Source organism: Variovorax sp. UMC13 (assembly GCF_014170375.1).
GTDB lineage: Bacteria > Pseudomonadota > Gammaproteobacteria > Burkholderiales > Burkholderiaceae_C > Variovorax.
Genome location: NZ_LZZW01000003.1, coordinates 1 through 55617, shown reverse-complemented (window position 1 = coordinate 55617; position 55617 = coordinate 1). Strand labels below are relative to the sequence as shown.

The following is a 55617-nucleotide window of genomic DNA, read 5'->3' as shown; positions in this document are numbered from 1 at the left end:
CTCGATGAGCTGGATCCCGCTGTCACTGCTGTGGTTCGGCATCAACGAGACGCAGAAGTACAGCATCGTCTTCATGGGCTCCTTCGTGCCGGCGCTGCTCTACGTGATGGAAGCCACGCGCAGCATCGACCCGCTGCTGATCCGCGCCGCGCGCAACCTGGGCGCGCAGCGCTGGCAGGTGATGCGCGAGGTGCTGCTGCCGGGCTGCCTGCCGCAGATCATCTCGGGCATGAAGATCATCCTGGGCCTGTCGTGGACCTGCGTGATCTCGGCCGAACTGGTCGCCGCCAAGGAAGGCCTGGGCTTCATGATCATGAACGGCAAGGAGTTCTTCCAGACCGACACGGTGGTGCTGGGCATGGTGCTCATCAGCTTCACCGTCCTGGCCACCGACCTGGTGGTGCGCGCCCTCGAGCGCTGGCTTCTGGCTTGGCAAAGATGACAACGAGCATGATTTCAATTCGCGGCGTTTCCAAGAGCTTCGGCGACAACCACGTGCTGTCCAACCTCGACCTCGAGGTGAAGAAGGGCGAGTTCCTGGTGCTGCTGGGCGCCTCGGGCTGCGGCAAGTCGACGCTGCTCAACCTCATGGCCGGCTTCGAGAAGCCGACGCAGGGCAGCGTGTCGGTCAACGGCAAGCTGATCGACGACGTGACCTCGGCCTGCGGCATGGTGTTCCAGCAGTACGCGCTGTTCCCCTGGCAGACGGTGCAGCAGAACGTCGAATTCGGCCTGAAGATGAAGAAGATGCCCAAGGGCGAACGGGCCGAGATCGCGCGCCGCTTCATCGAGATGGTCGGCCTCAAGGGCAGCGAGGACAAGTACCCGCAGGCGCTGTCGGGCGGAATGAAGCAGCGCGTGTCGATCGCGCGCGTGCTGGCCAACGACCCCGATGTGATGCTGTTCGACGAGCCCTTCGCCGCGCTCGACGCGATGACGCGCCAGGTGCTGCAGGACCAGCTGCTGTCGATCTACGAGCAGAGCGGCAAGACCATTGTCTTCATCACCCACTCGATCGACGAGGCATTGATGCTGTCGACCCGCATGGTCATCATGGGCTCGCGGCCCGGTCGCGTGGTGCAGGACCTGCGCAACGAACTGCCGCATCCGCGCACCGCGGAGATCCAGCTGTCGGAGGACTTCATCTCGCTCAAGCGCTCGATCTGGGAGACGGTGCAGGAAGAAGTGGGCCGCACGCTGGCGGTCACGCGCGGCTGAGCGGCGTTCCGCCAGGGAACGAGGCGCCGGACCGCAAGGTCCAGGCGCCTTTTTTTTCTGCGGACCCCGATGGCCTCGGCGCTCGAACGCGGAAGGCGCGCCGGCCGCGCGGGCGCAGGCGAAGCTGCAGCCCGCGGCGGCCGAAGCCGCTCAGCCCGCCTCGGCGGTGCGATGCGCCGGCGCCTCCTGCTCGATGACCTTGCTGGCGATCAGCGACGCGATCACGCCCTCCGCGATGCCCAGGCTCCTGAGCACCTCGGCCGTGTGCTGCCCCACGCTCGGCGAGGGCGTGCGGATGGAGGCCGGCGTCTTGCTCAGTTCGACCGCCGGCGCCACCGCCTTGACCCGTCCGATGGCCGGGTGCTCGTAGCTCGTGATCATCTTCATGTGCTGCACCTGGGGATCCTGCTCGACCTCCAGGTGCGTCTTGATCTCGCCGCACCAGATGCCGGCCTTGAGCAAGGCCTCCAACAGGTCCGCGCGCTGCCAGCGACGCGTGTGCTCGGACAGCAGCCGGTGCACCACATCGCGCTCCTCGAACAGCCGCTTCGGGTCGTCGAAGGCCGCCAGCTCGGGCGCCTCGAGCACCTTCAGCAGCGTCGCGAACGGGCTCATGGCGATGGTGAGATAGCCGCTGGCGGTCTCGTAGATGCCGAAGGGCGCGTCCATGCCCGGATGGCCGATGCCTGAGCGGGGGCGCTCGAAGTTCTCGTTGAAGTTCAGCACGCTCATCAGCTCCTGCGCCTGGTGCGCGAGCAATCCGGCCAGCAGGTTGACTTTCACCTCCTGACCCATGCCCGTGCGGCCGCGCCAATGCAGCGCCGTCAGGATCCCGTAGACCATGTTCATGGCGCCGACCTGGTCGGCGAAGCCCGCGCCCACCGGCACCGGCGGGCCGTCGCCGCGCCCGGTCGCGGCCGCCAGGCCCGTGAGGCCCTGGATCAGCAGGTCCTGCCCCGGCCGATCGACGTAGGGCCCCGACTCGCCGTAGCCGGAGCCCGAGCAGTAGATCAGGCCCGGATGGAGGGCGCTCAGCGCCTCGTACCCGTAACCCAGGCGATCGAGCACCCCGGGCCGGAAGTTCTGCACCACCACATCGACCTGGGGAATGATCTCGTGGATCAGCGCTCGGGCTTCGGGCGACTTGAGGTCGATCGCGATCGACTTCTTGTTCCGGTTCCAGGCGACGAAGTTCGGGCTCTCCGAGCCGCCGAGCCAGCGGTTGTTGAAGGTCAGCTGCCTGAACATCTCGCCGGCGCCGGGCCGCTCGACCTTGATCACGTGGGCGCCCATGTCGGCCAGCAGCATGGTGGCGAAAGGGCCCTGCAGCAGGTGACTGAAATCGAGGATGGTGATGTCGTCGAGTGCTTGGCTCATGGTGTCTCCGTTGGATTTCATTGTTCTTCAGGCGCTCTTGCGCGCGAATTCGTCGATGCGCGCCAGCGCATAAGGGGTTTCGTGCAAGGCGTTCAGCGCCTGGCGCTCCCGTGCCAGTCCGGCGTCGAAGGGCAGGTCGCGCGCGTCGCGTGCGAGCCGCTTGAGCGCGACGAGGGCCGGCAGCGACGCCTCGGCGAAGCGCTCGCACCACTGGCGCGCGGCCGCCAGCGCGTCGCCCTCGGCGAGCACGTTCACCACGCCCCATTCATGCCACAGCGGCGCGGGCCGGGCCGCACCGGTCATGAGCAGTTCCACCGCGCGGTTGTAGGGCAGCTTCCTCAGCAGGCGCTGCGTGCCGCCGCCGCCGGGGACCAGCCCCAGCCGGCTCTCGGGCAGGCCGAGCTTGGCGTCGCGCTGGGCGACGACCAGGTCGGCCGCCAGCGCGATCTCGAAGCCGCCGCCCAGGGCATAGCCGTTGACGGCCGCGACGACGACCTTGTCGGCTTGTTCGATCAGTTCGTAGACGCGTGCGCCACGTTCCTGGAAGTCCGCGAAGCTTTGCGGATTCAACTGCGCGTATTCCTTGATGTCCGCGCCGGCCATGAAGGAGGTCCCATGCCCGCCCAGGATCACGACCTTGACCTGCGGATTCGCGCTCGCTTCGGCCAGCGCGTCGCACAGCGCGTCGATCATCCGCGAGTTCATGGCATTGAGCTGCGCGGGTCGGTTGAAGAGGATCGTGGCGACATGGTCGCTCACACTGGATGTCACAAGAGGCTGCGTCATGCATTGCTCGCTTGAAGAAGGGGGGTGCGTCCTTGCTCGCGCGAGGACCAGGCATCGCCGTAGAGCGTGTCCAGGGCCCTGCGCAGCTCGCCCAGGGAACATTGGCCGCGCAGGCAGCGGTTGATCTCCACGCCGGCCGCTTCGATGAAGGGCACGAAGCCGGCGAAGCGCGGCCTGACGAACGCGCCGTCGAGCGAGGGCAAGGTGCGCGCGAAGAAGTCGTGGGCCTGGGCGTTGGCGTGGTCGCTTCGCCAGGCCCCGGCGCTGCCCGGCTGCCCGCCCGCTTCCAGGTACAGGCCACCCTGCACCTCGGCGCCGTGCAGCCAGGCCACGAAGCGGGCCGCCTCGCCGGCTTGGTCGCTGTGGCGCGAGATCGCCATGCCGGCGCCGCCGAGCAAGGCCCCGCGCGAGGGCACCTTGCCGGGGCCGGCCAGGGGCGCGAACTGAAGCCAGGGCGTGCGACCGGCGCGCGCGTAGTTCGAGTAGCCGAAGGCCGCGGGGCAGTACACCATCCGGTCGGACGCGACCATCTGCTCGTACATGCGGATCGGGTTGTCGTCCAGGCAGCTGGCCTGGGCGTTCTCCGCCAGCCAGTGCAGATGGCCCATGACCTGCGCCAGGCCGGGGCCGGGGAGGAATTCGCCATCCGCCATCGACCCGGCATGGCCCAGGTTGGCCGCCAGCGTGAGGAGCGTGCAGGCGGCATCGGTCGGCGTGCCGGCCCAGGCCAGGGTCTGGCCGTTGGCCCTCGCCCGGGCGGCCAGGCGCACGACGTCCTGCCAGTCGCGCGGCGCGGGCGCATCCAGCGCCGCCATCAGCTCGGGGCGGTAGCTGGCGACATGCGCGGCCGCATCGGTCGGCAGCGCGTACAGGGCCTTGTCCCAGGCGTATGAAGGCCCCGAGGGTCCCACGCCCTGCGCCACCAGCGCGTCGAGCACGTCGGCGGCGATCCATTCGCGCAGGTCGAGGAAGCAGCGCGTGCGCGCCGCCTGGCCCATGAAGGGATGATCGATCACCAGCAGGTCGAAGGAGCGCGCCAGTTCCTCGATCGGGAAGGCACCGAAATCGTGGAGCGAGCGCTTGTGCCACTCGATCGACACATGCGGGTGGTCCTGCGCGTAGCGCGCGGCGCATGCGACCAGGGGGTCGTAACCCCGCGGATGGTCCCAGGTGAGCCCGCGCAGCCGGTGCGTCACCGTCATGGCGCGGCCCCGGCGCCCGCCTGCGTGAAGCCGAGCAGGCCGGCGAGCCGGTGGGCGGTCTGCTGCGCCATCGCCCGTGCCGACGCCAGATCCACGCGCAGCCCGACCTGGCTGAGGAACGGAACCGTCAGCGCGGCCACGGCCGCCCCCCGGTGGTCGCGGATCGCGAAGCTCAGGTTGGTCACGCCTTGCACGATCGGGCTCAGCAGTTCCTCGCTGGCCTGGGTCGAAGCGGACAGCAGCCGCTCCTGCAACTGCCGCGGGGCGATGCCGGGCGCGGCAGCGATCCACTGCGGCCATTGCTCGGCCTGCTGGTAGGCCACCAGCACGACGCCCGAACTGGTCTCCAGCGCCGGGAACCGCGCGCCGACGCGCACGCTGTAGTTCATGGGCAGGGGGCTGGCCACGCTGGCGACGATCAGCACCGCGTCGCGGTCGAGCACGGCCAGGTGGCACGATTGCTCCATCTGTTCGGCAAGGGCCTGCATCAGGGGGGTGGCCAGCCCGATGAGCCGCTCGGTGGGCGGATGGCGATGGGTCAGCTCGAACAGCTTGCCGGTGAGGAAATAGCGTTCGGAGGACGCGTCCTGGGAGATGACGCCGCGCGACGAGAGCGCGAGCGCCACGCGATAGATCTCGCTGATCGTGCGGTTGAGCTGGGTCGCGATCTCCGCCAGCGGCAGGCCGTTGACCTGCGCCGCCAGCAGCTCGATCACGTCCAGTGCCTTGTCGACGGCAGGCGCCGAGTACTGCGGTTGTTTGTCGGTCTTGCCTTCGGTGGTCTTGGTCATTCGTTGGATCGTGTGAAGAGTTGCACGGTGGTCGTCCTCGGGATGCGGCCTCAGTCCGCGCGGATGTCGTTCGCCTTCACGACCTCGCCCCAGGTCGTGTAGTAGTCGTGGGTCATCGCCTTCAGGCGCTCCGGCGGCCCTCCGCCCGGCTCGTCGCCGCGGTCGATCAGCATCTTCGTGGTGGCCGGGTCGGCCATGGTCTTGTTGAGGGCGGCATTCGCCTTTTTGACGATCTCCGGCGACAGGCCCGGCGGACCGTAGAGCCCGATGAAGGAGGTCACCACGAAGTTCCTGACGCCGATCTCGGCCGCGGTCGGAATGTCGGGGAAGGCCGGCACGCGTTGCTGGCTCGTCACCATGAGCGCGCGCAGCTGCCCCGTCTTGAGGAAGGGCGCGATCACCGACACCGCGTCGAACATGAGGGTGACACGGCCCGCCAGCAAGTCCTGCATCGCGGGCGCGCTGCCCTTGTAGGCGATGTGGTTCATCTTCGGCTTGCCCATGCGGTCGCGCAGCAGCTCCATCGCCGCCTGCGTCAGGCTGCCCGGCCCGGACGACGCATAGTCGACGCCGCCCTTCGCCTGCTCCTGCGCCTTGACCCAGGCCACCAGCTCGTTGAAGTCCTTCGCGGGCACGCTGGGATGCACGGCCAGCACCAGGCCCGACTGCAGCAGCAGGCCGATGGGCAGCAGCAGCCGTGGATCGACCATCGGCGTGTTGCGGTAGGTGTGCGGGTTGAGCGTCATGTTCCCGCCGTTGCCCACCAGCAGGCGGTAGCCGTCGGTCGGCCCCTTCAGCACGTACTCCACGCTGATGTTGCCGCCGGCACCCGGCCGGTTGTCGATGACGAAGGGCTGCCCCAACGCCGCCTGCAGGCCCGCGGTCTGCACCCGCATGGCGAAGTCGGTCTGGCCTCCGGGCGGCGCGCCCACCACCACGGTCACGGCCTTGTCCGGCCAGCTTCCCGGTCCCTGGGCGGACGCATTCGGGGGCATCAGGGCCGCGCCGAGCAGGCCGGCCCCGGTGGCCAGCACGTCACGCCGCGAGCGAAGAGCAGCAGTCGATGTCATCTTGTCTCCATTTCTATTTATGAAACTTCATTCTCATCCATGAAAGTTTCTGGAAATGGCAGGGATTTCCCTGACGTCCAGCGCGAAGCGCCGGTCGTGCCCTTCGACCGCGAGGAATGGGGAGGGGGACGCCGTGGTGGGCGTGGGGTTAATGGCGCACGCAGGGCATCGTTGATCTGTGCGCGTCGTGGCGGTCGTTCAGCTCATCCCGCCGCCACCACCACATGCGCCTGGATCCCGCCGCTCACCGGCCCCTCGCCATGCCGGCTGGCGATGGCCTGGGCCGCACGGTCGGTGGCGAGCGCCAGCAGGCTGGCGTCGCGCGCCTCGATCTCGTTGCGCAGCGGCGTTCCCTGGCAATAGGCGGTGGCGACCTCGCGCGCCGACGGCGCATGGCTCGTCTTCGCGCGCGTCTCGATCCCGATGTCGGTGAAGCCGGCGCGGCCCAGCTCCGCGCGGATCAGCGCGGTGTCGTGGTAACCGTGCGGCGTGCGGGCAAGGAATCTCGGCGGATCGTGCGGAAAGACTTCGGCGAGGGCCCGGGTGACCTCGTCGGCAAAAGCGTTCTCCTCGATCCGGTCCCAGACATCGAAGACGAAGCGCCCGTCCGGGCTGAGCACGCGGCGCGCCTCGGCGTAGCCGGCGACCCGGTCGGGGAAGAACATCGCGCCGAACTGGCACACCACCACGTCGAAGGACGCGTCGTCGAAGGGCAAGGCCAGCGCATCCGCCTGCCGCCATTCGATGCGGCCATCCGGCGGCTGCCGGGTGGCCGCATGGTCGAGCATGGCCTGGCTGAGGTCGGTCACCACGTAGCGCGCGCCGGTGCCGAGCCGGGGTGCCAGCGCCCGCGTGACGACGCCGCTGCCAGCAGCCGTTTCCAGCACCGCCCCGGGCAGGCCGGCCGCGGCCAGTACCGCCATGTCGGCCGCATAGGCCTCGAAGATCAGCGGCACCATCAGCGTGTCGTAGAGCTGCGGGATCGAACCCGCGAACACCTTGTCGCTTTCGGCCATGGCGTCTCCTTGGGCCGGCGATGGCCGGCCATTGCAGCGCTGCGGTGCGCGCTCAGCCCATGGTGGCCCTGCGCCAGACCCGCGTCAACGCCACGGCGCTTCCTTTTGCAAGAGGTTGAATCAAAGCGCTGCGGTCATCTCCGGCAATGCCATGAACAGGTCCGCCACCAGGCCGTAGTCGGCCACCGAGAAGATCGGTGCCTCTTCGTCCTTGTTGATCGCCACGATCACCTTGGAGTCCTTCATGCCCGCCAGATGCTGGATCGCGCCCGAGATGCCGGCCGCGATGTACAGCTGCGGCGCCACGATCTTGCCGGTCTGGCCCACTTGCCAGTCGTTCGGGGCGTAGCCCGCGTCGACGGCCGCACGCGATGCACCCAGGCCCGCGTTGAGCTTGTCCGCCAGCGGGTGCCATCACCTCTTGGAACTTCTCGGCGCTGCCCAGCGCGCGGCCACCCGAGACGATGATCTTGGCGGCCGTCAGTTCGGGGCGCTCGCTCTTCGTGACCTCGCGGCCCACGAAGGCGCTCTTGCCGCTGTCGGCCACGCCTTCGGCGGTTTCGACCGAAGCCGAACCACCCGTTGCGGCTGCCGCATCGAAGCCGGTGGTGCGCACCGTGATGACCTTGGTCGCATCGCCGCTCTGCACGGTGGCGATCGCGTTGCCGGCGTAGATCGGACGCTCGAAGGTGTCGGCGCTCACCACGGCCGTGATGTCGCTGATCTGTGCCACGTCCAGCTTGGCGGCCACGCGCGGTGCGACGTTCTTGCCGTTGGCGGTCGAGGGGAACAGGATGTGGCTGTAGTTGCCGGCGATCGCCAGCACCTGCGCGGCCACGTTTTCAGCCAAGTTCTCGGCCAGGCTCGGGCTGTCGGCCACGATGACCTTGGTGACGCCGGCGATCTGCGCGGCGGCCTTGCCGGCTTCGGCGGCATTGGCGCCAGCGACCAGCACATGGACTTCACCGCCGCAGGCGATGGCTGCGGTCACGGTGTTGAGGGTGGCGGGCTTGACCGTGGCGTGGTCGTGTTCAGCAATGACAAGTGCGCTCATGTTCAGATCACCTTCGCTTCGTTCTTCAGTTTGTCCACCAGGGTTGCAACGTCGGGCACCTTGATGCCGGCACCGCGCTTGGGCGGCTCACTGACCTTGAGGGTCTTCAGGCGCGGCTTGACGTCCACGCCCAGGTCCTCGGGCTTGAAGGTGTCGAGCTGCTTCTTCTTCGCCTTCATGATGTTGGGCAAGGTCACGTAGCGCGGCTCGCTCAGGCGCAGGTCGGTCGTGATCACGGCCGGCAGCGTCAGCGTCAGCGTCTCCATGCCGCCGTCGACTTCGCGCGAGACGGTGGCCTTGTCACCGGCCACTTCGACCTTCGAGGCGAAGGTGGCTTGGGGCAGGTCGGCCAGCGCGGCCAGCATCTGGCCGGTCTGGTTGGCGTCGTCGTCGATGGCCTGCTTGCCCAGGATGATCAGCTGGGGCTGTTCCTTGTCGACCAGCGCCTTGAGCAGCTTGGCGACAGCCAGGGGCTGCAGCTCTTCGGTGGTCTCGACCAGGATGCCGCGGTCGGCGCCGATGGCCATCGCGGTGCGCAGGGTTTCCTGGCACTTCGCGTCGCCGCAGGAGACGGCGATGACCTCGGTCACCACGCCCTTCTCCTTCAGGCGCACAGCCTCTTCGACGGCGATCTCGTCGAAGGGGTTCATGCTCATCTTGACGTTGGCGATGTCGACGCCCGTGCCGTCGCTCTTCACACGGACCTTGACGTTGTAGTCGACGACCCGTTTGACGGGCACCAGTACTTTCATATCTTCACCAGCTCCGGATTTGCGACCAAGACCACATGCTTGGTTCGAGCCGCATCGCGATGCGGCCGCCTGCAGTGTTGCCAAGGCGCGGGCCCGCGGGCCGAAGATAAGACCTGCCGATGCAATGCTTAAGGCCGGCGCCTCAGTCGCCGCCCTCGGACGCCACCAGCGCCTCTTCGCCCAGCCCCAGCGCGAGCGCGATGTCCTGCGACAGCTGGCGCCGCACCGCGATGCGGATCAGGTCGCGCACCTCGGCGGGCAAGGTGCCCATCTCGCCCTGGCGGTAGGCCAGGTAGAAGGTGCGGCTGACGTCGACGTAGGGCCGGCCGTGGCGCGTGAAGGCCGACATCGGCACCACCCGCACGTCGGGCAGGAACTGCCGCGACTGCCAGAGGCACAGCGGCGTGGTCAACGCGAAGCCCATGTCGTTGGCGACCAGGCTGATCAGCGGGTCGGTGGTGTCGAATTCGTAGGTGCGCTCGAGCACGTCGCCGCAGCGCTGCAGGTAGTCGTCGACCTGCTGGCCGATCACCGAGCGCGCGCTGTAGCGGATGAACTTCAGCTGCCGCTCGATCTCGGTCAGCGAGCCCAGCGGGCCGAGGTCGAACTTGGCGGGCAGCACCGCATAGAACTTCTCCGAGAACAGCGGCGCGCGCGCGATGCCGGCCGCGCCGTGCAGGCTGGTGGTCACGGCCAGATCCAGCTGCCGGCCTTCGATGGAGGCGTCGAGCGTGGGCGTGATGCCGGACCAAAGCCGGATCTGGTGCGAGGAACCGGCCAACCCCTTGATCAGCAGCGGCCCGACCGTGGCCGCGAAGGAATCGACGCAGCCGATGCGCACGGTCATGCGCTTGGCGCGGCTCAGGCCGCGGACGCTCTCGACCAGCTGGTCGGCCTGCGTCAGCAGTTCCTTGGCGTGTTCGAACAGGCGTTGCCCGGCGGCGGTGGCCTGGGCGGGCCGTGTGGTGCGGTCCAGCAGCGCGGTGTCGAAGAAGGTCTCGAGCTGCTTGATGCGCTGCGAGACCGCCGCCTGCGAGATGTTGAGCAGCGTGGCGGCATCGGACACGCTGCCCGATTCGATGACCGCGATCCAGCTCACCAGCAGGTCCAGATCGGGCAGACCCTTCTTGCTGTTGGGATTCATGCGCTCGATTACAGCACAGCCCCCCGGCGGTTCTCGCACCCTATGCGTCGCGCGTGACGAGCTGCAGCATGGCCGCGCCCAGCATTCTTTCCAACAGCGGCTGGACCTTCGCCGCGAGGTCCGCGCGGTAGGCAAAGGGCGCTTCCTCGTTCATGTAGACCGACTGGCACATCTCCAGCTGGATCGCATGCACACCCGCCGCCGGCGGCCCGTAGGCGCGCGTGATGTAGCCGCCCTTGAAGCGGCCGTTGGCCACGTGCGTGAACGCACCGGCGCTGTCGACCACCGGCTGGACCGCCGCCGCCAGGATGTCGGCGGCGCAGGCCGCGCCGTCGTTGGTGCCCAGGTTCAGGTCGGGCAGCTTGCCCTCGAACAGCCGCGGCAGCACGCTGGCGATCGAATGCGCCTCCCACAGCAGTACCTGGCCGTGCAGCGCGCGCAGCCGGTCCAGCTCCTGCCGCAACGCATCGTGGTACGGCTGCCAATAGGTGGCCCGGCGCCGCTGCACCTCGGCGTCGTCGGGCGCATGGCCGGCGCGATAGAGCGGCTCGCCGCGAAAGCTTTCGGTGGGGCACAGGCCGGTGGTCGTCTGGCCCGGGTAGAGGCTCTCGCCGCCCGGCGGCCGGTTGAGGTCGATGACGTAGCGCGAGACCTTCGCGCCCAGCACCGAGGCGCCCATGGCGCGGGCGAAGCCGTAGAGCGTGTCCAGGTGCCAGTCGGTGTCGCGCACGCTGAGCGCCTCAGGCGTGAGGCCGCCGCGGAGCTCGTCGGGCAGCGCGGTGCCCAGGTGCGGGATGGAGATCAGCAGCGGCACGTCGCCCTGCACGAGGTTGAAAACGGTCGAGGTCATGGGGAGGAAAGTGATGCGATCGGCGGTGGCCCATGCTGGCCCGCGCGCGGGGCTGCTGCCATAGCTCAAGCGGCGCTGATGCTGAAAATCAGTTTCCGGAATGTCCAGCGGCAACGAAGGGGCGGCTCTTAGGCTTGTGCCCATCCGTTTTTACCTAGTCAGGACTGTGGAATGAAAAGCTATGACGCGATCGTGATCGGCGCGGGTGTGATCGGCACCTCGGTCGCCTATCACCTCGCCCGCCTCGGCTGCACCAACGTGCTGGTGCTGGACCGCACGCAGATCGGCGCCGGAACGACCTCGCAATCCAGCGGCATCCTGCGCACGCACTACTCGGTGATCGAGAACGTGCGGCTGGCCCAGGCCTCGTGGCGCATCTTCAACGATTTCTCCAACTACCTGCAGGACGAGGAAGCCTCGGCCGGCCTGGTGAAGTCGGGCTACCTGATCGCCGCGCCCGAAGGCGCCAAGCTCTCGCCCCTGCGCGCCGCGCTGGAAGCCCAACGCGCCCAGGGCATCCAGGTCGACCTGCTGGACGCGCAGCAGGCCGCGAGCCTGCTGCCGATCGCCCGCTTCGACGATGCTGCCCTGATCGGCTTCGAGCCCGAGGCCGGCTTCGCCGATGCCTACCTGGTGGCGACCAGCTTCGCCCGCACGGCGCGCCGGCTGGGCGTGAAGATCAAGGAAGGCGTGGAGGTCCACCAGCTGATCGTCGAGAACGGCCGCGTGGCCGGCGTCCAGACCTCGGAAGGCCGCTTCGACGCGCCGACCGTGGTCAGCGTGCAGAACATCTGGTCCACCGACATCGAGCGCTGGACCGGCATCAAGAGTCCAGTGAAGGCCGAGCGCCATGCCGTGCTGGCCCTCGAAGGCCCCGAGGCCTACACCTTCAAGATGCCGGTCTACAAGGACCTCGGCTCGCCGGGCATGCTGTACTGCCGCAGCTACGGCGGCAACCAGATGCTGGTCAGCGAAGGCATCGTCGGCGAGACGCTGGCGGCGCCCGACAACGAGCAGGGCGACATCAGCATGGACTACATGGTCGAGGTCGGCGAACAGGTGGCCGAGCGCTTCCCCAGCTTCGAGACGGCCGGCGTCGCCTCGTCGTGGACCGGCGTGTACGACGTCACGCCCGACTGGAACCCGGTGCTGGGACGGCTGCCGGAGCTGCCGGGCCTGGTGGTCGGCTACGGCTTCTCGGGCCACGGCTTCAAGCTGTCGCCGGCCGTGGGCCTGGTGCTCGCGCAATCGGCCCTGGGCCTGAAGACCGAGGTCGACATCGAGCCCTATGCGCTCGAGCGCTTCCGCACCGGCGGCCTGCTCACCGGCAAGTACGGCCTGGGCGCGGTGTCCTGAGCCATGGGCCGCTTCGCGCTCGACCGCCTGCCGGTCACGCCCTGGCGCAACGGCGGCGGCGAGACGCGCGAGATCGGCCAGGGCCGCTTCGGCGACAGCGCGGCCGCGGCGGGCCCCGATGGCTGGGACTGGCGGCTCAGCGTCGCCACCATCGCCGGCGATGGCGCCTTCTCCAGCTTCGCCGGCGTCGACCGCAGCGCGGTGCTGGTCGACGGCGCGGTCACGCTGAGCGCCGACACCCAGGTCCTGTCATGGACGACCGTGGGCGAGTTGCATGCCTTCGCGGGTGAAACGGCCTTCGGCGCCCGGCTGGCGCAAGGCCCGGCGCGCTTCTTCAACGTGATGGCGCGGCGTGCGAACGCGCGCGCCGAGGTGAGCGTGCATCGCGAAGGCTTCTTCGTGATGCCGTCGGATGCCGCGCCGTTGTGCCTGCTGGTGCTGCAGGGGCGTTTTCAGGTCGCCACGCGCTCGGGCATGCGGACGCTCGATGCCGAACAGGGCTTGCTGCAGGCCTGTCCGCAGGAAGCGATGCAGGTCGTACGCCTCGGCGCGGCCGGCTGCATCGTGGCCGTCCAGCTGCATCCGACCTAGGCGAGACAAGAACCGATCCGCAGGCGTATGCTCCGGCGCTGCGGAGGGGTTCCCATGCTGCCCATCGTCAGTTCGCTCATCGCCACCGTCGTCCTGCTGGTCTGGATGGGCTTCTTCATGATGGGCTCGCTGCCCCTGCTGATCCTTGCGCACGACACGCCGCTGGATTCGCGCTTCATCCGCGGACTGTTCAACGTCTATTACCTGGCGGTGATGCTGACTGCCGGCGCCGCGGCGCTGTGCTACGGCTGGACCGGCCGGCTCTTCTTCGCGCTGGGCATGGCCGCGATCGCCGCGCTGGCCTTCGCGCTGCGCCGCTGGATCATCATCCCGCGCATGGACCGGCTGCGCGAGACGATCCCGCAGGTGCAGGCCTCGGCCCTGCGCTTCCGGCGGCTGCACATCGCCGGGATGATGCTCAACGTGGTGCAACTGGGCGGCGTGGCCTGGTCGCTGACGCGGCTGGGGTTGTAGCTCAGGCCCGGTCGGGCAGGATTTCCACCACGTCGCCGTTGGTGGGCGTCGCATCCTCGTGGTAGACGTCGTAGAGGTACTGCGCGAGTTCCTCGCGCGTGACTTCGGACGGCACCGCGAGTTCGAGGCGGCGCCGCTTGCCCTCGTTGCCCACGAGGTAGCAGTGCCAGCGCTCGCCCACGCGTTCGATGGCCAGGCGGCGGCCGAACACATCGAAGCGGTAGCTGGCCATCGATCTCAGTAGAAGATCCAGAGCGCCAAACCGCCGAAGATCGCCCACTTCACCAGGTAGTAGGCGCGGCGGTCCCAGGCCTTGAGGCGCTTGCCGATCACCCGCACCTGGTAGATGTACTTGAAGGCGCGGTTGATGCCGCCGGTCTTGTCGCCCGCGTCGTTGGGCGAGCTGGCGGCGGCCAGCACATTCTTCGCGAACCAGCGGTTCACCGCCATGGCCCAGCGGTACTTCATCGGCCGCTCGATGTCGCAGAACAGGATCACGCGGTCGTGGTCGGTGGTGTTCTCGGCGTAGTGGATGTAGGTCTCGTCGAAGACCACGGCCTCGCCGTCGCGCCAGTGGTAGCGCTGGCCGTCGACGTCGATGTAGCAGCCCTCGACGCCGGGCGTCCACAGGCCCAGGTGGTAGCGCAGCGAACCGGCGAAGGGGTCGCGGTGGCGCACCAGCCGGCTGCCGGGCGGCAGCTCGGCGAACATCGCGGCCTTGACCGTGCCCAGGCCCTTGAGCAGCTCGGTCGTGCGCGGACACAGCACCGCGGCCGAGGGATGCGCCTCGTCGTACCACTTGAGGTAGAAGCGCTTCCAGCCGCTCTTGAAGAAGGAGTTGAAGCCCACGTCGTTGAACTGGCTCGAGGCCTTGATGCTGCCGCCGTTGCGCATCGCCAGCGCCTCTTCACGGATCACTTCCCAGTTCTGCTCGAGCACCCGCATCTCCGGAAACTCCGCCGGCGACAGGTAGGGCGTGCTCGGCACCTTGGAGAACATGTACATGAACACGTTGAGCGGCGCCAGGAAGCTTGAGTGGTCGGACAGCTGGCGCAGGAAGCGATGCCGGACCTGCCCCCGGAAATGGACATAGAGTGCGCTGAGCACAAAGATGGCGAGGACGATCCACTTCACGGCAAGACTCCAGAGATACGAGGCGGTATTTTCGTTCAGTCCGGAAACGGCCGTCGGCACACCGCGGTGCAGGCAGGGGCGATCGGCGTCGCCTGGGTCCGGAAACACCGCGCAGTATCCGCCAAGCGCCGGGCGCCTGCTTCAGAAAGTCTTCAGGCGCCGCTGGTAAGCAGCCTTGAACCGCCGTGACCTCAGGTCACGTAACCGCCGTCCACATACAGCGTCGAGCCGGTCATGAAGCGGTTGCCCATGAGGAACAGCACCGCGTCCACCACCTCCTCCACCGTGCCGACCCGGCCCAGCGGGGCGCCCTGGGCGAAGCTCTCGAAAGCCGCCTCGCGCAAGGCCGCCGGCCGCTCGCGCCAGAGTTCGCTGTCGATGGTGCCGGGCGACACGGTGTTGAAACGCCGCGGCGCCAGCTCGCGCGCCAGCGCCCGGCCCAGCCCCTCGATCGCGCAGTTGCACGCGGCATAGGCCGCGCCGGTGAGGCCGACGCGCGCGCCCAGCGCGCCCGCCATCAGCACCACCGAGCCCTGCGCGTCCAGCTTGGGCAAGGCATGCCGCACCACCCGGTACTGGCCCCAGAACTTGTGGTCCATCGGGCTGCGGGCGGTGGCCTCGTCCAGCTCCATGAAGCGGCCCAGCGCATAGGAAGCGCCGGGCGTAAACAGGTGGTCGATGGCCGGCGCGGCGGCGAAGAAGGCGGCGACCGAGGCGTCGTCGGCGCTGTCGACCGAGTGACCGTCGGCGGCGGGCCCGAGTTGCGCGAGCGCGCGTTCGAGCCGCTGCGCGTCGCGCCCGCCGATGAACACCCGGCCGCCCGCGGCCACCACCTGTTTCGCCACGCCCAGGCCGATGCCCGAGCTGCCGCCGACGATGGCCACCGTCTTGTCTTTCATGGATTCGCTCTCCTTGCGCTGATGGGGAGCCTGGATGCTCGCGCGCGCCCGGCCATGGGTCGAGCGCAAAATCGGCACGCCATTGGCGACGCCGAGGCACCAATCGCCCTCCTCTTTCCATGATCTCCATCGACCAACTCACCGGCATCCGGGCCTTCGTCGAGACCGCCCAGGCCGGCAGCTTCACGCTGGCCAGCGAGCGGCTGGCGCTGTCGCGCTCGGCCGTGAGCAAGGCGGTCGCGCGGCTGGAGGTGCAGTTGGGCGTGCGCCTGCTGCACCGGAGCACGCGCCGGCTCGCGCTCACCGAGGACGGCCGCGCCTTCCACCGGCACTGCCTGCGCGCGCTCGCGACGCTGGCGCAGGGCGAGTCCGAGCTGCGGCAGAAGCAGGGCGCGGTGGCGGGCACGCTGCGCATCGAAGTGCCGGTGCTGTTCGGGCGGCAATGGATCGCGCCCGCGCTGCTCGAGCTGGCGCGCGAACATCCGGCGCTGCACCTGGACATCGCCTTCCTCAACCGCTTCGGCGACCTGGCCGGCGGGCAGGTCGACCTGGCGGTGCGCATCGGCGCGCTGCCCGACAGCCCGAACCTGGTGGCGCGCCCGCTGGGCGTGCAGCGCACCGTGATCTGCGCCGCCCCGGCCTACCTCGCGGCGCGGGGCCGGCCGGCCGACCCCGCCGAGCTGGCGGCGCACGACTGCCTGGTCGAAGGCCGCGACAGCCGCTGGCTACTGGCGGATGCGCAGGGCGAACTGCAGGCCTTCGCGCTGGGCGTGCGGCTCACGCTGCGCGATGCGATGGCGCTGCGCGATGCGGCCATCGCTGGCTTCGGCCTGGCCCGGCTGCCGCGCTGGCTGGTGGCCGCGCAGCTGGCCGACGGCACGCTGGAAGAGGTGCTGCCGCAGCAGGCCTCGGCCGCCTCGGCCCTGCCGATCCACGTGATCTGGCCGCACCAGGGGGCGCTGGCGGCGCGGCAGCGCGTGGTGGTCGACCACCTGCTGGCGCGCTTCGTGCCGCTCGCGCCCTGGGAGCGCTGACTCAGCTCGCGCGGACTTCGGCCGAGCGGTCCCACAGGTTCGGCAGCACGGTGTTCGAGTAGCCCGAGACGAAGGGCTTGCGCCCGCCCTCGGCCGGGTAGGTGTGGCGCCGCACGCCGCCGATGTTGGCGCCATAGACATGGATGCTGACCGACACCCGGTCGTCATACACGTTGCGCACGCGGTGCACGTCGCCGATGCGCGGCGACACCGCCTCGACATCGCCCGGCACCAGCCGGACCGGCTCGCCCTGCGCCACCCAGCGGCCCTCGCGCTCGGCATAGCCCTGGCTTTGCTCGGCGCCGCGCAGCATGCCGATCAGGCCCCAGACCGTGTGGTCGTGCACCGGCGTGGCCTGGCCCGGCCCCCAGACGAAGCTCACGACCGAGAAGCGCTCGGTCGAGTCGGCATGCAGCAGCAGTTGCTGGTAGTGCACCGGATGCGGCTGCGCGAAGGCCTCGGGCAGCCAGTCGTCGCGCGACACCAGCGTGCGCAGCAGCGCGCCGCCTTCCTGCAGGATGCGCGCCTCGTCGGGGCCGGTGTCGAGCAGGTGGCCGAAGGCGACCACGAAGTCGCGCAGCGGTGCGATGTTGGGGGTTGAAGAGGAGGTGGTCATGGGGATTCTTCTGGAAAGTCGATGTTTCAGCGCGCCCGGGCGCCGTTCGCGGCCGCGGCCAGCAGCACCGCCGCGCAGTCGCGCGCCAGCAGGGCCGCGCCGGCGTCGCGCTGGATCAGGATCTGCGCCATCGCGCCGTCGTAGAGCAGGTTGAGCTGCGCGGCCAGCGTCGCGCGCTGCGGCCAGGCGGCGGGCAGCAGGGCCTCGAACATCGCCAGCACCGCGTCCTTGTGGCCGCGTGCGATGGCGCGGACTTCTTCCGAGGTCTCGTTCTCCGCCACCGCCAGCATGAAGGCACAGCCACGGAAGTCGGGCGAGCCGCCCTTCACGTGCAGCAGCTCGAACACCGACAGCGCCTGCGCCACGCCGTCGGCCGGGCCCTTCTCCAGCCCCTTGCGCAACGCCTCCATCACCCGGTCGTGGCGGCGCTGCAGGCAGGCCGCCACCAGCGCGTCCTTGCCGGAGAAGTAGCGGTACATCGTGGCCTTGGCGACACCGGCCTCGAGGATGATCCGGTCGACGCCGACCGACTTGGTGCCTTCGCGGTAGAAGAGCGCGCCCGCGGTGTCGATGATGTGGTCCAGCAGCGTGGTCGCAGGGGTCGTGGCAGTCGTGGAAGTCATGGGCTCGGCTTGAAGGAACGGCGCGCGGGCCGCGAAGGGCGGCCGCACAAAATCATAGGGCCGCCGCGAGCAGGCGTCGCGTGTAGTCGTGCGAAGGCCGGTCCAGCACCTGGGCCGCCACGCCGGTCTCGAGCAGTTCGCCGCGGTACATCACGGCGATGCGATCGGCGAGGTACGACACCACCGAGAGGTCGTGGGTGATGAACAGCAGCGCGAGCCCGCGCGACTGCTGCAGGTCCGCCAGCAGGTTGAGGATCTGCGCCTGCACCGAGACGTCGAGCGCCGACACCGCCTCGTCGCAGATCAGCAGCTGCGGCGCGCCCGCCAGCGCACGCGCGATGCCCACGCGCTGGCGCTGCCCGCCCGACAATTCGTGCGGGCGCCGCGCCAGCAGGCTGGCCGGCAGGCCCACGGCATCGAGCAGCTCGGCGGGTGGGGCCGAGGCGGCCCCGCGGCCCAGCAGCGCGATCGGCTCGCGCAGGATGCGTTCGATGGAGAAGCGCGGGTCGAAGGCGGCCGCGCTGTCCTGGAACACCATGCCGATGCGGCGCCGCTGCGCCAGCGAGCGCGCGGCCGCCGCGAGCGGCACGCCCTCCCCGGCCAGCGCCAGCGTGCCCTCCCGCACCGGCACCATGCCCATCAGCGCGCGCGCCAGCGTCGACTTGCCCGAGCCGGACTCGCCGACCACGGCCAGCACCTCGCCCGCCTGCACCTGCAGCGACACGCCACGCACCGCATCGACGCGGCCGTTGCGGCCCTCGAAGCGCACGTGCAGATCGTGCGCCGACAGCAGCGGCGCCGTCATGCGGCCACCGCCATCGGCGCCTCGAGCCGCCCCTCGGCCGCGGCATGGCACCACACGGTGCCGCCGGCCAGGCGCAGGGCTTCGGGGCTCGACGTTTCGCAGCGCGCGGTCGCCAGGCCGCAGCGGCCCGCGAAGGCGCAGCCCGGTCCGGTCTGGCCCGGCGGCGGCACGCGGCCCGGGATCTCGGCCAGCCGCAGGCGCGGGCCCTCGGCCGGCCGGCGGCGCGGCCGGGCCGCCATCAGCGCGCGCGTGTAGGGGTGGCGCGAGCCCTCGAGCAGCGCGTCGGCGCGCCGGTCCTCGACCGCGCGGCCCGCGTACATCACGGTCACGCGGTCGGCCCAGCGCGCCACCAGTTGCAGGTCATGGGTGATGATCACCAGCGCCATGCCGCTCTCGCGCTGCAGGCCCTGCAGCAGCGCCAGGATCTCGGCCTGCACCGTGGCGTCGAGCGCGGTGGTGGGTTCGTCGGCGATCAGCACCTCGGGCCGGTGGGCCACGGCGATGGCGATCAGCACGCGCTGGCGCATGCCGCCCGAGAGCTGGTGCGGATAGGCGGCAAAGCACTGCGCGGGCTGCGGCAGCTTCACGCGCGCCAGCAGCGCCAGCGCTTCCTCGCGCGCGGCGCGCTCGCCGACGGGCCGGTGCGCGAGGATCGTCTCGACGACCTGCTCGCCCACGGTCAGCACCGGGTTGAGCGCGGCCATCGGGTCCTGGAACACCATCGCGATGCGCCGGCCGCGGCGCGTGCGCCAGGCCGCTTCGGACAGCGCCGTGACGTCGTCGCCCAGCAGCTCGATGGCGCCGTCCGCGATGCGTACGCCCTCGGGCAGCAGCCCGGCCAGCGCCAGCGCGGTGAGCGACTTGCCGCAGCCCGATTCGCCGACGATCGCCAAGGTCTCGCCGCGCGCGACCTGCAGGTCGAGGCCGCGCACCGCCTCGACACGGCGGCCGTCCGAGGGCACGGAAATCGCCAGGCCACGGGTCTTCAGCACGGTGCTCACGACGCGCCTCCGCGCCGCTGGTGCTGCGCCAGCCCGTCGCCGATCAGGCTCAGCGCGGCCACGGCCAGTACGATGGCCGCGCCGGGGATCAGGGTCATGTAGGGCGCGTCGAGCAGCGCCTCGCGCGAGGCGCCGATCATGCCGCCCCAGCTGATGCGGTTGCTGTCGCTCATGCCCAGGAAGGCCAGGCCGGCTTCGGTCAGCACCGCCAGCGCGGTCAGCACCGAGGCCGCCACGATCACCGGCGCGAAGGCGTTGGGCAGGATGTGCGTGAGGATCACGCGCGCATGGCCGCCGCCCATCACCTGGCAGATCTTCACGTAGTCACGCTCGCGCAGTGCCAGCGTCTCGGCGCGCACCAGCCGTGCCACCATCGTCCAGCTCGTGACGCCGATGGCCAGCACGATGTACGGCAGCTGCGAGCCCATGATCGCCACCAGGATGATGGCGAAGAGGAAATGCGGGATCACCTGGAACAGCTCGGTGACGCGCATCAGCAGGTGATCGACCCAGCCGCCGAAGTAGCCGGCCAGCAGGCCGACCGTGGTGCCCAGCACGGTCGCGATGACGGTGGCCGACAGGCCCACCAGCAGCGAGACGCGCGCACCGTGCACCAGGCCGGCGGCGATGTCGCGGCCCATGATGTCGGTGCCCAGCGGGAACTGCGGGTCGGCGCCCGGTGGCAGGAAGGACGGCCCCGCAAGGTCGAAGGGGTCGCCCGGGTAGAGCCAGCCGGCCAGCAGCGCGACCGCGAGCTGCAGCGCCAGCAGCGCGGTGCCGATCTTCAGCGACAGCGGCCACGCGGCCCAGCCGCGCCAGAGCTTCGCGCCGGGCCGAGGTGCCGCTGCGGGCAGAACCGGCGGACGGGGCCGTGCAACGGCGGACACGGCGATGCCTTCGGTGGTCTTCATTTCAGCCTCACCCGCGGGTCCAGCACGGCGTAGAGCAGGTCGACCGCGAGGTTGACCAGCACCACCAGCGTGCCGCTGCACAGGATCAGCCCGGCCAGCAGGTTGTAGTCGCGCTGCTGCATGGCCTCGAAGGCCAGCCGGCCCAGGCCGGGCCAGGCGAACACGGTCTCGACCAGGATCGCGCCGCTGAGCAGCGCGCCGGTCTGCATGCCGATCACCGTGACCAGCGGCAGCAGCGCATTGCGCAGCACATGGCGCAGCGTGATGCGGCCGGCCGACAGGCCCTTGGAACGCGCGGTGCGCACATGGTCCTGGCCGTAGACCTCGAGCATCGCGCCGCGCGTGAAGCGCGCATAGATCGCCGCATGCAGCGCGCCCAGCGTGACGGCCGGCAGCACCAGGTGCCGCGCCACGCTGAGCGCATGCGCCCACGGGCCCTCGACACCGTAGGCATCGACGAAGCCGCCCACCGGCAGCCAGGGCAGCGCCACCGCGAACACCAGCATCAGGCCGATGCCCAGCAGGAAGCCCGGCGTGGCATAGACCAGCAGCGCGGCGATGCCGATCAGACGGTCGACCGGCCGGCCGCGGCGCGCGGCGGCCAGCGCGCCCGCGCTCACGCCGATGCCCACCGCCACCGCCAGGCCGGCCGCGGCCAGCAGCAGCGTGGGCCCGAGACGCGCGCCGATCAGCGCCGTCACGCTCGCGTTGTTGCGGAAGGAGAAGCCCAGGTTGCCGCCCAGCACATTGCGCATGTAGAGCAGGAACTGCACATGCAGCGGCTGGTCGAGCCCGAAGCTCTGGCGCAGGCGTGCGAGGTACTCGGGCGAGCCGCCGCCGGCCTCGCCCGCCAGCACCTGCACCATGTCGCCCGGAGCGAGCTGCAGCAGCACGAAGGCGGTCAGCAGGATCAGCAGCAGCGTGGGCACCATCTGCAGCACGCGCGTCAGCACGTAGGGCCGGCGGCGGGTGCGTGCGGCGGGCGCCGCGTCGGCGTCGGTGCTCAGGGCGCGAGCCATGCGTTCTTCAGCGAGTCGTAGGCGCTGTCCGAGCCGGTCGCCAGGCCCTGCAGGCGGCGCGAGGCGATGGTGTACATACGGTTCTCCAGCAGCGTGAAGCTGGGCAGGTCGGCCTGCGCCTGGCGCTGCACCTTCTTGTAGAGCTCGACGCGGCGCTCCTCGGTCGCAGCCTCGTGGGCCGCCTCGATCAAGCCGTCCATCGCGGGGTTGCTGTAGCCCGAGCCGTTGGACCAGGGCACGTCCTTGAGGATGGTCTTCGACCAGAACACGCGGTCGGTGCCGATCTGCGGATCGCCCATCGCGGTGCGGTGCGTGACGATGAAGTCGAAGTCGTTCTGGCTGTAGACGCGGCGCATGAACTGCGGCAGGTCCTGGCCGCGGATCGTCACCTCGATGCCCACGCGGCGCAGCGACTGCTTGATGAACTCGCCGTAGCGCAGGTAGCTTTCGCCGAAGGGCAGCCAGTCGAGCGTGACCGCGAAGCGCGTGCCGTCGGCGCGCCGCGGCAAGCTGGCCTCGTCGAGCAGGCGCTCGGCCTGCTTGACGTCGAAGGCATAGGCCGGCAGGTCGTTCGTATAGAAGCGGCCCTGCGTCGACAGCACCGGCGAGGTGCCGGGCTTGGCCACGCCGCGCGTCGTGACCTTCGACAGCGCCTGCAGGTCGATCGCATGCGCCACCGCGCGGCGCACGCGCACGTCGTTGAAGGGCGGCTTGCGCACGTTGAAGTCGACCGCGACGCTGGAGCCCAGCCAGTCGTAGCCGCGGAACTCGACGCGCAGCTTCGGGTTCTTCTGCGCGCGCTCGAGGTCGTTGATCGAGATCGGCATCAGCACGCCGTACTGCACCGCGCCGGTGTCGAAGGCCGCATAGCGCGCGGTGGCGTCGGGAATGATGCGGTAGACCAGCTGGTCGAGGTAGGGCTTGCCGGCGTCCCAGTAGTCGGGGTTGCGCTCGAGCACGATGCGGTCGCCGCGCACCCACTCCTTGAAACGGAAGGGGCCGGTGCCCACGGGCTTGGCGTTCCACGGGTTCTGCACGATGTCCGTGCCTTCGTAGAGGTGCTTGGGGATCACCTGCGACTCGCCGCTGTTGAGCGCGCGCAGCACCACGCCCGAAGGGTTGCGCAGCTTGAACACCACGGTCAGCGGGTCGGGCGTCTCGACCGACTCGACCGCCGCGAAGGTGGCGCGGCCGCGCGGATGGATCTTGCGCCAGACCTCGTCGAAGGAGAACTTGACGTCGGCCGAGGTGAAGGGCTTGCCGTCGTGCCAGCGCACGTTGGGGCGCAGCGTGAAGCGCACCGTCTTGCCGTCGGGGCTCACGTCCCAGCGGGTCGCGAGCTCGGGCTCGACCTTGAAGTCTTCGCCGAAATGGATCAGGCCGTCGAAGAGCTTGGTCGAGATCGCCGACACCGCCCCCTGCTGGTTGAAGGCCGCGGTCAGCACCGCGGGCTCGCCGGGGTTGGACACCACGACCAGCGTGCCGCCGCGGATGGGGACCTGGGCCTGGGCGCCCAGCGCCGTCGCCAGGAAGGTCGTCATGAGAAGGAGCGCGCGCAGGGCGCCCGCCGGAGCAAAGGATCGCATCGGTGAAGGACTCGGTGGAAGGGAAGAGAGGGCGTGAAGTTCAGAACCCGAGCGCGGCCTTGCCGGCGTTGAGCAACACGGTGTCGGCCTGCGGCGCGTGCACGCGGCCGCACAGCGCGTCGCGGTAGTGGCGCTCCAGCGGGTTGGCGCGGTCGAGGCCGTGGTTGCCGGTGGCCGACAGCGCGAGCTCGAGGATGCGCACCGCGTTGCCTGTCACCAGGTGCTTGACCTGCTGCGCATGCAGCGGGTCGGGCGTGGCGGCGGCATCGGCGCGGCGCGCCGCGTCGTCGATCAGCGTGCGGTTGACCAGCAGCAGGGTCTGGATCTCGCCCACGATGCCCTGCAGCCGCGGCACCGTGGCCAGCGGCGCGCCCAGGTTCGAGGGCACGCGTTCGTGCAGGAAGCGCCGCAGCCAGTCGCTGCCGGCGCGCGCGATGCCGTCGTAGAGCGCGGCGATCAGCACGCCGTTCCAGACCTCGACCACCGCGCGGCGGGCCTGGCCCTCGGGCGCGCCGGGCGGATGGAAGCCCAGCGCATGGCCGGCGGGCACGACCACCTCGTCGAGCCGCACCTCGTGGCTGGCGGTGGCGCGCAGGCCGGCGTGGTTCCAGGTCGGGACCACGCTGAGCCCCGGCGCATCGCCAGGCACCAGCACCGTGCCGACGCACGGCGCGTCGTCGCTGCCGGTGCGTGCCAGCACCAGCCACCAGCGCACGATCGGGCTGCCGGTGGCGTAGGCCTTGCGTCCGCTCAGGCGCCAGCTGCCGTCGGGCTGCGGCGTCGCGACCGTGCCCGGCAGGCCGCCGCGGATCGCCGAACCCAGGTCGGGCTCGGCCTGCAGCGCGTTGAGCACGCCGCGGCCCTCGACCGCGGCGCGCGCGATGGCCTCGTAGCCCGCGGGCGGGTTGCGGCCCAGCGTGTGGTGCATCAGGTAGTTCATCGCCAGCAGCAGGCCGGTCGAGGCCTCGCCGCCGCCGACCGCGCCCACCACGCGGGCCGCATCGGCCAGCCCGCCGCCCAGGCCGCCGTGCGCGGCCGGCACGGTCAGCGCCAGCAGGTTGAGCACGCCCAGGCGCTCGAAGTTGGCATGCGGGAAGCTCGCCTGCTGGTCGTGCTCGGCCGCGGTGGCGGCGAATTCGTCGCGCAGGCTGGCCAGCAGTTCGTCGCTGATGCGCGCCAGCGGCAGGGAATCGGAATGGCCCATGGGGTGTTCGCTTTCAGGAGATGGCGGAAGGTCTCAGGCGATCGCGGCGGCCTGCTGCTCGGCCAGCGTCGGGTAGTCGATGTAGCCGCGCGGCCCGCCGCTGTAGTAGGTGGACGGATCGGCCTGGTTGAGCGGCGCGTTGCGCCGGAAGCGCTCGGGCAGGTCGGGGTTGGCGATGTAGAGGCGGCCGAAGGCCACGGCGTCGGCCAGCCCCTGCGCGAGCACCTGTTCGGCGGTCTCGCGCGTGTAGCCGCCATTGAGGATCAGCGGGCCCTTGAACAACGGCCGCAGCAGCGGTGCGAGGAAGGGGTCGCCCGGCACCGGACCCGGCCCGGTAGCGGTGGCCGAGGGCTTCTTCGCCAGCCGCAGGTACAGCGGCAGGAAGGGGTCCTCGTCGTGCGTGGTGCCCTCGAGCATGTGCAGGTAGGCGATGCCGCGCCGGTCGAGCTCGGACGCCACGTACGAGAAGGTGCGCACTGGGTCCGAGTCGCCGATGCGGTCGGAGCGGAAGTGCGGCGAGATGCGCACGCCGACGCGCCCGGCACCGAGCTCGGCGATGGCCGCGTCGACCACCTCGAGCAGGAAGCGCGCGCGGTTCTCGAGCGAGCCGCCGTAGGCGTCGGTGCGCTGGTTGGTCTCGTCGCGCAGGAACTGGTCGACCAGGAAGCCGTTGGCGGCCAGGATCTCCACGCCGTCGAAGCCCGCCTCGCCGGCGCGGCGCGCGGCGGCGCGGAAGTCGTCGACGATCGGGCCGATCTCGTGCGTCTCGAGCGCGCGCGGCACCGGGAAGGTCTCCAGGCCCTCGGCGGTCATGATGCCGCCGATGGCCTCGATGGCCGAGGGCGCGACCGGCCGCTCGCCCGGCGGCAGCGTCGACAGCAGCGCCTTGCGCCCCACGTGGTAGAGCTGCTGGAACACCGTGCCGCCGGCCGCGTGGATCGCGTCGACCACGCGCCGCCAGGCCGTGTTCTGCCGGTCGGTGTGGTGCGCCGAGGCATTCGCGCGGGTCGTGCTCTGCGGCGAGATGTGGCAGCCCTCGGTGATGATCAGGCCGGCCGAGGCGCGCTGGGCGTAGTAGACGTCGACGAGTTCGGTCGGCGCGCGGTCGGCGTCGGAACGCGCGCGCACCAGCGGCGCCATGATCGCGCGGTTGGGCAACACGCGGGCACCGAGAACGAGGGGTTCGAGCAGCTTCATGGGTCTTCGGCGCGGTCGCCGGCGGGATGCAGAAGCGACAAAGATAAGACAGAACGGTCTGTCTACTTAGAAGGAATGCGCAGGTCGATATGCGGCGGCCAAGGATGGGCCGTGCCGGCAAATTGCAATTCCGCTAAGGTGGAAAGATGGCCGCGCCGCGACCCGTTCCTGTCTTTCTTCTGTTTCCGCCAAGGCCCCCTCCCATGACGCCCCTCGCCGCTCCCGATGCACCTCTTCAACGCCGGCAGCTGCTGGCCGCGCTGGCCCTGCTGCCGCTGGCGGCCGGCGCCGCCGCCGTGGCACCCGGCGCCGACGCGGCCCTGCACGCCGCGGTCGACGGCCCGCAACGCAGCGCCGCAAACCGTGCGCGCGATGCCGCGCGCCATCCTTACGAGACGCTGGCCTTCTTCGGCCTGCGCCCCGACTGGCAGGTGGTGGAGATCGCACCGGGCGGCGGCTGGTACACCGAGATCCTGGCGGCCTACCTGAACCCGAAGGGCCGGCTCTACGCGGCGCATGAACCGGCCGACGGCTCGCCCGGCCAGCAGCGGGCCCGCGCCGCCTTCCGCGCCAAGCTGGCGGCCGACCCGGCCACCTACCGGCGCGTGGTGCTGGGCACCCTGCCGGTGGCGGGCTTCACCGACATCCATCCGCCGGGCGGTGCCGATGCGGTGCTGACCTTCCGCAACATCCACAACTGGATCGCCGACGGGCATTTCGACGAGACGCTGCGCGCCTTCCACGCCGTGCTCAAGCCCGGCGGCGTGCTGGGTGTGGAGGAGCACCGGGCGGCGCCGGGCACCTCGCTGGCGCGGGTGATCGAGAGCGGCTACGTGCCGCAGGACTTCGTGGTGGAGCGGGCCCGCGCCGCGGGCTTCGAGCTGGCGGGCGCCAGCGAGATCAACGCCAACCCGCGCGACAACCACGACCATGCGCAAGGCGTCTGGGCCTTGCCGCCCACCTTGCGCGGCGGGGCCGTGGAGCGGGAGAAATACCTGGCGATCGGCGAATCCGACCGCATGACGCTCAAGTTCGTCAAGGCCGGGCGCTGATCGCTCCCTTCATGGCCTGCGTCCAACACGGCTCAGGGAAAATTCCGTCTCAGGATTTGGGCTGATCGTCCAGCGCGGCGATCGTCGTCTCGACCTGCTTGGCCATCCGGCGTTCCAGATGGTTCCATCCGCGATAGGTGGGCACCAGGGTCAACCATCCGATACCGATCACACAGAACAACGCCACGAACAATTCGAAATCCATCGCCGTACCTTGAGAAGAAAGCAGCGGGAAGGCAGCCATGCCCACACCACCGCATGCGGCGACGACCCAGGAAGGTCAGCGCTCGTTGAGCCGACGGACCGCACCCAGGCCCGAGAACCACGCATCCATGGGCTTGTCATGGGCACGCTCGCCGAATTCCTTCGGCTTGAAACACAGCAGCTCACCCGGCATGGTGACCGCCTCCAGCAGGACGTAGTGGAACTCGCCCTCCTCCAGTTCACTCACGCTGAGTGCCAATCGCCCGGACCCGGTCATATCTGCTCCAAATGCCAATGTAAGAGCGCGTTTTTAAGCGCATCGCAGCAAGGGCGGGTGGCAGTTTTACGCGCAATGGGAAACGGACAGGTTCAAATGTTACTTCGAATACACATTTCGTGACGAATTTGCAGGAATATCTGTCAACTTCTTTTGCCTCGTTTTAGCCGAGAAAGACATCTTCTCGCTGCGTGATCCCGGCAAACGCTCGCGCCGGGGGTCTCTGACTACTGTATATTGATACAGTCATGTCCTCACCCTCCCGGTCCGGTACGTCGCCCACCCTCCCGCTTCGCAAGGTGTCGGTGCGCGCGCTCTGCGCCTTCGGCGCCAAGACCGGCGACCTGGACTTCCGCTTCACGCCGGCGCCCAGCGCGCAGGAGGGCATCGCCGGCCACCTGCTGGTGCAATCGCGGCGCGACGACGACTACCAGCGCGAGCTCACGCTCTCGGCCGTCTTCCAAGGGCTGGAGGTGCGCGGCCGCTGCGACGGCTACGACCCGGCGCAGCCACGGGTGGAGGAGATCAAGACCTTCCGCGGCGACGTCAACGCGATCCGCGAGAACCACCGCGCGCTGCACTGGGCCCAGGCCAAGACCTACGGCTGGATGCTCTGCGAGAAACACGGGCTGGCCGCCATCGAGGTGGCGCTGGTCTACCTGGAGATCGCGAGCGGCGAAGAGACCGTGGTCGCCATGCACTGCACGCGCGAGGCGCTGCGCGAAGGCTTCGAGGACCTGTGCAGCCGCTACCTGGCCTGGGCGGCGCAGGAAGCGCAGCGCCATGCCGCGCTCGCCGGCGCGCTGGACGCGCTCGACTTCCCGCACGCAGGCTTTCGCGCCGGACAGCGCGAACTGGCCGAGAGCGTCTACCGCGCGGCCTCGGCCCGGCGCTGCCTGATCGCGCAGGCCCCCACGGGCATCGGCAAGACCGTGGCCACCGTGTTCCCGCTGCTGCGCGGCTGGAGCGCGCAGAAGACCGACAAGCTGTTCTTCCTCACGGCCAAGACCTCGGGCCGCGCGATCGCGCTCGAGGCGCTGGAGCGCTTCGGCCCGCCCGCGCCCGCGCTGCGCATCCTCGAACTCACCGCGCGCGAGAAGATCTGCGAGTACCCGGGCCGGGCCTGCCATGGCGACGCCTGCCCGCTGGCGCGCGGCTTCTACGACCGCCTGCCCACCGCGCGCAGCGAGGCCGCCACGGTGCAGCGCCTGACCGGCGACGCGCTGCGGGGCATCGCGCGCACGCACGGCGTGTGCCCCTATTTCCTGTCGCAGGAGATGGTGCGCTGGAGCGACGTGGTGGTGGCCGACTACAACCACTGGTTCGACAGCAGCGCCTTCCTCTACGCGCTGGCGCGGCAGGAGGAATGGCGCGTCGCCGTGCTGGTCGACGAGGCCCACAATTTGCTCGAGCGCGCCCGCGCGATGTATTCGGCCACGCTGGACGCGCCCGCGCTCGAGAGCGCCCATGCCGCGGCCCCGGCCGGCCTGCGGCCCGCGCTGACCCGGGTGCGGCGCGAGTGGCGCACGCTGCAGCAGGCGCAGCCCGCCGCCTACGCGCCGCACGACCAGGTGCCCGAGGGCCTGCAGCAGGCGCTGCAGGACGCGACCGTGGCCCTGGCCGAGCACTTCGCCGCGGCGCCGCAGGAAGCCGGCGGGCCGCTGCAGCGCTTCTTCTTCGACGCGCTGCAGTTCGTGCGCCTGGCCGCTTCTCTCGATGTCCATTCGGTGTTCGAGAGCCAGTTGCCCTCGACCGATCAAGGCTGTACGCTGACCGTGCGCAACCTGGTGCCCGCGCCCTTTCTGCGGCCGCGCTTCGCCGCCTCGATGAGCACCGCCTGCTTCTCCGGCACCATCGCGCCCTTCGCCTTCTACCGCGACATGCTGGGCCTGCCCGAGGACGCGGTCGAGCTCGACGTGGGCTCGCCCTTCCAGGCCGCGCAGCTCGAGGTGCGCGTCGCCAGCGCGCTCTCGACCCGCTACCGCGACCGGGGCCGCGCGCTGCGGCCGCTGGTCGACCGCGTGGCCGCGCAGTTCGCGCAGCGCCCGGGCAACTACCTGGCCTTCTTCGGCAGCTTCGAATTCCTCGAAGCCGCGCGCACGCTGTTCGCCCGCTGCCATCCGGGCATCCCGAACTGGACCCAGACCGCGCAGATGCCCGAGGCCGAACGCAGCGCCTTCGTGGCGCGCTTCCGCGCGGGGGGCCAGGGCGTGGGCTTCGCGGTGCTGGGCGGCGCCTTCGGCGAAGGCATCGACCTGCCCGGCGACCGGCTGATCGGCGCCTTCATCGCCAGCCTGGGCCTGCCGCGCCACGACGAGCGCCACGAGCTCATGCGCGAACGCCTCGACCAGCGCTTCGGCCAGGGCACGGGCTATGCCTACACCTACCTCTACCCGGGCCTGCGCAAGGTGGTGCAGGCGGCCGGGCGAGTGATCCGCACCGAGCAGGACGCGGGCGTGCTGCACCTGCTCGACGACCGCTTCGACCAGGCGGAGGTGCGCGCGCTGCTGCCGGCGTGGTGGCGCATCGACCCCGACAGCAGATCAAATAACTAAAAAAACAGCCATGCACCATCCATATGGATGGTGATAGGATGGCGCATGGCCTCCTCCACCCCCACCAAGCCCAAGCCGCCCCCCGACTCCGAGAAGATCACCATCAACCTCGGCTATGTCGATCTGGGCCACATCGACCTGATGGTGGCCGAGGGCTTCTATTCCAACCGCACCGACTTCATCCGCACCGCCATCCGCAACCAGCTGACGGCGCACGGCGAGGTGCTGCGCCAGGTGGTCACGCGCAAGACGCTGGTGCTGGGCCTGCAGCACTTCTCGGCGGCCGACCTGGAAGCCGTGCGGGCGGCAGGCCAGACGCTGCAGATCCGCGTGCTCGGGCTGGCCAGCATCGGCGTCGAGGTCTCGCCCGAGCTCGCGCTCGCCACCATCGAATCCCTCACCGTCCTGGGCGCCCTGCATGCCAGTCCGGCCGTCAAATCCGCGCTCACCGGGCGCATCCACTGAACAGGCCCAGACCATGAACACCGACTTCCAACACCTGATGAGCGAGGCCACCCGGCTTACCCGCGAGGGCGACCTGCGGGGCGCCACCGCGCTGCTGATGCGGCAGGCCCATGGGAATGCCGCCGGCGACACCGCGGCGCCGGTGGTCGACGACGTGATCGAGGCCGAAGTGCGCGTGATCGACGAAGCACCCGCCCCCGCCGCCGAACGCGCGCCGGCCGAATCCTGGAGCGCCCACCGCTTCAGCCACCAGGGCCGCCAGATCGCCTACCGGCTCTACGTGCCGGCCCGCGCCGCCGACGCGCCGCGGCCGCCGCTGATCGTGATGCTGCACGGCTGCACCCAGGACGCCCAGGACTTCGCCACCGGCACGCGCATGAACATCCTGGCGCGCGAGGCCGGCGCGATCGTGCTCTACCCCGAGCAGACGCAGCATGCGAACGCGCAGAAGTGCTGGAACTGGTTCAAGCCCCAGCACCAGCGGCGCGAGCGCGGCGAGCCCGCGCTGCTGGCCGCGCTGACCCGCGAGATCGTGGCCACGCAGGGCGCCGATCCGGCGCGCGTCTACGTCGCCGGACTGTCGGCCGGCGGTGCCATGGCCGACATCCTGGGCCGCACCCACCCCGATCTGTTCGCGGCGGTGGGCGTGCACTCGGGCCTGCCCACGGGCGCGGCGCATGACCTGCCGTCGGCGCTGGCCGCGATGCGCGGCGGCCCGGCCGTGGCGATCACGGACGGCCCGGCCCCGCCCACCATCGTCTTCCACGGCGATGCCGACACGACGGTGCATGCGCGCAACGGCACGGCCGTGGCCGACGCCGCGCGCCGCGCGCGGGGGGCGACGGGCGCAGCCGAGGTCACGCCAGGCCCGCGCTTCACCCGCACGCGCTACCCGACCGCCGACGGTTCCAGCGCGGTCGAGCACTGGCAGCTGCACGGCACCGGCCATGCCTGGTCGGGCGGCAGTGCCGGCGGCAGCTACACCGCGCCCGGCGGGGTCGATGCCAGCGCCGAGATGCTGCGCTTCTTCCTGGCCCACAGGCTGCACCTGCCGACGACCTGAGCGGTCTTGGCGACCGTGCGCTGACGCGCCGCGCGCGGGCGCATACGATCACGCCCATGACTTCCGCTCTTTCCTTCGACAACCCCTACGCCCACGGCTTCGCCCGGCTGGCCGTGGCGGTGCCCCGCAACCGCGTGGCCGACCCGGTGTTCAACGGCCGCGAGACGGTGCGCATGTACCGCGAGGCCGCGGCCGAAGGCGCCGCGCTGGTCGCGTTTCCCGAACTGGGAATCTCGGCCTACACCTGCGACGACCTGTTCCACCAGACTGCGCTGCTCGAAGGCTGCGAGGCCGCGCTGGCCGAGGTCATCGAGGCCTCGCGCGGCGTGCCGACCGTGGCCGTTGTCGGCCTGCCGGTGCGCGCCGACCATCGCCTGTTCAACTGCGCGGCCGTGGTGGCCGACGGCGTGCTGCTGGGCGTGCTGCCCAAGACCTACCTGCCCAACTACGGCGAGTTCTACGAAGGCCGCCAGTTCAGCGCCGCCGACAGCGCCCTCGCCACCGAGATCACGCTGTGCCGCCAGCGCGTGCCCTTCGGCGCCAATCTGCTGTTCAAGGCGCGCAACCTGCCGCTGCTGACCATCCACGTCGAGATCTGCGAAGACGTCTGGGTGCCGATCCCGCCCTCGAGCTATGCGGCGCTGGCCGGTGCCACGGTGCTGGTCAACCTGTCGGCCTCGAACATCACGGTGGGCAAGGCCGACTACCGCCACCAGCTGGTGAGCCTGCAGTCGGCGCGCTGCCTCGCGGCCTACCTGTACTCCTCGGCCGGCATCGGCGAATCGACCACCGACCTGGCCTGGGACGGGCAGGCGCTGATCTACGAAGGCGGCGAGCTGCTGGCCGAGAGCGAGCGCTTCAGCAACCGCTCGCACCTGATCACGGCCGATGCCGACCTCGAACGCATGGCGCACGAGCGCATGCGACAGAACTCCTTCGGCGTGTCGGCGCAGCGGCATGCGGCCGCGCTGCGTGAATGGCGCACCGTCGAATTCGACCTGCCCGCGATCCCGCAGCAGGCCGGTGCGCTGCGCCGCACGGTCGAGCGCTTCCCCTATGTGCCGGCCGATGCCGCCACGCGCGACGAGCGCTGCCAGGAGGTGTTCAACATCCAGGTGCAGTCGCTGGTGCAGCGGCTCGAGGCCAGCCACATCCAGAAGGTGGTGATCGGCGTCTCGGGCGGGCTCGATTCCACGCATGCGCTGCTGGTCTGCGCCCAGGCCATGGACCGGCTGGGCCGGCCGCGCAGCGACATCCTGGGCTACACCATGCCCGGCTTCGCGACCAGCGACCGCACGCTGCAGCAGGCCCACGGCCTGATGGCGGCCATCGGCTGCAGCGCCAGGGAGATCGACATCCGGCCCAGCTGCAAGCAGATGCTGGCCGACCTGGGCCATCCCTTCGCCGACGGCGTGCCGCAGTACGACATCACCTTCGAGAACGTGCAGGCCGGCGAGCGCACCAGCCACCTGTTCCGCCTGGCCAACCACAACGGCGCGATCGTGGTCGGCACCGGCGACCTGAGCGAACTCGCGCTGGGCTGGTGCACCTACGGCGTGGGCGACCACATGTCGCACTACAACGTGAACGCCAGCGTGCCCAAGACGCTGATCAAGCACCTGGTGCGCTGGGTCGCCGATGCGGGCATCCTGAGCGCCGACGGCAGCGCCGTGCTGCGCGCCATCGTCGCCACCGAGGTCAGCCCGGAACTGGTGCCCTCGGGCGATGCCTCGGCCCCGCAGCCGGGCCAGCGGACGGAAGACACCATCGGCCCCTACGAGCTGCAGGACTTCCACCTGTACTACATCTCGCGCTACGGCTTCCGGCCGTCGAAGGTCGCCTTCCTGGCCTACAGCGCCTGGCGCGACCGCACGCTGGGCCGCTGGCCCGAGGCGCTGGCGGGCGAGGAACACAACCAGTACGCGCTGGCCGACATCACGCGCCACCTGCACACCTTCCTCTACCGCTTCTTCAAGACCAGCCAGTTCAAGCGCTCCTGCGTGCCCAACGGGCCCAAGGTGGGCTCGGGCGGCTCGCTCTCGCCGCGCGGCGACTGGCGCGCGCCCAGCGATTCGGAACCGGAGGTCTGGCTGGCCGAGCTGAAGCGCGTGCCGGCCGATGCGGCCGCGCCGCTCGGCCCGCGCTGATCAGCCCACGTTCACCGGCACGAAGATCCGGTCGGTGCCGCGCTGGATCAGCAGCGCCACCGACTTGCCGGACTTGGCGACCACCGCGCGCACCTGCTCGGCGCTGCTGGCCGGCGTGCCGTTGATCGACAGCAGCACGTCGCCCGGCTGCACACCGGCCAGGGCCGAGGGGCCGGCCGCGTCTTCGATCAGCAGCCCGCCCTCGACCGCGGCTTCGCGCTTTTCCTGCGGCTGCAGCGGACGCAGCGCCAGGCCCAGCTTGCCCTTGCCGGTCGCCTCGTCGTTCGCGGCCACGGTGGTGCCCTTTTCCGCCGCATCGCCCAGCTTGGCCGTGAGCTGTTCGCGCGCGCCCTGGCGCCAGATTTCCAGCGTCACCTGGCTGCCCGGCTTGCGCTGGCCGATCACCGCGGGCAGGTCGCCCGAGGACACGATCGGCTGGCCGTCGACCTGGCGGATCACGTCGCCCGAACGCAGGCCGGCCTTCTCGCCGGGGCTGCCCTTCTCGACGTTCGACACCAGCGCGCCTTCGGGCTTGTCCAGCTTGAAGGAGTCGGCGAAGGCCTGGTTGACCTCCTGCACCGCGACACCCAGGCGCGCGTGGCTGGCCTTGCCGGTGGCCACGATCTGGTCCTTGATCTGCACCGCGACGTCGATCGGGATCGAGAAGGACACGCCCTGGAAGCCGCCGCTGCGGCTGTAGATCTGCGAGTTGATGCCCACCACCTCGCCACGCGTGTTGATCAGCGGGCCGCCCGAGTTGCCGGGGTTGATCGGCACATCGGTCTGGATGAAGGGCACGTAGCTGTCGTCGGGCAGCGAGCGGCCCTTGGCGCTGACCACGCCGGCGGTCACGGTGTTCTCGAAGCCGAAGGGCGAACCGATGGCCAGCACCCATTCGCCGACCTTGAGGTCCTTGGTGCTGCCGATGGCCACCGTGGGCAGGTTGCTGGCCTCGATCTTGAGCACCGCGATGTCGGTCTTGGCATCGGCGCCCAGCACCTTGGCGCGGAACTCGCGCCGGTCGGTCAGCTTGACGGTGACTTCCTTGGCGTCCTTCACCACGTGGGCGTTGGTGATGATGATGCCGTCGGCGTTGACGATGAAGCCCGAGCCCTGGCCGCGCGTGGGCACCTCGCGCTCCTGCGGCTGGCGGCCGCGGGGACCCATCTGGCCCTGGAAGCGGCGGAACAGTTCGGCCATCGGATCGTCCGGGTCCATGCCGTTGGGCAGGCTGCCGTCGAAGGAGGTCTTGGTGGTGCCGGTGACGCTGATGTTCACCACCGCCGGGCCGTCGCGCGAGGTGATCTCGGAGAAGTCCGGCAGGGTCATGACCGGCGCGGCCACCACGGTCGCCACCGGCCCGGGGGCCACGGCGCGTGCGCTGGTGTAGGCACCGGCGCCCACGGCACCGATCACGCCGGCGGACGCCAGCGCCAGCACCAGGCCTTTGGTCGAGGTCAGTCGGGTGTTCATGAAGTTTCCTTTCGAGGGTGTGGGGTGAAACACGATGAAAGGAATGTGATCCCCCAGACTTAGGCAACGCTTAAAGCGTCGCCCCCTCTTTCCGCGGCCTCAGGCGCGCCGGGGAAAGCGCACCGTCGCGCGCAGGCCGCCCAGTCGTTCGGAAGCGTCGAGCGCCACGCTGGCGCCGTGCAGGTCGGCGATCGACTTCACGATCGCCAGGCCCAGGCCGCTGCCCGAGGCCTGCGAGGCGCCGGCCCGGTAGAAGCGGTCGAGCACGCGCTCGCGCTCCTCGGCCGGCAGGCCCGGGCCGCTGTCCTCCACCACCAGTGCCACGCCGCCGTCCTCGGCCGTGAGGCGCAGGTCGACGCGGCCGCCTTCGGGCGTGTACTTGACGGCGTTGTCCAGCAGGTTGCGCAGCAGCATGCGCAGGGCCTCGGCATGGCCCGTGACCGTGGCCGTCGCGGAGGCTTCGTCGACGCCGATGTCGATGTGCCGCGCCTGCGCGGCCGCCACCACGTCGGAGATCGCGAGCCGCGCGAGCTCCGCCAGATCGACCGACGTGGCCGCGGTGCCGGACGCCACGCTGGCCTCGTGCCGCGCCAGCGCCAGCAGCTGCTCGACCAGCCGCGTGGCGCGGTCGATACCGGCGGTCAGGCGGCCGACCGCGACCTCGCGCGTGGCCTCGTCGTGCGCGCGCTGCAGGCCCTGCACCTGCAGCTTGAGCGCGGCCAGCGGAGAGCGCAGTTCGTGCGCGGCATCGGCCACGAAATGCTTCTGCGCCTCGAAGGCATGGCGCACCCGTTCGAACAGCAGGTTGAGCTCGTGCACCAGCGGCCGCACCTCCTCGGGCAGGCCGCCCTCGTTGACCGGCGACAGGTCGTCGGCCTGGCGCGCCGCCACCTGCGTGCGCACGCGCGCCACCGGCGCCAGCGATCGGCTCACCACCCACCACACGACCAGCATCAGGATCGGCGCCATCAGGCCCACCGGCATCACCGTGCGCAGCGCCAGCGCGCCCGCCATCTGGCGGCGCACCGCCATGTCCTGCGCGACCTGGATCACCAGCCCGCGCGCCTGCATCGAGTACACGCGATAGGTGGTGCCGCGGGCCTGCACGTCGGCGAAGCCCAGCACCGCGATCTGCGGCAGCGCGGCCCGGTCGGCCGATTCGAAAATGCGTTCGCCGTCGGCGGTCCAGACCTGCACCACGAACTCGAAGTTCTGGTCGGCGCTGCCGAGGCCGCCCACCGCGGCGCTGGGCGGCAGGCCGGCGCGCAGCGACATCGCCATCTGCTGCATGTGGTAGTCGAAGATCTCGTCGGCCTCCTTGAGCACCGTGCGGTAGGCCACCAATGCCTGCGTGCCCGCGGCCAGCACGATGGCCGCCAGCAGGAAGAACAGCAGGCGCGCACGCAGCGAGCCCACCAGCGCGGAACCGACGCGCGTCATGCCCTGTTCACCATGTAGCCCACGCCGCGCACGTTGCGGATGAAGTCTGCGCCCAGCTTCTTGCGCAGGCCGTGCACGTAGACCTCGATGGCGTTGCTGCTGATCTCGTCTTTCCAGCTGTAGAGCTTCTCCTCGAGCTGGGCGCGCGACAGCACCATGCCGGGCCGCGCGATCAGCGGCTCCAGCACCGCCCACTCGCGCGCCGACAGGATCACCGGCTCGCCGTTGCGCGTCACTTCGCGCGTGCCCGGGCTGATGCTCACGCCCAGGTGCTCGTAGACCGGCTCGGCCCGGCCCGAGGCGCGCCGCAGCAGCGCCCGGATGCGCGCCAGCAGCTCGTCGAGGTCGTAGGGCTTGAGCACGTAGTCGTCGGCGCCGGCGTCCAGCCCCTCGATGCGCTGCTGCACCGAATCGCGCGCGGTGGCGATCAGCACCGGCATGCGCTGCTTGCGCAGGCGCAGCGCACGCAGCACTTCGAGCCCGTCGCGCCGCGGCACACCCAGGTCGAGCAGCACCAGGTCGTACTGCTGGGCGCGGAGCGCGCTGTCGGCGGCCTCGCCGTCCTTGACCCAGTCGACCGCGTACTGCTCGGCCCGCAGCAGGTCGAGCACGGCTTCGCCGATCATCAGGTCGTCTTCGAGCAGCAGCAGGCGCATGCGTTTTCCTCTGTCAGTTTTCCATGGCGCTGTGCGCCACCGCCATCGTATGAAACCTGCACGGCCTCGTACCAGGGCCCCCGCGGAACTGGCTTTGCCAGGCCGCCGGGTGCGCCCCCTGGAGGGGGAGGCGCCGAAGGCGCGTCGGGGGTGACATCTAAAGCAGAGCGCGCACTTCGCGCGCCGCCTCATACAACAGGGGCAGCATGTCGCGGCGGATCGCCTCGTCGCTGCGGTGCGCGCCCGACAGCACCACGTTGAGCGCCGCCACGGTGCGGCCCTTCATGTCGCGCAGCGGCACGGCCAGCGCCTGCACGCCCAGCTCGTGCTCCTCGCTGGCGATGCAGTGGTCGTCCTTGCGCGCCTGTGCGACGCGCTGGCGCAGCACGCTGGTCTGCGTGACGGTGTTGGGCGTGAGCCGCGCCAAGGTGCGGCCCTTGAGCCATTGCGTGAGTTCGGCGCCGCTCATCGCGGCCAGCAGCATCCGGCCGGTCGAGGTGGCGTGCGCGGGCAGGCGCGCGCCGAGGTGCAGGCCGTAGGCCAGCACGCGCACCGGGGCGCCGCTCACGCTGCGCGCCACGATCACCGCCTCCTCGCCGTCGAGCACCACCGCGGAGAAGGACTCCTGCGTCTGTGCGGCCAGCCGGTTCAGCGTGGGCTGCAGCGCGCGCGGCAGCCGCGACGAAGCGAGGTAGCTGCCCGAGAAGCGCAGCACCTTGGGCGACATCCAGAAGGAACTGCCATCGGTGTCGAGGTAGCCCAGGTGCGCGAGCGTCAGCAGGTGGCGGCGCGCCGCGGCCCGCGTAAGGCCGGCGCGCGCCGCGGCCTGGGTGGCGTTGAGCCGCTGGCGTTCGGTGTCGAAACTCTCCAGCACCGCCATGCCTTTGGCGATGCCTTCGATGAAGTCGGGTTTGGCGATGGTCATGGGGACGATGGACTGCCGTTGCTGCGCGATCATCGCACAGCCACTCGTTCCAGCGCACATTGGCGTGCACCGGGCGGCCCCGCGGCACGCGCAGCGCCCTACGCTCGTCTCCATCCCGCGCCCACATTCCAGGAGACCTTCGCATGCGCACCCAAGTCGCCATCATCGGCGCCGGCCCGGCCGGCCTGCTGCTCGGCCAGTTGCTTCACCAGGCCGGCATCGACAACGTGATCGTCGAGCGCCAGAGCGCCAAGCATGTGCTCGGCCGCATCCGCGCCGGCGTGCTCGAACAAGTGACGATGGACCTGCTGGCGCGTGCCGGCGTCGACGCGCGCGCCCAGGCCGAGGGCCTGCCGCACGAGGGCATCGAGCTGCTGTTCCAGGGCCGCCGCCACCGCATCGACCTGCACGGGCTGACCGGCGGCAAGCAGGTCACGGTCTATGGCCAGACCGAGGTCACGCGCGACCTGATGCAGGCGCGCGCCGCGGCCGGCCTGCGCACGGTCTACCTGGCGTCGGAAGTCAGCCTGCACGACTTCGACAGCACGCAGCCGCGCGTGCGCTTTCGCGCCGAGGACGGCCGCACGCAGGAGATCGCCTGCGACTTCATCGCCGGCTGCGACGGCTTCCACGGCGTGAGCCGCGCCAGCGTGCCCGAGTCCGCGCTGCGGCTGCACGAGAAGGTCTACCCCTTCGGCTGGCTGGGCGTGCTGGCCGACGTGCGGCCGGTGTCCGACGAGCTGATCTACGCCAACACCGAGCGCGGCTTCGCGCTGTGCAGCATGCGCAGCGCCACGCGCAGCCGCTACTACCTGCAGGTGCCCAGCGACGAGAAGGTCGCGAACTGGAGCGAAGCCGCCTTCTGGGACGAGCTGCGCACCCGGCTCGATCCCGAAGCGCGCGAGCGCCTGGAGACCGGCCCGGCGCTGGAGATGAGCATCGCGCCGCTGCGCAGCTTCGTGGCCGAGCCGATGCGCTTCGGCCGCCTGCTGCTGGCCGGCGACGCGGCGCACATCGTGCCGCCCACGGGCGCCAAGGGCCTGAACCTGGCGGCGGCCGACGTGGGCTATCTGGCGCGCGCGATGCAGGCCTTCTACGGCGAGCGCTCGGAAGCGGCGCTCGACCGCTATTCCGACCTCTGCCTGCGCCGGGTCTGGAAAGCCGAGCGCTTCTCGTGGTGGTTCACCTCGCTGATGCACCGCTTCCCCGACACCGGCTCCTTCGGCCAGAAGATCCAGGAAGCCGAGCTCGACTACCTGGTGCATTCGCAGGCTGCCTCGACCGCGCTGGCCGAGAACTACGTCGGCCTGCCGCTGGAAGATTTCTAGGCCTGCAAGGCCTCCCACACGCGCGCCGAACTCAGCGGCATCTGCAGCGTGGGCGCCCGCGCCCCGAGGCCGGCCCGCGCGAAGGCATCGGCCACCGCGTTGACCACCGCCGGCGTGGCGCCGATGGTGCCCAGCTCGCCCACGCCCTTCACGCCCAGCGGGTTGTTCTTGCAGGGCGTGGATTCGTCCATCTCGGTGCGGAACATGGCTTCGGCCACCTCGGCGCGCGGCACCGCGTAGTCCATCAGGCTGCCGGTCACGGGCTGGCCGGTCTCGACGTCGTAGACCACGCGCTCGTACAGCGCCTGGCCGATGCCCTGCACCGCGCCGCCGTCGAGCTGGCCGCGCACGATCATCGGGTTGATCACCCGGCCGACGTCGTTGACCGAGCTGTACGCCACCACGCTGACCTCGCCGGTCGGCGCATCGATCTCGACCTCGCAGATGTGGCAGCCGTTGGGCCAGGTGGGCCCGGCCACGGCGCTGGTCGAGTCGACGAAGATCTGGCCCTCGGGCTGGCGGCCCGCGAGATCGAACAGGTCGAGCGACAGGTCGGTGCCGGCCACGGTGAAGCGGCCATCGGCATAGTGCACGTCGGCCGGCGCGGCTTCGAAGGCCTGCGCCGCCAGTGCGCGCGCGCGGTCGACGGTGCGCTCCGCGCCCACCCGCACGGCCGAGCCGCCTGTGAACAGCGAGCGCGAACCGGCGCTGCCGAAGCCGTCGCCGCGGTCGGTGTCGCCCAGGATCACGCGCACCTTCTCGATCGGCACGCCGAACACGTCGACCGCCAGCTGCGCGAGCGAGGTGGCGATGCCCTGCCCCATCGCATTGACGGCCGAGAAGACCTCGATGATGCCGTCGGGCTTGACCGCCACGGTGACGCGTTCCTCGAACACGTTGCCGCCGGTCCATTCGAGGAAGGTGGCGATGCCCAGGCCGCGCAGCTTGCCCGCGGCCTTCGACGCGGCCGCCCGTGCCTCGAAGCCGCGCCAGTCGGCCAGCGCCAGGCCCTGGTCCATCACCTTCTCGAACTGGCCGGTGTCGTAGACCTGCTTCATCGGGTTGGTGTAGGGCATCTGCGCGGGGCTGATGAAGTTGCGGCGGCGCAGCGCGACGCGGTCGATGCCGGTCTGGCGCGCGGCCTCGTCCATCAGCCGTTCCATCAGGAAGATGGCCTCGGGCCGGCCCGCGCCGCGGTAGGCGCCGGTGGGCGCGCAGTTGGTGAGCACGGCCTGGAAGTGGAAGTCGACGGTGGCGATGTCGTAGACGCTGGTCTGCACCCAGGGCCCGATCAGCAGCTGGATCGCGACGCCGGTACCGGTGGCGTAGGCGCCCACGTTGGCCAGCGAGTGGATGCGCAGCGCGAGGATGCGTCCGCTGGCGTCGAGCGCGAGTTCGGCCTTGGACGCGATGTCGCGCCCGTGCGCCGACGAGAGGAACTCCTCGCTGCGGTCGGCCACCCACTTCACCGGCCGCTGGAGCGCATGGGCGCAGTAGGCGGTGGCGATGTCTTCCGGATAGGCGCCGGTCTTCATGCCGAAGCCGCCGCCCACGTCGCCCACCACCACGCGCACCTGCTCCTTGGCCAGGCCGATGGCGTCGCAGATCGAATTGCGCGTGCCCGAGGGCATCTGCGTGCTCATGCGCACCGTCAGGCGGCCGCTGCCGGCATCGACTTCGACCAGCACCGAGCGCGGCTCGATGGTCAGCGCCACCACGCGCTGGTTGACGACGTCCAGCGCCACCACGTGCGCGGCCTGCGCGAAGGCGGCCGCCGTGGCCGCGGCATCGCCGTGGCGCGCCTCGGCCGCGATGTTGTTCGGCGCCGCCTCGAGCAGTTGCGGCGCGCCGTCGGCGACCGCGCCCGCCAGGTCGACCACCATCGGCAATTCCTCGTAGTCGACGAACACGGCCTCGGCCGCGTCGCGCGCCTGGGCCACCGATTCGGCGACCACCGCGACCACCGCCTCGCCCACGAAGCGCGCCCGCTCGTGCGCCAGCGCGTGGCGATCGGGCGACACGCCGGGCCCGCCGTCGGGCCGCTTGAAGCCCGCGGTGCCCGGCATCGGCTTGACGCCCGCGGCCGCCAGCTCGGCGCCGCTGAACACGCCCAGCACGCCGGGCATGGCGCGCGCGGCATCGGCGTCGACCGACACGATGCGCGCATGCGGGTACGGCGAGCGCACGAAGACCAGATGCGCGAGCGGCGTCGCGCCGCCGGGCCGCACGTCGTCGGTGTACTGGCCGGCGCCGGACAGCAGGGCCTGGTCCTCGAGGCGGCGCACCGCCTGACCGCTGCCGAAACGAAGAGGGGACGGAGAAGTCTCTGGAGCGTTCACGTGGGGTCTTCCTGCAGGTGGGATGCGGAGGGGCCACTATAGGGCGCGATCGCGAAGGCCGCTGCGCCCGACGCGACGGCGCCCGCGCGGACGCCGGTCAAAGCCGTGTATACCTGCACCATGCAACTCCCCTGGCTCGCGCCCGGCGCACCCCTTCCCGACCCGGCCCTGAGCTGGGGCCCCGCCGATCCGGTGCCCGGCCTGCTGGCCGGCGGCGGCGCGCTCGACGTCCCCACGCTGCTGGACGCCTACAGCCACGGCATCTTTCCCTGGTTCAGCGACGACCAGCCCATCCTCTGGTGGAGCCCCGATCCGCGCATGACGCTGGCGCCGGCGGCCTTCCGGCTGCACCGCTCGCTGCGCAAGGTGCTGCAGTCTTTTCGCGCCGACGCCCGCTGCGAAATCCGGATCGACCACGACTTCGATGCCGTGATCCGCGCCTGCTCGGCGGCGCCGCGCCACGGCCAGTCGGGCACCTGGATCGTGCCGGACATGGTCGCGGCCTACGGCGCGCTGCACCGGGCCGGCCATGCCCACAGCGTCGAGACCTGGATCGACGGCGAACTCGTGGGCGGGCTCTACTGCGTGGCCATCGGCCGCGCGGTGTTCGGCGAATCGATGTTCGCGCGCCGCACCGACGCCTCGAAGATCGCGCTGGCGGCCCTGGTGAGCCTGTGTCGCCGCCACGGCGTCGCGCGCATCGACTGCCAGCAGAACACGGCCCACCTGGCCAGCCTGGGCGCCGAGGAAATGCCGCGCGCGCGCTTCGTCGAGCATGTGGGAAGGGCCCGCGGCGAGCCCGGACCCACCTGGCGTTTCGAGCCCGTATACTGGTCCGAACTGTTGCCCGCACGCTCTTCCACGGCCCTGTGACGCACCTCAAGGAACTTCCGCTCCACACGTTGCAGTTCTATGCAACGGCACCCTATCCGTGCAGCTACCTGCCGGACCGGCAGGCGCGCTCGCAGGTCGCGACCCCCAGCCACCTGATCCACAACGACGCCTACTCCGACCTGGTGCGCAGCGGCTTCCGGCGCAGCGGCATGTTCACCTACCGCCCCTACTGCGACGGCTGCACGGCCTGCGTGCCGCTGCGCGTGCGGGTCGGCGACTTCAAGCCCAACCGCAGCCAGCGCCGCGCCACGACGCAGCACGCCGGCCTGCAGGTGCGGGTGCTCAAGCTGTGCTTCGTGCCCGAGCACTACCAGCTCTACCTGCGCTACCAGAACGGGCGCCACGCCGGCGGCGGCATGGACCACGACAGCATCGACCAGTACACCCAGTTCCTGCTGCAGAGCCGCGTGAACTCACGCCTGGTCGAGTTCCGCGAGACGGGCGCCGACGGCCAGCCCGGGGCGCTGAAGATGGTGTCGATCCTCGACGTGCTGAACGACGGCATCTCGGCGGTCTACACCTTCTACGAGCCCGAGGACGGCACCGCGTACGGCAACTACGGGGTGCTGTGGCAGATCGCGCAGGCGCGCCAATTGGGCCTGCCCTACGTCTACCTCGGCTACTGGATTTCGGGCAGCCCGAAGATGAATTACAAGGCGCGCTATGCGCCGCACGAAGTGCTGATCGACGGTCAGTGGCAGCCCGGTGATTTCACAAAGTAAAATCACGGCTCGGTCTTTCCGAGGCCCTACTGCGCTGCGCACATGAGAAAACCACAATCAGACGTTCCTGCCACGCCGGTCATCCAGGTCATCGAACGCATGTTTTCGCTGATCGACGTGCTGGCCTCGCGCGAGGAAGCCATCTCGCTCAAGGAGATCAGCGAGAAGACCGGGCTGCACCCCTCGACCACGCACCGGATCCTCAACGACCTGGCCGTGGGCCGCTTCGTCGACCGGCCCGAGGCCGGCAGCTACCGCCTGGGCATGCGCCTGCTGGAGCTGGGCAACCTGGTCAAGGGCCGCCTCAACGTGCGCGACGCCGCGCTCACGCCCATGCGCGAACTGCACAAGCTCACGCAGCAGCCGGTCAACCTCAGCATGCGGCAGGGCGACGAGATCGTCTACATCGAGCGCGCCTACAGCGAGCGCTCGGGCATGCAGGTGGTGCGCGCCATCGGCGGCCGCGCCCCGCTGCACCTGACCTCCACCGGCAAGCTCTTCCTGGCCGCCGACGACCCCCAGCGCGTGCGCAGCTACGCCACCCGCACCGGCCTGGCCGGCCACACCCGCAACAGCATCACCCAGCTGCCGCTGCTGGAACGCGAACTGTCGAAGGCCCGCCAGTACGGCATCGCCCGCGACAACGAGGAGCTGGAACTGGGGGTGCGCTGCATGGCGGTGGGCATCTACGACGACCAGAGCAAGCTGGTCGCCGGCCTGTCGATCTCCGCCCCCGCCGACCGCCTGGACGAAGGCTGGCTGCCCAAGCTGCAAGCCACCGCGAGCGAGATCTCCAGCGCGCTGGGCTACAACCAGAACGCGCCGACGGCGCCCTGAGGCGCCGTCGAGAGAGACCCAAGGTCCCGGTTTTCATTCCAGGGACACCGCAGATCCGGCTTTGCCGGGCTGCTGGTGTCGCCCCCTTGAGGGGGGAGTCGAAGCGACACGAAGTGCGCGAGACCTCGGGGGTGGGTCCAGTGACACCGCGGAACTGGCTTTGCCAGGCCGCCGGTGTCGCCCCCTTGAGGGGGAAGCGCCGAAGGCGCTTCGGGGGTGGGCTCAGTCCCCGGCGATGTGCTGCGCAGCCGCCTGCATCGACGGCGACATCATGTGCTTGGCCTCGACCCAGCGGCGCACGCGCTCGGCGTCGCCGATGCGGCTCAGCTTGCCGGCCGAATCCAGGAACACCATGATCAGCTTGCGGCCCGCGACACGGGTCTGCATCACCAGGCACTGGCCCGCCTCGGAGATGTAGCCGGTCTTCTGCAGGCCGATCTCCCATTCCGGGTTCTTCACCAGCCGGTTGGTGGTCGTGTACTGCAGCATGCGGTTGCCGACTTCGACCTGGTAGCCCGGCGAGGTCGACAGTTCGCGCACCGTGGCATCGGCCGAGGCCGCGTTGACCAGCAGCGCCAGGTCCTGCGCACTGGCCTGGTTGCGGCTCGACAGGCCCGTGGGCTCGACGTAGCGGGTGTCCTTCATGCCGAGCATGCTGGCCTTGGCGTTCATCATGCTCACGAAGGTCGCCAAACCGCCCGGATAGGTGCGGCCCAGCGCATGCGCGGCGCGGTTCTCGCTGGACATCAGCGCCAGGTGCAGCAGTTCGCCGCGCGACAGGGTGGCGCCGATGCGCAGGCGCGAGCTGCTGCCCTTCTCAGTGTCGACGTCGTCCTGGGTGATGGTGATCAGTTCGTCCATCGGCAGGTGCGCCTCGCTCACCAGCAGGCCGGTCATGAGCTTGGTCAGCGACGCGATGGGCAGCACCGCATGGTCGTTCTTGCTGAACAGCACTTCACGCGTGTCCTGGTCGATCACCAGCGCGGCGCTCGACTTCAGGTCGAGGGCGTCGCCGGTGTGGTGCAGGCCCGCGAGCTGGCCGTAGGACAGGCGCGGCGCCGCTTCGGCCACGCGCACCACCGAACGACGCTGCACCGCCACCACGGTCTTGCCGTTCTGCTTGCGGATCGTGGCGACCACGTTCTTGCCGCCGCGCACGCTGCGCTCGGCCTTTGCGGGCACAGCCTTGGCATTGCGCTGCGCGGCGGGTGCAGCGGCCTTGCGCTTGCTGGTGTCGGCGGAGGATTGGGTCTTTTTCGCGGCCACCGGGCGCTTGGCGGCGGCGTGCGCCGCGGGCGCGATGAAGGCGGCCGCGCACAGGGCTGCCGTGACGAAACGAAGGGCCGCGCGGAAACGCTGGGGTGAAACTCGGTGGGAACGGGCTTCGGGCATCAAGGAATCTCCAGCGGCGACAAGGACCCGCAGTGTATCGAAATCAAAATAAGCGCGCAATAACAGTTACTTGCGCCCTTTTCTTCACTCGAAACAAAAGGATCGCTTCACAACCTACCCTTGCGCCGCCACTCTCTCAGCTTGGCTCTGTAACTTGTTGAGCGCACTCAAATAAGCCTTGGCGGAAGCCACCACGATGTCGGGATCCGCCCCGACGCCGTTGACGACCCGTCCGGCGTTTTGCAGCCGAACCGTGACCTCCCCCTGACTTTCGGTCGATCCGCTGATCGCATTCACCGAATAAAGCACCATTTCCGCCCCGCTTTTCACGTGACTCTCGATGGCCTTGAGCGAGGCATCGACCGGGCCGTTGCCGTCCGAGGTGCCGGTGACTTCGCGGCCTTGGACCGTGAAGACCACCCGGGCCTGCGGCCGCTCACCGGTTTCGCTGTGCTGCGCCAGGGAGACGAAGCCGAACTGCTCACCAACGTTCGACCCCTCCTCGTCGCTGACCAGCGCGAGGATGTCTTCGTCAAAAATTTCGCTTTTCCGGTCGGCCAGCTCCTTGAAGCGGGCGAAGGCGGTGTTGATGTCCGCCTCGCTCTCCATGGTCACGCCCAGTTCGACCAGGCGCTGCTTGAAGGCGTTGCGTCCGCTGAGCTTGCCCAGCACGATCTTGTTGTGGCTCCAGCCCACGTCCTCGGCCCGCATGATCTCGTAGGTGTCGCGGGCCTTGAGCACGCCGTCCTGGTGGATGCCCGAGGCATGGGCGAAGGCGTTGGCGCCAACCACCGCCTTGTTGGGCTGCACCACGAAGCCGGTGGTCTGGCTGACCATGCGGCTCGCGGCCAGGATGTGCTGGGTGTCGATGCCCAGGTCGAGCCCGAAGTAGTCGCGGCGGGTCTTGACCGCCATCACGATCTCCTCGAGCGAGCAGTTGCCGGCACGCTCGCCCAGGCCGTTGATGGTGCACTCGACCTGGCGCGCGCCGCCGATCTTCACGCCGGCCAGCGAGTTCGCCACCGCCATGCCCAGGTCGTTGTGGCAATGCACCGACCAGATCGCCTTGTCGCTGTTGGGGATGCGCTCGCGCAGGGTCTTGATGAAATTGCCGTAGAGCTCGGGAATGGCGTAGCCCACGGTGTCGGGCACGTTAATGGTGGTCGCGCCCTCGGCGATCACCGCCTCGAGCACGCGGCACAGGAAGTCCACATCGCTGCGGTAGCCGTCTTCCGGGCTGAACTCGACGTCGCCGACCAGGTTGCGCGCGAAACGCACCGACAGCTTGGCCTGCTCGAAGACCTCGTCGGGCGACATCCGCAGCTTCTTCTCCATGTGCAGCGGCGAGGTGGCGATGAAGGTGTGGATGCGGCCGCTGGCCGCGCCCTTGAGCGCCTCGGCGGCGCGTGCGATGTCGCGGTCGTTGGCGCGCGACAGCCCACAGATGGTGGAGTCCTTGATCGCGCCCGCGATCAGCTTCACCGCCTCGAAGTCGCCGTTCGAGCTGGCGGGAAAGCCGGCCTCGATGACGTCGACCTTCAGCCGCTCGAGCTGCTTGGCGATGCGCAGCTTCTCGTCCTTGGTCATGGACGCGCCTGGCGATTGCTCGCCGTCACGCAGGGTGGTGTCGAAAATGATCAGCTTGTCGGTCATCGTGGCGCTCCGTGGTTCTGGCGGGCGAGCCGGCGCCGAGCGCCGGCCCTTTTTTCAGGCGGTTTCAGCCACCGATTGTGCGCTGGCCGCGCCCTGGGCCCGCGCCCGCTCCAGGCCCGACACGATCGCCTTGAGCGAAGCCGAGACGATGTTGGCGTCGATGCCCACGCCGAACAGCGTCTGCTGGTCGATGCGCAGCTCGAGGTAGGCCACAGCCTGTGCGTCGGCGCCGGCACCGATCGCATGCTGGTGGTAGTCGATCACGCGGATCGCGTGGCCGGTGTGGGTGGCGAGGGCATGGATGAAGGCATCGATCGGGCCGTTGCCGCGGCCTTCGATGGGCCGGATCTCGCCCTCCCAGGGCAGGTCGCCGCGCAGAAGCACCGAGGCAGCGGCGCCCTCGCCCTGCTCCTCGAGCACGCGATGCTGCAAGGCCTGCACGGTCTTCAGGCCGTACTCGCGCTCGAACAGGGCGTAGAGATCGGCGGCGGTCAGCTCCTTGCCGCCCACGTCCATCACGCGCTGCACGACCTGCATGAATTCCATCTGCAGGCGGCGCGGCATCTCGATGCCGTATTCGCTCTCGAGCAGGTAGGCCATGCCGCCCTTGCCCGACTGGCTGTTGACGCGGATCACGGCCTCGTAGCTGCGGCCCACGTCCTTCGGGTCGATCGGGAGGTAGGGCATGTCCCAGATGTCGCCTTCCTTGCGCGCCGCGAAGGCCTTCTTGATCGCATCCTGGTGCGAACCGGAAAACGAGGTGTAGACCAGGTCGCCGACGTAGGGGTGGCGCGGGTGCACCGGGAGCTGGTTGCAGTGCTCGACCGTGGCGCGGATCTCGTCGATGTTCGAGAAGTCGAGTTCGGGCGAGACGCCCTGCGTGTAGAGGTTGAGCGCCACGTTCACCAGGTCGAGGTTGCCGGTGCGCTCGCCGTTGCCGAACAGGCAGCCTTCGATGCGCTCGGCGCCGGCCATCAGGGCCAACTCTCCGGCGGCGGTGCCGGTGCCGCGGTCGTTGTGCGGATGCACGCACAGGATGATCGCATCGCGCCGTTCCAGATGACGGTGCATCCACTCGATCATGTCGGCGAAGATGTTCGGCGTGGAGTGCTCGACCGTGGTCGGCAGGTTGACGATGCACTTGCGCTCGGGCGTGGGCTGCCAGACGGCGGTGACCGCATCGACCACGCGTTTGGAGAACACCACGTCGGTGCCCGAGAACATCTCGGGCGAGTACTGGAAGGTCCACTGCGTGCCCGGCTGCTTGGCGGCGCAGTCGTTGAACATCTGTGCGTGCGTGGTGGCGAGCTCGACGATCTGGTCTTCGTCCATGCCGAGCACCACGCGCCGCATGATCGGCGCCACAGCGTTGTAGAGGTGGACGATGGCGCGCGGCGCGCCCTGCAGAGCCTCGAAGGTGCGCGTGATGAGGTGGTCGCGCGCCTGCGTCAGCACCTGGATCGTCACGTCGTCGGGGATGCGGTCTTCCTCGATCAGCTTGCGCACGAAGTCGAATTCGACCTGCGAGGCGGAAGGGAAACCGACTTCGATTTCCTTGAAGCCGATGGCCACGAGGGTCTCGAACATGCGCATCTTGCGGTCGATGTCCATGGGCTCGACCAGCGCCTGGTTGCCGTCACGCAGGTCCGTCGACAGCCAGATAGGCGCCTTGGTCAGAACGGCGTCGGGCCAGGTGCGGTCCTTGAGGCCGATCGGTGCAAAGGCGCGGTATTTGGCTTGCGGTTGCTTCAACATGACGATTCTTTCGATGGGTGGTGGAACCACCAGCAACCCCAAAAACAAAACGGCCCGTTGCTGGTGCGAACGGGCCGTGATGAGGGATATGCGCGCGCGCTACCGTCTCCGCCCGAAGGGGATGGCTAGTAGGGACAGCGAAATCTTGTTCATGGAAGCCGTGAATGTAGCAGCCGCAGCCTACTTGTGCAAGCCGCGTTCGTCGGGCTCGTCGGTGGACATGCTGATCAGGCTCACCTGCTGGCCCTTGGCCTTGCGCCAGGCATAGACCACGAAGCCACTCAGGCCGTAGGCCACGAACACACCGAACAGCACGGTCGGCGGGTGGATGTTGATCACCGCGATGCCCAGCGCGATCAGCACGATCACCGCGAAGGGCACGCTCTTCTTCATCTGCACGTCCTTGAAGCTGTAGAAGGGCGCATTGGTCACCATCGACAGGCCGGCGTAGAGCGTGAAGGCGAAGGTCAGCCAGGTGATCTGGCTCCACGAGAGGTACAGCACCTCGCCGCCGCGCTTGCCCCATTCGGTCATGAGCCAGATGAAGCCCGCGACCAGGGCCGCGGCCGCCGGCGAGGGCAGGCCCTGGAACCAGCGCTTGTCGACCACGCCGGTGTTGACGTTGAAGCGTGCGAGCCGCAGCGCCGCGCAGGCGCAGTAGACGAAGGCCGCGATCCAGCCCCAGCGCCCCAGGCCCTTGAGCGACCACTCGTAGGCGATCAGCGCGGGCGCGGCCCCGAAGGACACCATGTCCGACAGCGAATCCATCTGCTCGCCGAAGGCGCTCTGCGTGTTGGTCATGCGCGCCACCCGGCCGTCGAGGCTGTCGAGGATCATCGCGGCGAACACCCCCAGCGCCGCCAAGTCGAAGCGCGCGTTCATCGCCATCACGACCGAGTAGAAGCCGCCGAACAGCGCCGCCAGCGTGAACAGGTTGGGCAGGATGTAGATGCCCTTGCGGCGCTTGCGCGGCGCGATGTCGTCGGGCAGCGTGTCGTCATGCATGAAGACGGCCTCCGGCAGCGGTGGCACGGGGCTTCGCAGCCTTCGAAGTCATGACGTAACGAGGGGTGAAATTCATCGGCAGCAGTGTAGTTCAGGCGCCCTGCGCGCCCGGAATGGAAAAAGGCCACCGGGTGGTGGCCTTTGGGAGCGGATGCGATCCGATCAGTTGCGGGTCTGGTCGACCAGCTTGTTCTTCTTGATCCAGGGCATCATGGCGCGCAGCTGCTCGCCGACGATCTCGATCTGGTGCTCGGCGTTGATGCGGCGGCGGCTGATCAGCGCGGGCTGGCCGGCAGCGGCTTCGAGCACGAAGCTCTTGGCGTATTCGCCGGTCTGGATGTCCTTGAGCACCTGCTTCATGACCTTCTTGGTCTCGTCGGTCACGATGCGCGGGCCCGTGACGTACTCGCCGTACTCGGCGTTGTTCGAGATCGAGTAGTTCATGTTGGCGATGCCGCCTTCATAGATCAGGTCGACGATCAGCTTGAGTTCGTGCAGGCATTCGAAGTACGCCATCTCGGGCGCGTAGCCGGCTTCCACCAGCGTTTCAAAACCGGCTTTGATCAGCTCGACCGTGCCGCCGCACAGAACCGCTTGTTCGCCGAACAGGTCGGTCTCGGTTTCTTCGCGGAAGTTGGTCTCGATGATGCCGGCCTTGCCGCCGCCGTTGGCGGTGGCGTAGCTCAGCGCCAGGTCACGGGCCTTGCCGCTCTTGTCCTGGTGCACGGCCACCAGGTGGGGCACGCCGCCACCTTGCGTGTAGGTGCTGCGCACGGTGTGGCCCGGGGCCTTGGGAGCGACCATCCACACGTCGAGGTCGGCGCGCGGCTGCACGAAACCGTAGTGCACGTTGAAGCCGTGGGCGAAGACCAGCGAAGCGCCTTCCTTGATGTGGGGCGCGACGTCGTTCTTGTAGACGTTGGCGATCTGCTCGTCGGGCAGCAGGATCATGACGATGTCGGCGGCCTTGACCGCGTCGGCCACTTCGGCGACCTGCAGGCCGGCCTTGCCGACCTTGTCCCACGAGGCGCCGCCCTTGCGCAGGCCGACCACGACCTTCACGCCGCTGTCGTTCAGGTTCTGTGCGTGTGCGTGGCCTTGCGAGCCGTAGCCGATGATCGCGACGGTCTTGCCCTTGATGAGGCTCAGATCGGCGTCCTTGTCGTAATAAACCTTCATGATTGCTCCTTCGTTGATCCGTTGGGTGTGAGTGAACTGCAAAACTAGACGCGCAGGATGCGCTCGCCACGCCCGATGCCGCTGGCACCGGTACGCACCGTCTCGAGAATGGCGCCGCGATCGATGGCCTCGAGGAAGGCATCGTTCTTGGCGTGATCGCCGGTGAGCTCGATCGTGTAGCTCTTGTCGGTGACGTCGATGATGCGGCCGCGGAAGATCTCCGCCATCCGCATCATTTCTTCGCGCTCCTTGCCGACCGCACGCACCTTCACCATCATGAGCTCGCGCTCGGTGTAGGCGCCTTCGGTCAGGTCGACCACCTTGACCACTTCGATCAGGCGGTTCAGGTGCTTGGTGATCTGCTCGATCACGTCGTCCGATCCGGCCGTCACGATGGTCATGCGCGACAGGCTCGGATCTTCGGTGGGCGCGACGCTCAGCGATTCGATGTTGTAGCCGCGGGCCGAGAACAGGCCCACGACGCGGGAAAGAGCACCGGGCTCGTTTTCCAGCAGGACGGCAATGATGTGTTTCATGTGTGCGAACTCCTCTTTTCGCCGCCCTCCCCCGCGCACGGTAATGCGCGGGCTCGGCGGGCAATAGATTCGTCGAAAGGTGTGGAGTGAACCGGGACCGTCGCCGGCCCCGAACTTGGGCTCAAAGGTCTTCGGAACCCAGCAGCATCTCGGTGATGCCCATCCCGGCCTTGACCATCGGGAACACGTTCTCGGTGGGGTCGGTGCGGAAATCCATGAACACGGTGCGGTCCTTGAGCTTGCGCGCCTCGCGCAGCGCCGGCTCCACGTCCTGCGGCCGTTCGATCAGCATGCCGACGTGGCCATAGGCCTCGGCCAGCTTCACGAAGTTGGGCAGCGCGTCCATGTAGCTGTGGCTGTAGCGGCCCGAGTACTCGATCTCCTGCCACTGCCGCACCATGCCGAGGTAGCGGTTGTTCAGCGCGCAGATCTTGATCGGCGTGTTGTATTGCAGGCAGGTCGAGAGCTCCTGGATGCACATCTGCACCGAGCCTTCGCCGGTGATGGTGAACACCTCGGACTCCGGCTTGGCGAGCTTGATGCCCATCGCGTAGGGAATGCCCACGCCCATGGTGCCCAGGCCGCCCGAGTTGATCCAGCGGCGCGGCTCGTCGAAGCGGTAGTACTGCGCGGCCCACATCTGGTGCTGGCCCACGTCGGACGTGATGTAGGCATCGGCGTCCTTGGTCATGTTCCAGAGCGTCTCGACCACGTACTGCGGCTTGATCACGTCGGTGTTGCCGCGGTCGTACTTGAGGCAGTCCTTGCTGCGCCAGCTCTCGATGGTCTTCCACCAGTCGGCCAGCGCGCCGGCGTCGGGCTTCTGCGTGGCTTCGCGGATCATCGAGATCAGCTCGGTCAGCACGTCCTTGACGTCGCCCACGATCGGGATGTCGACCTTGACGCGCTTGGAGATGCTCGACGGGTCGATGTCGATGTGGATGATCTTGCGTTCGTTCTGCGCGAAGTGCTTAGGGTTGCCGATCACGCGGTCGTCGAAGCGCGCGCCCACGGCCAGCAGCACGTCGCAGCCCTGCATCGCGTTGTTGGCCTCGATCGTGCCGTGCATGCCCAGCATGCCCAGGAACTTGCGGTCGCTCGCGGGATAGGCGCCCAGGCCCATCAGCGTGTTCGTGACCGGGTAGCCCAGCATGTCGACCAGCGTGCGCAGCTCGTTGGTGGCGTTGCTCAGCAGCACGCCGCCGCCGGTGTAGATGTAGGGGCGCTTGGCGTTGAGCAGCAGCTGCAGCGCCTTGCGGATCTGGCCGCCGTGGCCCTTGCGCACCGGGTTGTACGAACGCATCTCGACCTTGTCGGGATAGCCGTGGTACGGGACCTTCTTGAAGGAGACGTCCTTCGGGATGTCCACCACCACCGGGCCCGGACGGCCGGTGCGGGCGATGTGGAAGGCCTTCTTCATCGTCATCGCCAGGTCCTTGGGATCCTTGACGAGGAAGTTGTGCTTGACGATGGGGCGGGTGATGCCGACCGTGTCGCACTCCTGGAAGGCGTCGAGCCCGATGGCGGCCGTCGGCACCTGGCCCGAGATGATCACCATCGGGATGGAGTCCATGTAGGCCGTGGCGATGCCCGTGACCGCATTGGTCAGGCCCGGACCGGAGGTGACCAGCGCCACCCCGACTTCGCCGGTGGCGCGCGCATAGCCGTCCGCCGCATGCACGGCCGCCTGTTCGTGGCGCACCAGCACATGCTGAATCGTGTCTTGCTTGTAGAAAGCGTCGTAGATGTAGAGAACCGCACCGCCGGGGTAGCCCCAGATGTACTGGACGCCTTCGGCCTGGAGGGCCTTGACCAGCACCTCTGCGCCCATGAGTTCTTGGGGTGCGCCGCCTGCAGACGCGGCTGCAGCGGAAGCGATCTCCGCCTTGGAGATTTCCATGATGATCAACCTTTCGAGTTTTCGGGAACGAAAAACCTTGGGTGCCCCTTGCCAACCCTTGTGAGGTCGCGTCAGGACTTGAGGCCAAAGCCATGGGCGAACTGATGTTTCGCCGGACCTTGACCCGTTTGCCTTTGAATTGCAGCGCGCATTATGACACCGAAGGCCGACACCCCCCGCACCGCCGACGCCAAAGCGCACACGATGCAATAATCCAGCCCGACAAGAGCACCGCTTGCGCGGGTCACGAGAATCCCCCACACGGCGCGGCAAAGCGCCCTCTTCCGTTGGCTACCGAACAAGAACTGTCCGATTTTCTGAAAAGCGTGGAACGCCGAGCCTTCAAGCGCTCGATCTACCACGTGCGGGACGAGGAAGCCGCGCTCGACATCGTGCAGGACAGCATGATGAAGCTGGCGGAGCATTACGGCGACAAGCCGGTCGCCGAGCTGCCGATGCTGTTCCAGCGCATCCTGTCGAACTGCACCCTCGACTGGTTTCGCCGGCAGAAGACGCGCCGGGCGCTGTTCTCCAACCTCAGCGACTTCGAAACACCCGACGACAGCGGAGATTTCGACCTGCTGGAGAACTTCGTCTCGCCGACCGACTCCAGGGAGACGGAGAGCACGGAGACGACCACCGAGCGCGCGCAGGTGTTCCATGAAATCGAAGAACAGATCGCGGCTTTGCCCGGCCGTCAACGCGAGGCTTTCCTGATGCGTTATTGGGAGGAAATGGATGTGGCCGAGACGGCTGCGGCCATGGGCTGCTCCGAAGGCAGCGTCAAAACCCACTGCTCGCGCGCCGTCCATGCGCTGAGCAAAGCGCTCAAGGCCAAGGGAATATCGCTATGAACATCTCGCTTCCGCCCTCCGGTCAGACCCCGGAGGCGCAATTCGGCCGCCGTGTCGCGGCCCGCCTGTCCGCCGGCACGGACGCGTTGCCGCACGACATCGGCGAACGCCTGCGCGTCGCCCGCGCCCAGGCGCTGGCCAAGCGCAAGCTGCCGGCCCGCGCGGCCCCGGTCGTGGTGGCCTCCCATGGCGGCACGGCCACGCTCGGCAGCATCTGGTGGACCCGCCTCGGCGCCGTCGTGCCCCTGGTCGCCCTGGTGGCCGGGCTGATCAGCATCAGCGTCTGGCAGGACGACCAGCGCACCAGCGAGCTGGCCGACCTCGACTCGGCCCTGCTGACCGACGCCCTGCCCCCGGCCGCCTACACCGACCCGGGTTTCGCGCAATTCCTCAAATCCGAAGCTGCCCAGCCTCAGTGACACCTGTTCATCCCGAACGCCATTTTTCTCCGCATGCCGCTTCACCCTGCCTCCCGTCCGCACGCTCCGTCCAAGTCGCTCTCTGCACGGCGCCCGGGTGCGGTGCTGTGCGCTGGCGCGGCGCTGGTGCTGGCCCTCGGCGGATGGACTGCGATCGCCTGCGCCCAGGGCCCGTCCGCGGCCGCGGCCGCGTCGTCCCCTTCAACCACCAAGGCGCCCTCGAAGCCCCTGTGGCGTGATCTGGGTGCCAAGCAGCAGCAGGCCCTGTTGCCGCTGGCCGCGCACTGGGACGGCCTCAGCGAGGCGCACAAGCGCAAGTGGCTCGCCTTCTCGCGCAACTTCGCGCAGCTGTCGCCGGCCGACAAGACGACCCTGCACAGCCGCATGACCGAGTGGGCGTCCCTGAGCCCGCAGCAACGCGCCCAGGCGCGTTTCAACTTCGCCGAGGTCAAGCAGGTGCCGGCGGACGAGCGCAAGGCCAAGTGGGAGGCCTACCAGGCGCTGACGCCCGAAGCCCGGCGCCAACTGGCCGAGCGCGCGGCGCCCCGCCCCCCCGGCGCGGCCACCACCATCCGACCGGTGCCGGCCCAGAAGCTGGCGCCCGTGCTCTCGGGCGGCACCAAGGGCCAGCACACGGCCCGGATCGAACTGACACCCCCACCGCCGCCCGGCGCCGCGCGCTCGGCCAGTTGGCGCCGGGCTTCGGGCGTCAGCGCCTGGTAGGCCTCCCACTTGGCCTTGCGCTCGTCCGCCGGCACCTGCTTGACCTCGGCGAAGTTGAAACGCGCCTGGGCGCGTTGCTGCGGGCTCAGGGACGCCCACTCGGTCATGCGGCTG

53 protein-coding genes and 2 pseudogenes (1 of these 55 only partly in view) are annotated in these 55617 nt (G+C 69.5%); 18 read left to right on the top strand and 37 right to left on the bottom strand.

Annotated features, from left to right (window positions below; genetic code table 11):
• Together A9977_RS01055 and A9977_RS01050 are read left to right on the top strand one after the other, a co-directional pair.
• Window positions 1–442, top strand: the 3' portion of a protein-coding gene (locus A9977_RS01055; protein WP_183023009.1) for an ABC transporter permease. 335 nt of this gene lie to the left of the window's left edge; the window shows 442 of its 777 coding nt (coding positions 336–777); its start codon lies beyond the left edge, outside the window; the stop codon is at window positions 440–442.
• Between the two features lie 8 nt (window positions 443–450).
• Entirely contained in the window at window positions 451–1218 is a 768-nt protein-coding gene (locus A9977_RS01050; RefSeq protein WP_183023008.1) for an ABC transporter ATP-binding protein, read from the top strand.
• Between the two features lie 150 nt (window positions 1219–1368).
• Here the strand turns inward: A9977_RS01050 and A9977_RS01045 are convergent, their stop codons facing one another.
• The 10 genes and pseudogenes from A9977_RS01045 to hutG form a co-directional block, all read right to left on the bottom strand.
• On the bottom strand, window positions 1369–2595 hold the full coding sequence (locus A9977_RS01045) for a CaiB/BaiF CoA-transferase family protein (RefSeq protein ID WP_183023007.1): 1227 nt from the start codon (window positions 2593–2595) through the stop codon (window positions 1369–1371).
• Window positions 2596–2622: 27 nt separating this feature from the next.
• Entirely contained in the window at window positions 2623–3381 is a 759-nt protein-coding gene (locus A9977_RS01040; RefSeq protein WP_183023006.1) for an enoyl-CoA hydratase/isomerase family protein, read from the bottom strand.
• Complete coding sequence (locus A9977_RS01035) at window positions 3378–4583, bottom strand: ABC transporter substrate-binding protein (RefSeq protein WP_183023005.1); 1206 nt, start codon at window positions 4581–4583, stop codon at window positions 3378–3380. The genes A9977_RS01040 and A9977_RS01035 overlap by 4 nt, the downstream gene beginning before the upstream one ends.
• A complete protein-coding gene (locus A9977_RS01030; RefSeq protein ID WP_183023004.1) occupies window positions 4580–5374 on the bottom strand; it encodes an IclR family transcriptional regulator in 795 nt (264 codons plus the stop codon). Before A9977_RS01030 ends, A9977_RS01035 begins: the two co-directional genes overlap by 4 nt.
• Before the next feature lie 50 nt (window positions 5375–5424).
• Window positions 5425–6444, bottom strand: coding sequence for a tripartite tricarboxylate transporter substrate binding protein (locus tag A9977_RS01025; protein ID WP_183023003.1), 1020 nt, complete (start codon window positions 6442–6444; stop codon window positions 5425–5427).
• A 203-nt stretch (window positions 6445–6647) separates the two neighbouring features.
• A complete protein-coding gene (locus A9977_RS01020; protein ID WP_183023002.1) occupies window positions 6648–7460 on the bottom strand; it encodes a class I SAM-dependent methyltransferase in 813 nt (270 codons plus the stop codon).
• Between the two features lie 120 nt (window positions 7461–7580).
• Window positions 7581–8514: pseudogene (locus A9977_RS01015) on the bottom strand (electron transfer flavoprotein subunit alpha/FixB family protein).
• 2 nt (window positions 8515–8516) lie between these two features.
• On the bottom strand, window positions 8517–9266 hold the full coding sequence (locus A9977_RS01010; protein WP_183023001.1) for an electron transfer flavoprotein subunit beta/FixA family protein: 750 nt from the start codon (window positions 9264–9266) through the stop codon (window positions 8517–8519).
• A gap of 142 nt (window positions 9267–9408) precedes the next feature.
• Entirely contained in the window at window positions 9409–10410 is a 1002-nt protein-coding gene (locus tag A9977_RS01005; protein ID WP_183023000.1) for a LysR family transcriptional regulator, read from the bottom strand.
• A gap of 40 nt (window positions 10411–10450) precedes the next feature.
• Entirely contained in the window at window positions 10451–11260 is an 810-nt protein-coding gene (gene hutG, locus A9977_RS01000) for an N-formylglutamate deformylase (protein ID WP_183022999.1), read from the bottom strand.
• 171 nt (window positions 11261–11431) lie between these two features.
• Between hutG and A9977_RS00995 the strand changes: the two genes are divergently transcribed.
• From A9977_RS00995 to A9977_RS00985, 3 genes are read left to right on the top strand one after another with little or no spacing between them, the layout of a single operon-like run.
• A complete protein-coding gene (locus tag A9977_RS00995; RefSeq protein WP_183022998.1) occupies window positions 11432–12616 on the top strand; it encodes an FAD-binding oxidoreductase in 1185 nt (394 codons plus the stop codon).
• Between the two features lie 3 nt (window positions 12617–12619).
• Window positions 12620–13207 (top strand): HutD family protein, encoded by a 588-nt coding sequence (locus tag A9977_RS00990; protein ID WP_183022997.1) that lies wholly within the window; start codon window positions 12620–12622, stop codon window positions 13205–13207.
• Between the two features lie 54 nt (window positions 13208–13261).
• Window positions 13262–13681: a hypothetical protein gene (locus tag A9977_RS00985; protein ID WP_183022996.1), complete on the top strand. Its 420-nt coding sequence runs from the start codon at window positions 13262–13264 to the stop codon at window positions 13679–13681.
• 1 nt (window position 13682) lies between these two features.
• Here A9977_RS00985 and A9977_RS00980 read toward each other — a convergent pair whose 3' ends face one another.
• The 3 genes from A9977_RS00980 to A9977_RS00970 form a co-directional block, all read right to left on the bottom strand.
• On the bottom strand, window positions 13683–13913 hold the full coding sequence (locus A9977_RS00980) for a hypothetical protein (RefSeq protein ID WP_183022995.1): 231 nt from the start codon (window positions 13911–13913) through the stop codon (window positions 13683–13685).
• 5 nt (window positions 13914–13918) lie between these two features.
• Window positions 13919–14815, bottom strand: a complete 897-nt coding sequence (gene lpxO / locus A9977_RS00975) for a lipid A hydroxylase LpxO (RefSeq protein WP_183022994.1) — start codon at window positions 14813–14815, stop codon at window positions 13919–13921.
• A 191-nt stretch (window positions 14816–15006) separates the two neighbouring features.
• Complete coding sequence (locus A9977_RS00970) at window positions 15007–15714, bottom strand: SDR family oxidoreductase (protein ID WP_183022993.1); 708 nt, start codon at window positions 15712–15714, stop codon at window positions 15007–15009.
• Window positions 15715–15833: 119 nt separating this feature from the next.
• Between A9977_RS00970 and A9977_RS00965 the strand changes: the two genes are divergently transcribed.
• The gene (locus A9977_RS00965; RefSeq protein WP_183022992.1) at window positions 15834–16748 is read left to right on the top strand and encodes a LysR family transcriptional regulator; all 915 of its coding nucleotides are present in this window, start codon (window positions 15834–15836) and stop codon (window positions 16746–16748) included.
• 1 nt (window position 16749) lies between these two features.
• Here the strand turns inward: A9977_RS00965 and A9977_RS00960 are convergent, their stop codons facing one another.
• From A9977_RS00960 to A9977_RS00920, 9 genes are all read right to left on the bottom strand, one after another.
• Window positions 16750–17364 carry a cysteine dioxygenase gene (locus tag A9977_RS00960; RefSeq protein ID WP_183022991.1) on the bottom strand — a complete coding sequence of 205 codons (615 nt, stop codon included), beginning with the start codon at window positions 17362–17364 and terminating at the stop codon, window positions 16750–16752.
• Between the two features lie 26 nt (window positions 17365–17390).
• Entirely contained in the window at window positions 17391–17987 is a 597-nt protein-coding gene (locus tag A9977_RS00955) for a TetR/AcrR family transcriptional regulator (RefSeq protein ID WP_183022990.1), read from the bottom strand.
• 52 nt (window positions 17988–18039) lie between these two features.
• Entirely contained in the window at window positions 18040–18792 is a 753-nt protein-coding gene (locus A9977_RS00950; RefSeq protein WP_183022989.1) for an ABC transporter ATP-binding protein, read from the bottom strand.
• On the bottom strand, window positions 18789–19793 hold the full coding sequence (locus tag A9977_RS00945; RefSeq protein ID WP_183022988.1) for an ABC transporter ATP-binding protein: 1005 nt from the start codon (window positions 19791–19793) through the stop codon (window positions 18789–18791). Before A9977_RS00945 ends, A9977_RS00950 begins: the two co-directional genes overlap by 4 nt.
• Window positions 19790–20704, bottom strand: a complete 915-nt coding sequence (locus A9977_RS00940; protein WP_183022987.1) for an ABC transporter permease — start codon at window positions 20702–20704, stop codon at window positions 19790–19792. Before A9977_RS00940 ends, A9977_RS00945 begins: the two co-directional genes overlap by 4 nt.
• Entirely contained in the window at window positions 20701–21723 is a 1023-nt protein-coding gene (locus A9977_RS00935) for an ABC transporter permease (protein ID WP_183022986.1), read from the bottom strand. Before A9977_RS00935 ends, A9977_RS00940 begins: the two co-directional genes overlap by 4 nt.
• Window positions 21708–23264, bottom strand: coding sequence for an ABC transporter substrate-binding protein (locus A9977_RS00930; protein ID WP_220811422.1), 1557 nt, complete (start codon window positions 23262–23264; stop codon window positions 21708–21710). The genes A9977_RS00935 and A9977_RS00930 overlap by 16 nt, the downstream gene beginning before the upstream one ends.
• An 85-nt stretch (window positions 23265–23349) precedes the next feature.
• Window positions 23350–24513: an acyl-CoA dehydrogenase family protein gene (locus A9977_RS00925; RefSeq protein WP_183022985.1), complete on the bottom strand. Its 1164-nt coding sequence runs from the start codon at window positions 24511–24513 to the stop codon at window positions 23350–23352.
• Window positions 24514–24546: 33 nt separating this feature from the next.
• On the bottom strand, window positions 24547–25710 hold the full coding sequence (locus A9977_RS00920; protein WP_183022984.1) for an alkene reductase: 1164 nt from the start codon (window positions 25708–25710) through the stop codon (window positions 24547–24549).
• A 203-nt stretch (window positions 25711–25913) separates the two neighbouring features.
• On the opposite strand from A9977_RS00920, the gene A9977_RS00915 reads away from it, so the two are divergent.
• Window positions 25914–26762: a class I SAM-dependent methyltransferase gene (locus tag A9977_RS00915; RefSeq protein WP_183022983.1), complete on the top strand. Its 849-nt coding sequence runs from the start codon at window positions 25914–25916 to the stop codon at window positions 26760–26762.
• Between the two features lie 49 nt (window positions 26763–26811).
• Here the strand turns inward: A9977_RS00915 and A9977_RS00910 are convergent, their stop codons facing one another.
• Together A9977_RS00910 and A9977_RS00905 are read right to left on the bottom strand one after the other, a co-directional pair.
• Window positions 26812–27006, bottom strand: coding sequence for a hypothetical protein (locus A9977_RS00910; protein WP_183022982.1), 195 nt, complete (start codon window positions 27004–27006; stop codon window positions 26812–26814).
• Between the two features lie 36 nt (window positions 27007–27042).
• Window positions 27043–27213 carry a hypothetical protein gene (locus tag A9977_RS00905; protein WP_183022981.1) on the bottom strand — a complete coding sequence of 57 codons (171 nt, stop codon included), beginning with the start codon at window positions 27211–27213 and terminating at the stop codon, window positions 27043–27045.
• A gap of 278 nt (window positions 27214–27491) precedes the next feature.
• Between A9977_RS00905 and A9977_RS00900 the strand changes: the two genes are divergently transcribed.
• Genes A9977_RS00900 through A9977_RS00885 form a run of 4 tightly spaced genes read left to right on the top strand, consistent with a single transcriptional unit; the run spans window position 27492 to window position 33473 of the window.
• Window positions 27492–29798, top strand: coding sequence for an ATP-dependent DNA helicase (locus tag A9977_RS00900; protein WP_183022980.1), 2307 nt, complete (start codon window positions 27492–27494; stop codon window positions 29796–29798).
• A gap of 45 nt (window positions 29799–29843) precedes the next feature.
• The gene (locus A9977_RS00895) at window positions 29844–30263 is read left to right on the top strand and encodes a CopG family transcriptional regulator (protein WP_220811420.1); all 420 of its coding nucleotides are present in this window, start codon (window positions 29844–29846) and stop codon (window positions 30261–30263) included.
• A gap of 13 nt (window positions 30264–30276) precedes the next feature.
• The gene (locus tag A9977_RS00890) at window positions 30277–31326 is read left to right on the top strand and encodes a PHB depolymerase family esterase (RefSeq protein WP_183022978.1); all 1050 of its coding nucleotides are present in this window, start codon (window positions 30277–30279) and stop codon (window positions 31324–31326) included.
• Window positions 31327–31382: 56 nt separating this feature from the next.
• Window positions 31383–33473: an NAD(+) synthase gene (locus A9977_RS00885; protein ID WP_183022977.1), complete on the top strand. Its 2091-nt coding sequence runs from the start codon at window positions 31383–31385 to the stop codon at window positions 33471–33473.
• Here the strand turns inward: A9977_RS00885 and A9977_RS00880 are convergent, their stop codons facing one another.
• The 4 genes from A9977_RS00880 to A9977_RS00865 form a co-directional block, all read right to left on the bottom strand.
• The gene (locus A9977_RS00880) at window positions 33474–34946 is read right to left on the bottom strand and encodes a DegQ family serine endoprotease (RefSeq protein WP_183022976.1); all 1473 of its coding nucleotides are present in this window, start codon (window positions 34944–34946) and stop codon (window positions 33474–33476) included.
• 99 nt (window positions 34947–35045) lie between these two features.
• Window positions 35046–36386: an ATP-binding protein gene (locus A9977_RS00875; RefSeq protein ID WP_183022975.1), complete on the bottom strand. Its 1341-nt coding sequence runs from the start codon at window positions 36384–36386 to the stop codon at window positions 35046–35048.
• Window positions 36383–37042, bottom strand: a complete 660-nt coding sequence (locus tag A9977_RS00870) for a response regulator (RefSeq protein ID WP_183022974.1) — start codon at window positions 37040–37042, stop codon at window positions 36383–36385. Before A9977_RS00870 ends, A9977_RS00875 begins: the two co-directional genes overlap by 4 nt.
• A 157-nt stretch (window positions 37043–37199) precedes the next feature.
• Window positions 37200–37967, bottom strand: coding sequence for an IclR family transcriptional regulator C-terminal domain-containing protein (locus A9977_RS00865; protein ID WP_183022973.1), 768 nt, complete (start codon window positions 37965–37967; stop codon window positions 37200–37202).
• Between the two features lie 143 nt (window positions 37968–38110).
• On the opposite strand from A9977_RS00865, the gene pobA reads away from it, so the two are divergent.
• On the top strand, window positions 38111–39295 hold the full coding sequence (gene pobA / locus A9977_RS00860) for a 4-hydroxybenzoate 3-monooxygenase (RefSeq protein WP_183022972.1): 1185 nt from the start codon (window positions 38111–38113) through the stop codon (window positions 39293–39295).
• Here the strand turns inward: pobA and A9977_RS00855 are convergent.
• Window positions 39292–41634, bottom strand: coding sequence for a xanthine dehydrogenase family protein molybdopterin-binding subunit (locus tag A9977_RS00855; protein WP_183022971.1), 2343 nt, complete (start codon window positions 41632–41634; stop codon window positions 39292–39294). The two genes, pobA and A9977_RS00855, sit on opposite strands and share 4 nt — an antisense overlap.
• Window positions 41635–41754: 120 nt before the next feature.
• On the opposite strand from A9977_RS00855, the gene aat reads away from it, so the two are divergent.
• Genes aat through A9977_RS00840 form a run of 3 tightly spaced genes read left to right on the top strand, consistent with a single transcriptional unit; the run spans window position 41755 to window position 44087 of the window.
• Window positions 41755–42507, top strand: a complete 753-nt coding sequence (gene aat, locus A9977_RS00850; protein ID WP_183022970.1) for a leucyl/phenylalanyl-tRNA--protein transferase — start codon at window positions 41755–41757, stop codon at window positions 42505–42507.
• The gene (locus A9977_RS00845; protein ID WP_183022969.1) at window positions 42504–43250 is read left to right on the top strand and encodes an arginyltransferase; all 747 of its coding nucleotides are present in this window, start codon (window positions 42504–42506) and stop codon (window positions 43248–43250) included. The genes aat and A9977_RS00845 overlap by 4 nt, the downstream gene beginning before the upstream one ends.
• A gap of 42 nt (window positions 43251–43292) precedes the next feature.
• Entirely contained in the window at window positions 43293–44087 is a 795-nt protein-coding gene (locus tag A9977_RS00840) for an IclR family transcriptional regulator (protein WP_183022968.1), read from the top strand.
• Window positions 44088–44309: 222 nt separating this feature from the next.
• On the opposite strand, the gene A9977_RS00835 is transcribed toward A9977_RS00840, so the two are convergent.
• The 7 genes from A9977_RS00835 to A9977_RS00805 all read right to left on the bottom strand — a co-directional run bounded on the left by A9977_RS00835 (window position 44310) and on the right by A9977_RS00805 (window position 53507).
• Window positions 44310–45479 (bottom strand): serine hydrolase, encoded by a 1170-nt coding sequence (locus tag A9977_RS00835; RefSeq protein WP_183022967.1) that lies wholly within the window; start codon window positions 45477–45479, stop codon window positions 44310–44312.
• A 114-nt stretch (window positions 45480–45593) separates the two neighbouring features.
• Window positions 45594–47132, bottom strand: a complete 1539-nt coding sequence (locus A9977_RS00830) for a 2-isopropylmalate synthase (protein WP_183022966.1) — start codon at window positions 47130–47132, stop codon at window positions 45594–45596.
• A 54-nt stretch (window positions 47133–47186) separates the two neighbouring features.
• The gene (leuA, locus tag A9977_RS00825; protein WP_183022965.1) at window positions 47187–48887 is read right to left on the bottom strand and encodes a 2-isopropylmalate synthase; all 1701 of its coding nucleotides are present in this window, start codon (window positions 48885–48887) and stop codon (window positions 47187–47189) included.
• A gap of 180 nt (window positions 48888–49067) precedes the next feature.
• Window positions 49068–49892: a CDP-diacylglycerol--serine O-phosphatidyltransferase gene (gene pssA, locus A9977_RS00820; protein WP_183022964.1), complete on the bottom strand. Its 825-nt coding sequence runs from the start codon at window positions 49890–49892 to the stop codon at window positions 49068–49070.
• A gap of 162 nt (window positions 49893–50054) precedes the next feature.
• Window positions 50055–51071, bottom strand: coding sequence for a ketol-acid reductoisomerase (ilvC, locus tag A9977_RS00815; protein ID WP_183022963.1), 1017 nt, complete (start codon window positions 51069–51071; stop codon window positions 50055–50057).
• Window positions 51072–51115: 44 nt separating this feature from the next.
• A complete protein-coding gene (gene ilvN, locus A9977_RS00810; protein WP_183022962.1) occupies window positions 51116–51607 on the bottom strand; it encodes an acetolactate synthase small subunit in 492 nt (163 codons plus the stop codon).
• Window positions 51608–51728: 121 nt separating this feature from the next.
• Window positions 51729–53507 (bottom strand): acetolactate synthase 3 catalytic subunit, encoded by a 1779-nt coding sequence (locus A9977_RS00805; RefSeq protein WP_183022961.1) that lies wholly within the window; start codon window positions 53505–53507, stop codon window positions 51729–51731.
• 287 nt (window positions 53508–53794) lie between these two features.
• Here A9977_RS00805 and A9977_RS00800 point away from each other — a divergent pair, with 287 nt between their 5' ends.
• From A9977_RS00800 to A9977_RS00790, 3 genes are read left to right on the top strand one after another with little or no spacing between them, the layout of a single operon-like run.
• The gene (locus A9977_RS00800) at window positions 53795–54361 is read left to right on the top strand and encodes an RNA polymerase sigma factor (protein ID WP_183023343.1); all 567 of its coding nucleotides are present in this window, start codon (window positions 53795–53797) and stop codon (window positions 54359–54361) included.
• Window positions 54358–54780 (top strand): DUF3619 family protein, encoded by a 423-nt coding sequence (locus A9977_RS00795; RefSeq protein ID WP_183022960.1) that lies wholly within the window; start codon window positions 54358–54360, stop codon window positions 54778–54780. Before A9977_RS00800 ends, A9977_RS00795 begins: the two co-directional genes overlap by 4 nt.
• A gap of 33 nt (window positions 54781–54813) precedes the next feature.
• Window positions 54814–55503 carry a DUF3106 domain-containing protein gene (locus A9977_RS00790; protein ID WP_183022959.1) on the top strand — a complete coding sequence of 230 codons (690 nt, stop codon included), beginning with the start codon at window positions 54814–54816 and terminating at the stop codon, window positions 55501–55503.
• Between the two features lie 20 nt (window positions 55504–55523).
• Here the strand turns inward: A9977_RS00790 and A9977_RS34120 are convergent.
• Window positions 55524–55610: pseudogene (locus A9977_RS34120) on the bottom strand (DUF3106 domain-containing protein); the annotation flags it as partial.
• Window positions 55611–55617: the final 7 nt, after the last annotated feature.

Coding starts and splice junctions, on each gene's coding strand:
- A9977_RS01050 (WP_183023008.1), top strand. CDS start 451: ATGATTTCAATTCGCGGCGTTTCCAAGAGCTTCGGCGACAACCACGTG.
- A9977_RS01045 (WP_183023007.1), bottom strand. CDS start 2,595: ATGAGCCAAGCACTCGACGACATCACCATCCTCGATTTCAGTCACCTG.
- A9977_RS01040 (WP_183023006.1), bottom strand. CDS start 3,381: ATGACGCAGCCTCTTGTGACATCCAGTGTGAGCGACCATGTCGCCACG.
- A9977_RS01035 (WP_183023005.1), bottom strand. CDS start 4,583: ATGACGGTGACGCACCGGCTGCGCGGGCTCACCTGGGACCATCCGCGG.
- A9977_RS01030 (WP_183023004.1), bottom strand. CDS start 5,374: ATGACCAAGACCACCGAAGGCAAGACCGACAAACAACCGCAGTACTCG.
- A9977_RS01025 (WP_183023003.1), bottom strand. CDS start 6,444: ATGACATCGACTGCTGCTCTTCGCTCGCGGCGTGACGTGCTGGCCACC.
- A9977_RS01020 (WP_183023002.1), bottom strand. CDS start 7,460: ATGGCCGAAAGCGACAAGGTGTTCGCGGGTTCGATCCCGCAGCTCTAC.
- A9977_RS01010 (WP_183023001.1), bottom strand. CDS start 9,266: ATGAAAGTACTGGTGCCCGTCAAACGGGTCGTCGACTACAACGTCAAG.
- A9977_RS01005 (WP_183023000.1), bottom strand. CDS start 10,410: ATGAATCCCAACAGCAAGAAGGGTCTGCCCGATCTGGACCTGCTGGTG.
- hutG (WP_183022999.1), bottom strand. CDS start 11,260: ATGACCTCGACCGTTTTCAACCTCGTGCAGGGCGACGTGCCGCTGCTG.
- A9977_RS00995 (WP_183022998.1), top strand. CDS start 11,432: ATGAAAAGCTATGACGCGATCGTGATCGGCGCGGGTGTGATCGGCACC.
- A9977_RS00990 (WP_183022997.1), top strand. CDS start 12,620: ATGGGCCGCTTCGCGCTCGACCGCCTGCCGGTCACGCCCTGGCGCAAC.
- A9977_RS00985 (WP_183022996.1), top strand. CDS start 13,262: ATGCTGCCCATCGTCAGTTCGCTCATCGCCACCGTCGTCCTGCTGGTC.
- A9977_RS00980 (WP_183022995.1), bottom strand. CDS start 13,913: ATGGCCAGCTACCGCTTCGATGTGTTCGGCCGCCGCCTGGCCATCGAA.
- A9977_RS00970 (WP_183022993.1), bottom strand. CDS start 15,714: ATGAAAGACAAGACGGTGGCCATCGTCGGCGGCAGCTCGGGCATCGGC.
- A9977_RS00965 (WP_183022992.1), top strand. CDS start 15,834: ATGATCTCCATCGACCAACTCACCGGCATCCGGGCCTTCGTCGAGACC.
- A9977_RS00960 (WP_183022991.1), bottom strand. CDS start 17,364: ATGACCACCTCCTCTTCAACCCCCAACATCGCACCGCTGCGCGACTTC.
- A9977_RS00955 (WP_183022990.1), bottom strand. CDS start 17,987: ATGACTTCCACGACTGCCACGACCCCTGCGACCACGCTGCTGGACCAC.
- A9977_RS00950 (WP_183022989.1), bottom strand. CDS start 18,792: ATGACGGCGCCGCTGCTGTCGGCGCACGATCTGCACGTGCGCTTCGAG.
- A9977_RS00940 (WP_183022987.1), bottom strand. CDS start 20,704: ATGAAGACCACCGAAGGCATCGCCGTGTCCGCCGTTGCACGGCCCCGT.
- A9977_RS00935 (WP_183022986.1), bottom strand. CDS start 21,723: ATGGCTCGCGCCCTGAGCACCGACGCCGACGCGGCGCCCGCCGCACGC.
- A9977_RS00930 (WP_220811422.1), bottom strand. CDS start 23,264: ATGACGACCTTCCTGGCGACGGCGCTGGGCGCCCAGGCCCAGGTCCCC.
- A9977_RS00925 (WP_183022985.1), bottom strand. CDS start 24,513: ATGGGCCATTCCGATTCCCTGCCGCTGGCGCGCATCAGCGACGAACTG.
- A9977_RS00920 (WP_183022984.1), bottom strand. CDS start 25,710: ATGAAGCTGCTCGAACCCCTCGTTCTCGGTGCCCGCGTGTTGCCCAAC.
- A9977_RS00915 (WP_183022983.1), top strand. CDS start 25,914: ATGACGCCCCTCGCCGCTCCCGATGCACCTCTTCAACGCCGGCAGCTG.
- A9977_RS00910 (WP_183022982.1), bottom strand. CDS start 27,006: ATGGCTGCCTTCCCGCTGCTTTCTTCTCAAGGTACGGCGATGGATTTC.
- A9977_RS00900 (WP_183022980.1), top strand. CDS start 27,492: ATGTCCTCACCCTCCCGGTCCGGTACGTCGCCCACCCTCCCGCTTCGC.
- A9977_RS00895 (WP_220811420.1), top strand. CDS start 29,844: ATGGCCTCCTCCACCCCCACCAAGCCCAAGCCGCCCCCCGACTCCGAG.
- A9977_RS00890 (WP_183022978.1), top strand. CDS start 30,277: ATGAACACCGACTTCCAACACCTGATGAGCGAGGCCACCCGGCTTACC.
- A9977_RS00885 (WP_183022977.1), top strand. CDS start 31,383: ATGACTTCCGCTCTTTCCTTCGACAACCCCTACGCCCACGGCTTCGCC.
- A9977_RS00880 (WP_183022976.1), bottom strand. CDS start 34,946: ATGAACACCCGACTGACCTCGACCAAAGGCCTGGTGCTGGCGCTGGCG.
- A9977_RS00875 (WP_183022975.1), bottom strand. CDS start 36,386: ATGACGCGCGTCGGTTCCGCGCTGGTGGGCTCGCTGCGTGCGCGCCTG.
- A9977_RS00870 (WP_183022974.1), bottom strand. CDS start 37,042: ATGCGCCTGCTGCTGCTCGAAGACGACCTGATGATCGGCGAAGCCGTG.
- A9977_RS00865 (WP_183022973.1), bottom strand. CDS start 37,967: ATGACCATCGCCAAACCCGACTTCATCGAAGGCATCGCCAAAGGCATG.
- pobA (WP_183022972.1), top strand. CDS start 38,111: ATGCGCACCCAAGTCGCCATCATCGGCGCCGGCCCGGCCGGCCTGCTG.
- aat (WP_183022970.1), top strand. CDS start 41,755: ATGCAACTCCCCTGGCTCGCGCCCGGCGCACCCCTTCCCGACCCGGCC.
- A9977_RS00840 (WP_183022968.1), top strand. CDS start 43,293: ATGAGAAAACCACAATCAGACGTTCCTGCCACGCCGGTCATCCAGGTC.
- A9977_RS00835 (WP_183022967.1), bottom strand. CDS start 45,479: ATGCCCGAAGCCCGTTCCCACCGAGTTTCACCCCAGCGTTTCCGCGCG.
- A9977_RS00830 (WP_183022966.1), bottom strand. CDS start 47,132: ATGACCGACAAGCTGATCATTTTCGACACCACCCTGCGTGACGGCGAG.
- leuA (WP_183022965.1), bottom strand. CDS start 48,887: ATGTTGAAGCAACCGCAAGCCAAATACCGCGCCTTTGCACCGATCGGC.
- pssA (WP_183022964.1), bottom strand. CDS start 49,892: ATGCATGACGACACGCTGCCCGACGACATCGCGCCGCGCAAGCGCCGC.
- ilvC (WP_183022963.1), bottom strand. CDS start 51,071: ATGAAGGTTTATTACGACAAGGACGCCGATCTGAGCCTCATCAAGGGC.
- ilvN (WP_183022962.1), bottom strand. CDS start 51,607: ATGAAACACATCATTGCCGTCCTGCTGGAAAACGAGCCCGGTGCTCTT.
- A9977_RS00805 (WP_183022961.1), bottom strand. CDS start 53,507: ATGGAAATCTCCAAGGCGGAGATCGCTTCCGCTGCAGCCGCGTCTGCA.
- A9977_RS00795 (WP_183022960.1), top strand. CDS start 54,358: ATGAACATCTCGCTTCCGCCCTCCGGTCAGACCCCGGAGGCGCAATTC.
- A9977_RS00790 (WP_183022959.1), top strand. CDS start 54,814: ATGCCGCTTCACCCTGCCTCCCGTCCGCACGCTCCGTCCAAGTCGCTC.